Below are 53,439 nucleotides of genomic sequence, written 5' to 3'. Positions count from 1 at the left end.
GTCGTACCTTAGAGGGGCTCTAAGGTACGACCGCGCGGTTTTACGTACGACCGCGTGCGCTGGGGGTACGACCACGCGGTTTTACGTACGACCGGGTGGGATCGCGTACGACCACGTACCCCGAGACCCCGACGAGGAAAGCCCCGCACAACCCCATCCCCACGACACGAAGAACCCGTTTTGAGCAGTTGTCGTAACTCCTGTGATACGTGGGGCCGGGCTGGGCGCATGGTGGCGCTGCGTCTGCCCGGGTGGCCCCGCGCCCCGACCCGCTCCGGGACGCGGCGCTCGGCGTTCCCTGAATCTCCTCCCCTCGACGTCGGCCGCCCATGCCGCCGAGCCCCGCGGCGTCGGCGGGCGCGCCGGGAGGAGGCGCGCTGGAGTCGGCGTGTTTGGTCTAGGACTGAAGTCACACTAGAGTCATATCGTGAACGACGCGTCGCCGCGTCACGCCTGCATCAGGACGATCTGAGGCAGACCCGAGAACGACCCGAATCAGAAAGGGGCATCGATGCCCAGGTACGTGTACCGCTTCAGCGAGGGTGACAAGGACCAGAAGGATCTCCTGGGAGGCAAGGGAGCGAATCTGGCGGAGATGACCCGTCTGGATCTCCCCGTTCCCCCCGGCTTCACCATCACCACTGACGCCTGCCGCGCCTACCTGGCCAGCGGCGAGGTCCCCGAGGAGCTCTCGGTCCAGGTCACCACCGCTCTGCGTGGAGTCGAGGAGGAGCTGGGGCGCGAGCTCGGCGCCGCCGAGGACCCCCTGCTCGTCTCGGTGCGAAGCGGCGCCAAGTTCTCCATGCCCGGCATGATGGAGACCGTCCTCAACATCGGCCTCAACGACGTCTCCGTCAAGGGCCTGGCCGCCGCCAGCTCCGACGAGCGCTTCGCCTGGGACTCCTACCGCCGCCTCATCCAGATGTTCGGCAAGACCGTCCTGGACATCGACGGCGACCACTTCTCCGACGCCCTGGACGCCAAGAAGGACGCGCGGGGCGTCTCCATGGACTACGAGCTTCCCGTGGACGCCCTCCAGGAGCTGGTCGAGGAGTACAAGGCCATCGTCAAGGAGCACGCGGGCATCGACTTCCCGCAGGACCCCCGCTCCCAGCTGGACATGGCCACCGAGGCCGTCTTCCGCTCCTGGAACACCGAGCGCGCCCACATCTACCGCCGCCGCGAGAAGATCCCGCACGACCTGGGCACCGCGGTCAACGTGTGCACCATGGTGTTCGGCAACATGGGGGAGACCTCCGGCACCGGCGTGTGCTTCACCCGCGACCCCTCCACCGGGCGCACCGGCGTCTACGGCGACTACCTCGTCAACGCCCAGGGCGAGGACGTCGTCGCCGGCATCCGCAACACCCTGTCCCTGGCCGACCTCGAGCGCCTGGACAAGGTCTCCTACGACGAGCTGCGCTCCATCATGCGCCGCCTGGAGACCCACTACCGCGACCTGTGCGACATCGAGTTCACCATCGAGCGCGGCAGACTGTGGATGCTTCAGACCCGCGTGGGCAAGCGCACCGCCGCGGCCGCCTTCCGTGTGGCCACCCAGCTCGTCGACGAAAAGCTCATCACCATGGACGAGGCCCTCACGCGCGTCTCCGGCGAGCAGCTCACCCAGCTGATGTTCCCCCAGTTCGACGACGACTCCAGCCGCGACCTGCTCACCCGCGCCATGCCCGCCTCCCCGGGCGCCGCCGTGGGCTACATCGCCTTCGACAACGACGAGGCCGTCTCCCGTGCCGAGAAGGGCGACTCCGTCATCCTCGTGCGCCGCGAGACCAACCCCGACGACCTGCCCGGCATGGTCGCGGCCGCCGGCGTGCTCACGGCCCGCGGCGGCAAGACCAGCCACGCCGCCGTCGTCGCCCGCGGCATGGGCAAGACCTGCGTGTGCGGCGCCGAGGCCCTCGAGGTCGACTCCGCCGCCAAGACCCTGCGCATCGCGGGGCGCGATGAGGTCCTCACCAGTGAGGACATCATCGCCATCGACGGCACCACCGGCGAGGTCTTCCTCGGCGAGGTCGGCGTCGTCGACTCCCCGGTCATGACCTACCTGCGCCGAGGCCTGGACGAGGCGCTCAAGGCGGCCGGTGACGACGACACCCGCGAGCTCGTCACCGCCGTGGACCGCCTCATGGGCCACGCCGATGAGGTCCGCCGCCTGGAGGTGCGCGCCAACGCCGACACCCCCGACGACGCCCGCCACGCCATCCACCGCGGCGCCCAGGGCGTGGGCCTGTGCCGCACCGAGCACATGTTCCTGGGCGAGCGCAAGCAGTTCGTCCAGAACCTCATCCTGGCCTCCTCCGAGGTCGAGCGCGAGGCCGCCCTGGCCGCCCTCCTGCCGCTGCAGAAGGGCGACTTCATCCAGATGTTCGAGACGATGAACGGCAAGCCCATGACGGTGCGCCTCATCGACCCGCCGCTGCACGAGTTCCTGCCGGACCTGACCGAGCTGAGCGTCAAGGTGGCCGTCGACCGTGAGCGCGGCGAGCCGAACCCAGCTGACGAGGAGCTCCTGGCCGTGGTGCGCAAGAATCATGAGTCCAACCCGATGCTCGGCCTGCGCGGTGTCCGCCTGCTGCTGACCATGCCGGGTCTCATCGAGCTCCAGGTGCGCGCCATCGCCGAGGCCGCCGTCGAGCGGCTCAAGGCCGGCGGTGACCCGCACCCCGAGATCATGATCCCGCTCATCGGATCGGTGCGTGAGCTCCAGCTGGCGCGTGAGCGTGTGGAGAACGTGCTGCAGGAGGTCTCCCAGGCCTCCGGCTACGCGCTCGACTTCCCGGTGGGCTGCATGATCGAGCTGCCGCGTGCAGCCGTCACCGCCCCCCACATCGCCGAGGAGGCCGACTTCTTCTCGTTCGGAACCAACGATCTGACCCAGACGACATGGGGATTCTCCCGTGACGACGTCGAGTCCTCTTTCGTGGGTTGGTACATCACCCAGGGAATCTTCGGATCCTCGCCCTTCGAGTCCATTGACGTCGACGGTGTTGGCGGCATGGTGCGCCTGGGAGTCGAGGGCGGCCGCGCCACCAAGCCGGAGATGAAGATGGGGGTGTGCGGCGAGCACGGCGGCGACCCCGAGTCCATCGTCTTCTTCCACCGAGCGGGCCTGGACTACGTCTCCTGCTCGCCCTTCCGGGTGCCGGTGGCCCGTCTGGAGGCCGGACGTGCGGCCGTCGAGGACAAGGACGAGTAGTCGACCGCCCGGCAGTGTCTGTGCCACCACCCGGCCCGGCGGCTGAGCGACTGAGCGCTGCCGTCGGGCCGGTGCCGCGATCAGGAGGCCGGCTGGGACCGGGTGATGCCCAGGCGTCCACCCAACCAGTCGACCTGGTCGGCCAGCGCCTGCCTCCACACGGCCCAGGTGTGGCCCCCGTCGTACTGGCGGGTGGTCACCGTCATGCCGGCCTTGGTGGCGGCCTCGGCCAGGACCGGCACGGCCCTCAGGTAGCGCTCATCCTGGCGGCCCACTGACAGGATGCCGGCGATGCCCTCATAAGGGCCGGGTGGGGCGGCGGCCATGAGGCTCAGCGGGTCATTCGCCTCATAGGCGGCGCGGTTGCCGCCGAAGCCCTGGGAGATGGTGCGCTCCTCGCTGCCCAGCGTGGGGTGCTCCTCGGGGCTGATGGCCAGGAAGGTGCGGAAGGTGCCCGGAGAGCGGGAGACGACCTGCATCGCGCAGGTGCCTCCGTTGGACAGGCCGGCCACCGCCCAGTGGGCGGGGTCGTTGTCGACCTGCAGGTTCGCCCTGATCCAGGCTGGGACGTCGTTCTCCAGATAGGCGGCCACCTTACCGCCCGCCTCGGTGTCTGAGCACAGGGGATTGGTGTACGGGTCGCCCAGGAGGTCGGCGACGACGACCACCGGGGCCAGGCCGTGGTGGGTGGCCGCGTAGGCGTCCATCGTGTCCTTCAGGCCCCCGAGCTCGAACCAGTCCGAGGGGCTTCCCGGCTGCCCGGTGAGCAGGACGAGGACCGGTAGGGCCGGGCGTTGTGAGCCCAGATAGGCCGGCGGCAGGTAGATGAAGGCCCCTCGGGGCGTGAAGCCCTTCGTTCCGGACTGGTCGCCGGCCGGGATGTCGGCAGTGACCGCTTCGCCGTGGGCGGGCATGTCCGATGGCGGTCTCCAGGTCTCCTCCAGCGTCTCGTCGCCGCGCACGGGTGCCGAGGACTGGGCCGCAGCGCTCTGCAGACGCCTCAGCGCAGTGGTGGCCACCCCGTAGCCCAGGACGGATGCCAGGGTCGGGCAGGAGGCGACGAAGGTATTGACCGCCAGTAGGGAGGAGGCAGCCACGGCCACGAGGCTGGAGGTGGACTCGGTGGCGCGCACCAGGCGGCGATTGCGCGAATGCACCACTCGATGACGCCCCTCGGTGTGGTTGCCGGTGACCAGCTGGGTGATGACAATCCCCATGACTCCCACCCAGGGCCGCATGAACCAGCCGCCGCCGTTGGTGAAGGGGCGCCACAGAACACCCACAGCCAGCTGGAAGCCCACCTCGCTCACCACCCCGACAGCGGGCACAACGAGCTGCCGGGGCCAGGGCAGGTGGCGGGTGCGCCGCCACCACAGCCAGGCGATGACCGCTGCAGCGACCGCCGTGCACGCGCCACCCAGCCAGGACTGGAGGAAGTGGATGGCCTTGAGGGCCCCGCCGGTGACGTCCACTGCTATCCGGTCTGCGCGCTGGTCACGCCGCCGGTACTCTCAGTCACGGTTCATCAGTACCTGGGCGAAGTGCGCCGTCTGAGAGGGCTTGAGGTCGGGCAGATAGGCCCGGGCGATCGCGATCCCCACCGTCGGCAGGTCCACCAGATCGGGAACCGCCAGGTACATGGGCACTGCTCGCGGCTTGAACTTGCGCTTGTAGGCGTGCAGGGAGCCGAAGCCATAAGCCGGCTCCAGCATGGAGGCCAGCAGATCGATGAGTGGGTCGAAGTGAGAGGATGCGGCGCCGTCGGCGGGAGCGGAGCGGGTCAGCGGTGCCCCGGACAGGGACAGGATCTCCAGGCCCTCGTCCTGGGCGTCCTGGGCCGCGCGTCCAATGAGGTACTCCATGACGGGACGGAAGCCGCCCTCGCGGCGTCGCATGAAGTCAAGGGTCAGACCGATGACCTCCCCATCGCGGTAGACCGGAAGCCAGGAGGTGACGCCCTGGACGGTGCCGTCTGCGTCAACCGCCAGCAGCAGGCGCGTCTCCGGAGCCTGGAGCTCGGCGAGCCCGCCCAGGGTGAATCCCATCTCCGGCAGGGGCTTGTCACTGGCCCAGGCCTGTGAGATGGCGCGGATCTGGTCACGCCGGCCGGCCGGGCAGTCGTCGTAGGTGGTCCACACGGTCTCGATTCCCTGCTTGCGGGCATGGTTGAGGGCGGTGCGCACATCCTGGTAGGCCTTACCCCGGAAAGCCAGGTCCGGTAAGTCCAGGACGGCCTCCTCGGCCACCTGCAGGATCGTCCAGCCCATGGCCCGGGCCGCCTCCATGGCCGGTGCGTGCACCGAGTAGAGGGCGGGAATGAGGCCGGCATCGGTGGCGAAACCCGCGAAGTCGCGCACCGCCTGGGCCACGTCGGCGTCGTCTGCGGCGGGATCCCCGACCGTCAGAGCGACGTCGCGGCTGGGACGGTAGGAGAAGCCCGCCGTACCCGTCTCGTTGACCCAGGCCTCGTTGCCCTCCCACGTGAGCATCCAGCCCAGGGTTCCGGCGCCGCGGGTGCGCACCAACTCGGTCAGCTGCTCACGGCTGGCCACCGGGGTGCGGGCGGGGGCCGACTGGGCCAACCACACCCACAGGATCGTCAGGAGCCACACCAGCACTGGTACCCATGCGGTGAGGATGTGGGCCGTCAAAGTCAAGGGCTTCACGATGAATCCCATGCTGCCGCCCGTGCTCACGGGCAGCAGGTAGGACAGGTAGGTCTCCAGCAGCTCGCGCCAGGAGGCGTGGGGGGAGAAGCTCCGGGAGATGAGCAGTCCTCCGAGCACGCTGACGGCGGCCCCGGCGAGGATGGTGAGGAGCCAGGCAACGACTGCGCGGCGGATGACTCCGGGGCGCGAACCCAGGGTGAAGCAACTCATCTTCCACACCACCAGGCTGATGAGCACGATGTTGAGCAGCAGCGGCACCAGCAGGTGACCAGAGCGCAGCCAGCTGTACAGGAGCTGGTCCATGGCGGAGCCGGACTTGAGCGACTGCTCATTGAGTTTCTCCACCAGGGTGAACAGGGCCGCACAGGCTCCCAGGAAGATCTGGAGCATGATGGTGCCCAGGGCCGCCGCGCGGCGTCCGCGGCGCAGGCCGTCGGCCAGCACGATTTGGAGGAGAGCCGGCATGCACAGCAGGAACAGCTCGACCGGGTAGATGACGTCATCCTTGGGCAGGATGGCGGGGGTCAGTCCGTAACGGGCGTTGGCCAGAGGGCCGACGGCCTTGCTCACAACCGCCAGGGCGCAGCCCACCGACCAGCAGGCCACCAGGAAGGCCACCAGCTCTCGCTCCACCCGCCGCGGCAGCTCGTGGGAGGGGGCCGTCTTCTGGCCGCGTTCCAGAGCGATGCCCAGTACAAGACCCACGATGCCCGATCCCAGGCGGGCCAGGGCGCCGACGGTGCCTGCGACGGCGGCCGAGACGATAAGAACGGCGAACATGACCAGGCGCACGCGTCGTCTCCAAGATGGGCGCATGACGCTGGTGGAGGCCGCCAGCAGACCGGCGATGGGCAGACTGACGCCCTGGATCGGGGCGTGGATGAGGAAGGGCGACCACGCCGTCCAGACGTGGCCGATGAGTGGATAGAGCGCCTGGGTCAGGGTGATGCCCCCGGCGGTGGACACGACTGCGGCGACGAGCCAGCGTCGCGTTCCCAGGAGCCGCTCCAGCAGGACGCCGATGGACAACAGCGCGATGACTCCCGCCGCTGGTACCAGATGATCGGGCACCGCCCAGGCGGTCAGCAGGGCCCACACCCTCTGAGGCCGATGGATGTAGGCGGACAGAACGATCTGCCCGCGGTGCTCCCAGGGCATGAGGATGAGCCCGACGGCGAGGACGAGCACGGCGGAGGCAGTAGCGGCCGGTGCGGGCGCCAACCAGGAGCGGGTGGCCCGCCAGGCCCGGTGCGCGTGCGCCCTCAGGGAGGAGGACCCTGCCGGGGGGTGTGAGGAGACGGAGGGGGACGCCGTGGGGGTCGTTGAGGAGGGCGCGTTCTCGGGGACGTCCGGGGGGGGCGTACTGGACGAGGCCGACGGCATGAGCACTCCTCAGGCGGTAGGTGATGAGAGGTTGGCGGTGGATGAGAACCGGTTGGCTCCGTGGGAGGCGCTGAGATCCCATGGAGGCTCGCCGCCCCCTGGGGTCATGGGCCGGCGAACATCGGTGGGGCCGGAGGGGACCGACCAGCCGACATTCTTATCCACTTCGTAGGCATCATCATCCTCCTGGAGGGGGATGTGGCCATGAGACCGGTCTCTCCAAGATTCAAGGAGATCCTGGCGTCGACCTCCTAAGTGGGCGGGTATCAGCGGTTTTCTCGCTGTGCGGAACCCGATGTGTCGAGGTGGCGACCCGGTCTTCGTTGCCGTGATGAGATATTCTGCGTGTGTCGGTGGTCGTGACAGGACGGTCGGCACTGTGGTGATGGATGAATCTACCGTGTGTTAGTCGGTTCATGTGCTCGTCCGCGCTGGAGGCCATCACGGAGCAGGACAACGAGGAAAGGCGACCCCATTTATGGCCATGTACGAGCTCGACGGCAACCACCTCCTGCCCGTGCGCCTGGGACGCTCCGCTGATGCCATGACCCTGTCCCACAGCCTGGTCGCCATCCAGCGCCAGATCGTCGATGTCCTCCGTCGTCCACTCTTCCCCCTGGCCTGGGACGAGGTCAACGGTGGACGCAGTCTGACCGCCCTGGACGCAACCGGGCAGGTGGTCGTCGTCGAGGTGCTCGAGCGCGTTGACTCCGTCGGGCTGCTGGCCGCCATGTCGCGTCTGACCGCGGCTGCCGCCGCAGGGCGCCGGGACATCGCCGGCAGGTACGCGGGTGGGCTGGGCACCTTCAGCAAGGACTGGAACGAGTTCCGTGAGGCCATGCCGGCCCAGGTCGAGCCCGGGCCGCGGCTGACGATCCTGAGCGCCTCCCTGGAGCCCGACGTCGTCGGAGGCCTGGGTGTGCTGGCCTCCTCCGGGCTGGAGATCCACGAGGTGGACGTGCGTATCGTCGACGAGTCGCGCGTCGTCGTCGTCGTGGAGAAGATCTCGGGGGCGGACTTGAACGTAGGAGGACCACTGCTCGTGGCCCGTGCACCCCGTCCGGCTCTGTCGGGCTCCGCCGGCCCGACCGGCTCGCGCGCCATCGATGCCTCCGAGCAGGCCGAGCACATGAGCCCTGTGACCGGACCCATCGAGATCGTCCTGCCGCAGGGTGCCGGTGATACCAAGGACGGCTCGGATGGTGCTGCCGTTCCCCCAGGTGCTTTCGCCGCGACCGGCGCCGCCGATGCTCTGTCCGATCTGTTCGAGCCGGTGGCCGTGACCACTGAGCAGCCGCGGGTGAACGTCCCGGCGGCAGAAGAGGGGCGGACCGGTGACCGAGCCGAGGATGCGGTCGGGGACGCTGCGAGCAAGTCGGACGATGATGCCTCTGACGATCTCGTGGGGGACCCGGTCACCGGTTCTGTCGACTCTGATGACTCTGCTGACTTCGACGGAGTGCCCGTCTTAGAACCGGACGAGCGCAGTACGGCCCGGGGCCTGCCCGAACCCACCGAGAGCACCCCGACGCCCCGGGCCACCGGGAACACGGATGTCGCCAAGCCGGGGGCGGTGGCACAGGGCTCCGCCAACGAGTTTGCTGGGAAGGCGGGGGCCGGCTCTCCGGGAGTCCCGGAGACGGGGGCCGATGACGTCGCGGGTGATCATGCCGACGGCGAAGAGCCGGATCCGGACCGTGCCGTCGGCAGCGTCACCAACGTTGCCAGCACGAGTTCCGGCCACGGCCCGAGCCGTCCTGTGGGCCGTAGCTCCGGACGCAGTGCAGAGGGTGGTGCCGGCGGCGCCGATAGCGACCGGGATCTGGCCGACATCCTGAGCGGAGACTCTCTGATTGGCCCCGTCACTGTCGAGCTGGGAGACGGGCCTGACGTAGATGACACCGGCCGCAGTGGCCCCGGCGATAGGACAGGCGTCGGCGACAGCGCCGGTGGGAGTGGCGGCGAACCGAGTCGTACCGGCCATGCCGGCCGTCATGATGCCGACCATTCCGACCTCGTTGGCGACGCGGATGACGCAGGCGCCGGCGTGCGGGCCGCTAAGGCCTGGTCGACTGTGCCCCCTCACGAGAATCTCCCAGATGACCCAACTGGAATGGTCCCCCCGGTGCCGTGGGAGCCGCTGCGCGGGTCGGCCGACGCACCCGACCCGGTGGCCGAGGCGCTGGGTGGGGACCCCTCCAAGTCTCTCGTGGTCCAGGAGACCGCGGAGCTGGCAGCCGTGGCGGCGTTGCTCGGGGAGCCTACGCAGCTCATCTGGCAGCGGCTGCGCCGAGGCATCTACCACGAGGCGATGCTATCGGTGGAGGGGGTCATCACACTGTCCGACGGGCGCTCTTTCACCGACCCGACGTCGGCGGCCAACGCCGCTCAGGACGTGAGTGACGCCGACGGCTGGCGTGTGTGGCGCGTGGGGGCGCGCGGCGCCCACCTGGGCGACCTGCGCGATGATCTGGCTGACCGCAGTTCCTGAACTGCTCGGTCGGTAAGCCAGCAGGATCGCGCCCTTGCTGCCTCTACTACCTCGTTCGTGTGGTCGAGTCCTTTGCGTCGTTGGTCGTAAGCCGGTTGCCGTCCTGCGTCCGTAGAGGAGAGCCGTCTGGGGCCGCAAGTCTGGAGGTGGCTCGCGGCTTTCCCGATCACGCGGGCCGGGGAGATGATGATGAACGTGACGCGTAGGGCCATGGCGCTGGTTGTGGTGGCTTTGTTGGCCTCACTGTCCCTACTGACTGCCTGTGGCTCGACGTCGTCGTCGAGTAGTTTGCCGCCGCGTGAGCCTCCGTCTGGGGAGCATCAGCTCACGGCCGAGGACGTCAACGCCTGGTTGGACGGAAAGCTGCCCGATGCCTTGAAGAACGGGGACATCCCGGGGGCTGTGGTGTCGGTGGTCAAGGATGGGCAGGTGGTGACGACTCGTGGTTACGGGTGGGCCGACACGGGTGCCTCGGGTGGGAATCCGGTGGCTGTGGATCCGCAGACGTCCTTGTTCCGGGTGGCCTCGGTCTCGAAGATCCCGACCTCCATTGCGGTGATGCAGCTGGTGGAGCAGGGCAAGGTGGACCTCGACGCCGATATCAGTGCCTACCTGGACTTTGAGATCGAGCGGCGTTTCGATGAGCCCTTGACCCTGCGTCATTTGCTGACTCATTCGGCGGGCTTCGATGAGAGTCTGAGGCTTGCCCAGAATGAGACGGATCTGGAGGACTACGTCAAGAACCAGGCGCCGGCTCAGGTCTTCGCACCGGGTACCACCCCGGGCTACTCCAACTACGGGATGGCCCTGGTGGGTTACATTGTGCAGCGGATCAGTGGTCAGCCCTTCGAGACCTATGTGCGTGAGCACGTCCTGGAGCCGGCGGGCATGACCTCCTCCACCTATGAGCAGCCCCTGCCCGAGGGGATGGCCGGCTTGCTGGGCCCGGGCTACACGTCCACGGGAGAGGAGGTCCTCTTTCTACGCATGGGTGCCTTCCCGGCCGGCTCGCTGACCGTCTCAGCCCCGGACTTCGCCGCCTTCATGAATGCTCAGCTGAGCCGCTCGCCGGGGCTGCTGCGTGAGGAGACCTGGGAGCGGGCGTGGTCTCCCGGGCTAGGGAAGGCCAAGCTCGGTAATCGCGCCAAGGCCGGGGAGATGGGGCTGGGCTACTTCGAGCTCAGCCGTCACGGCCGGCGCATCGTTGAGCACAGCGGAGATCTTCCGGGGTGGCACTCCAAGTTCGAGCTCTACCCCGAGGAGAAGACCGGCATCTTCATCTCCTACAACGGGGACGGAAACGAGGCCTCACACAGTCTGCGGGAGGACCTGGCTCAGGGCTTCGCCGACCGCTACTTCCCCGGCGAGACGCTCAAGGCATCCGGAAGCAAGGATTCTGCCGAGCGCGCCCGCCAGGTCGCCGGCTCCTACGTCCCCAGCAGAACTTTCTGGACCACCTTCATGTCCGCATGGATGCCCGCTTTCTCCTCGGTATCGATTGAGCACATGGGCGACGGGAGACTTAAGGTTGACGATGCTCAGCTGGTCGAGGTGGAGCCCTGGGTCTGGCGTCAGGTCAATGGGCGGGGCGCCATCGCCGCCCAGGTCAAAGACGGCAAGGTAGTCAAACTGAGTAGGGGAGCGGCTACCACCTTGCTTCCCATGACGCCGCTCCAACGGGCTCTTGCTCCCGTGTTCGGTGCCTGCCTGGTCCTGCTGCTGGTGGTGACGGTGGCCTGGCCGATCGGGGCCCTGCGACGACGTCGGGCCCTCAAACGGGGTCAGGAGACCGGTCCCCCGGTGCCGTGGTTGACCCGTGTGGCTCGAGGTGGGGGAGTCCTGGCGCTGGCCGCCCAGCTCACCTGGATCCTACTGCTCGTTGGGTATGTGACCAATATGTTTGCTATCGCCGATGGTTCCTTCACCTGGCTGATCCCGGTGGCACGATGTGCCCAGGTGCTGCAGGCCCTGGGGGTGGTGGCCATCATCCCAGTGATGGCTGACTTCGTGATGTCCCTGAGGCGTCGGGCGGGGTGGCGGAGGCTCACCATGTCGGCTGTTCTCCTGGCGGCGCTGGTGGCATTGGCCTGGTGGGCCTGGGCCGGCAACGCCCTGGCACCCAGGCTCGGACTGTGACCGGGGGACGTCGAGGTCGGTGTCCGTCGATGACAAGGCAATCATGAACCTGTCCGATCCCACCAGCCCGGTTTCGATCCGGCGCAACGATGTGCTGTTGGCCCTCGCCTTCGCGATGGTCCAGCCAACGGCGGTGCTTCTCGCGAGTAGCTCTGTGCCGGCCCGCCCTTGGCCGTGGTTCGCCGCGACGGCTGTTCCGCTTGCGGCTGAGGGACTGGCGCTCGTGCTGTGGCGCAGTCGCCCTCTGCTCTGCCAGGCGCTGGTGTGGTCGGCGGAGGCGGTGACATTGCTGCTTCTTCCGGCAACCTACAGCGCCAGCGGCTACGGCCAGCTCGTCGTGTCCTTCGGCATGGGGATACGGTTTCCTCTGAACCGGGCGGCGCCTCTCCTGGCCGCACTGTCACTGACCTACTCGGCGGTCGCCATCTGGCGACAACCCTCTGTGTCGTGGCAGCTGCACATGGTCAATGTCCTGGTGACGCTGGCGATCTACCTGGTGCCGATGCTGGGCGGGGCGGCGCTGGCCAGCAGCCGCAGGTACGAGCACTCCCGCCAGGAGCTCCTCAGACGCGAGCACGAGCGGCAGCTGGAGGTGGCCCTCATCGAGGAGCGCCGCCGCCTGGCCGGTGAGCTGCACGACGTCGCCGCCCACCACCTGGCCGGGATCGTCGTGCAGGCGGCCGCGCTCGAGAGACTGATCGACCGCGACCCGCAGACGGCCAGCAAGGCGGCTCAACAACTGCGCCGGCAGGCCAAGGAGACCCTCTCCGGGCTCCGCTCTGGGGTGGGGCTGCTACGCAGCGACGAGGAGGTCGGGAAGTCTTCGCCCGGGCTACGCGATCTACCCGAACTGGTCGCCTCCACCCAAGCACTCGGCGTCGACATCGAGCTGCTCGACGGCGGACTGCTGGACGGTGAGTGCGGTGAGACGGCCTCCGTCGGAGCCTCTGGCGGCGCGCCCACTGGCGCACCGACCGGTATGCCGCTCCTGTCTGCGATGGCGGAGACCGCTGTCTTCCGGGTGGCGCAGCAGGCGATCAGCAACGCCCTGCAGCACGCTCCGGGCACCTCGATCACGGTGGAGCTGAGGAGGGCTGAGGGCTCCCTCGAGCTGAGTGTTCTCAACGGTCCGGCACGCCGACTGCCGAACGACCCCGGTGGTGGCGGCACCGGCCTGACGGTCATGCGGGAGCGGACCGACGCCGTCGGCGGCTCTCTCCACGCCGGCCCGGTGGAGGGCGGTGGCTGGCGGGTACGGTTGGTCCTGCCGTTGGCCCGGGAGGAGGACGCGTGATCAAGGTGGTACTGGTGGATGACCAGGCGGTGATCCGCGCCGGCTTCCGCATCCTGCTGGAGGAGAACGACGACATCACGGTGGTGGGAGAGGCCTCCGGCGGCAGGGAGGCGATGCGCGTGGTGCGCGCGACCCGGCCCGACGTCGTGTGCATGGACCTGCGGATGTCCGAGGGGGACGGCCTGACGGCCACGCGACAGATCGTCTCCGAGCGGGAGGGCGGTACCCCGGCAGTCCTGGTCGTCACCACCTTCGACATGGACGCCGACGTCTTCGGCGCGCTGGAAGCAGGTGCCGATGGGTTCATCCTCAAGGACTGCGAACCGGAGGAGCTGATCGATGCCGTGCGTCGTCTGGCCTCCGGCTACGGCCTGGTGGACCAGAGTGTCACCCGCCGGGTGATCGCTGAGTTCGCCCGCCGCCGGGGCAGGATCGAGAACCGGGAGGCGCTCGGCGTACTCACCGAGCGGGAGCGTGAGGTCGTCCAGCTCCTGGCCGGCGGCATGTCGAACGCGGAGATCGCCGCCGAGCTCGTCGTCGAGACCAGCACGGTCAAGTCCCACCTGACGCGGATCCTGCCCAAGATCGGCGCCCGCGACCGGGTCCAGGCCGTCGTGTGGGCCTTCCGCAACGGGCTGGCCTGAGCCGCTGGCCGGGCAGGGCTCAGCGCAGCACGTAGGCGGCCATCCAACGGCGCAGGGCGGAGAAGACCTGCTCGCGCACGGGAGGCTCGGACAGGGTGAGGTCGTGGACCCCTCCGGGGAATCGCGCGATGGTCACCAGCTTGCCGAGTCCGACGGCGCGGCGGGCGGTGGCGTCGGCGTCGATGATCGTGTCCGCGCCCCTGGACTCCGGCGTCCACGTCACTCCGAGCCGGGTGGTGGCCGCGCCCATGGACAGCACCGGGCAGCGGATGTCCAGGCCCTGGGCGACGCGGTTGTGGCCCTCCATGATGGCCTGGAGCCAGCCGACGCGCACGGGCGCGGAGGGCTTGATGGACCAGGCGGGGTTGATGTCCCAGCCGGTGACGTAGGGGTCGTCGGCCCAGGAGGGATCGGGCAGCTCGCCGTCGCGCTCGGGATCCCAGCCGTCGGTGATGGAGAAGGCGCGCGCTGGGTCGACCCAGCCGTCGAGGATCGACATACGCGGGTCGCGCAGCGCCAAGGTGCGCAGGACCGGGTCGCCGACGGTGCGCACGAGCTCGGAGCCCTGGAGCGAGAGCCAGGCGGAGTTCAGGACCAGGGCGCACAGGGCCCCTGGGTGACGATCGGCCCACAGGGAGGCGACGAGCCCACCCGTGGAGTGACCGGACAGGACGACCTCGGCCTCCCAGCCCTGGTCGGCGCGGATGGCGGATAGGGCCAGACCCAGGTCCTCGTCGTACTCGGCCAGGGAGGTGCACCAGCCCAGCATCTGGCCCTTGCGCCAGGAGCGGCCGTAGCGGTGCAGGTCCAGCGCGTAGAAGGCACCGCCCAGACGGGAGATCTCGCGGGCCAGGTGGGTCTGGAAGAAGTAGTCGTTCCAGCCGTGCAGGTAGAGGTAGATGAAGGTGGGGGTGGTGGGAGTGCCCGGCAGGGCTCCGGGGTCGAGTGCCGGCAGATGGCGCACCAGGGTGGCGACGGCGCCGTCGTCCTCGTCGTCGGGCAGCAGCTCCAGGGTGCGGGCCTCGAAGCCCGGGCCCAGGAAGTCCGGCCCCCAGGCGTCCACCGGTGCGTGCTCGGTCGTTGCGTTCACGCCCCCATGATTCCACCGCTCGCTGGAAGGGGACGCCAAGACGGTTTTCTCACTCACCGACAAAAACTTCAGAAACGACTCGGAGCCGCGTCGTCTCTGAAGATTTTGTTGAAGTTGAGGCTCCATTGTCCCCGACACGACCGGTGTCAGTCGGTGTGCTTGTCGATGAAGCGGAGGATCATGTCCTCGACCTGGTGGCCGTGGCCGACGACGAGGTGCCCGCCGGTGCGGAAGATCGCCGTCGTCAGGTCCGGGTACCGGTGCATGGAGGACTGCACGTGCCCCGTCGGGGGAGCGAAGGTCGCCATTCTGTCGTCCAGGGCGTGCAGGAGCAGAACGGGTGGGGCGAGCTCCTCGATCGGATAGTCCTCGAAGTGCAGCGCCATGTCCCGGTTGGTGATTGAGGTGTCGATGTCCGCCCCCGTCCTGCGCTCGGAGAGGGGGAGCATGCCGTTGACGGTCTCAGGGGCCATGCCCAGGATGGGCCCGAAGAGCGGCGAGAGCAGCCACATGACCCAGTCGTGGTTCATGATCGCTGGAGGTCCCATGCGACCGGGCGGCCTAGCGGGCCGAGACGGCCAGGGCGCGGCCGAGCTCAGGAGAATGAGTCCTTTGACGCGCTCGGGGTGGTCCAGGGCGAAGCGGATGGCGGGGGTCCCGCCGGCCGACGCTCCCAGGACGAATACCCGCTCGATCCCCAGGCGGTCGAGCATCTCGTGGAAGACGGCCGCCTGGTCGGCCGGTGAGCCGTCGCCCCGCACGGTGCTGCCGGGGTAGCCGAAGCGCGACGGCGCGATGATCCTGCAGTGCTCGACCAGGCTCCCGACGTTGTCGAGGGCCTGGTCGTATCCGCCGTACAGTCCGTGAACCGACAGGATCGTCTCGCAGTCGGAGCCGCGGCTGGTGCCGCCGCTGCCTCCTGCGGGCTCGGGCCCACAGTCGATGTAGGCGACGTCCCCGTGACTGAGTGCGATCCTTCGTACCGGCAGGGCGACCAGTCGCGCGCGGGCCGCGACGCGTGCTCGTCTGAGGCCGAGGGCCTGGGCTATGCCGTAGATGGCGATTCCGGCGCCGATGAGTCCAACGGCGGGCAGTGCGCGTCTCATGTCGGGCCACTCATCATCCGGCCTCTACGGTAGTGGCCTCCGGATCCAGGCCGGGGTGGAGCTCCCCGGTGAAGGGCAACCGCTCGAACAGCGTCAAGCGGGGCTCCAGCGGCCGCTCGCCCCAGTGGTTGCGCAGATGAGGGCCGATCTCCGGGGCCCGGTACTGGTTAACGATGAGCAGGCGGCGCAGCGCCGCCGGGACGGCGTCGAGGCGACACCCCCGCGTCGAGCGCGAACGATCGTTAGCCACAAGTCGATGGTATCCGCTCGCCGACGGCTCTGCCCGGCCCGATAGCGCCAGGGTTGCGCGCCGGTAGGAGGCGCCAGGACAGTTCTCTCACTCACCGACCAAAACTTCAGAGACGACCCGGAGCCGCGTCGTCTGTGAAGAAAATGTTGATGTCTATGCGTCGGCCAGGAAGTCGCGCAGGATAGCGTCCATCTGCTCGGCCTCGATGAGGAAGCCGTCGTGCCCGTGCAGGGAGGTGATCGTCTCGCGTCTCGCTCCCGGGATGCCGCCGGCCAGCTCCTCGGCCTGGGCGGGCAGGAAGAGCCGGTCGGAGTCCACGTCCACCACGAGCGTGCGCGCCCGCACCGTCGCCAGCGCCGCCTCGATGCCGCCGCGCCCGGTGCCGACGTCGTGCACCATCATCGAGTGGGTGACGATGAGGTAGGTGTTCGCATCGAAGCGCGCCAGCAGTTTGCCGGCGTGGTAATCGAGGTAGGACTCCACCTGGTAACGCCCGCCCACCGCCGGGTCCTCCTCGCCCTGATGACGCCGCCCGAAGCGCGTGTCCAGCTCGGCGGCGCTGCGGTAGGTCGTGTGCGCCAGTGCCCGCGCCAGCCCCAGTCCCCGCACCGGCCCCACCGAGTGGGAGTAGTAGTCGCCGTCGAAGAAGAAGGGGTCGGCCACGATCGCCAGCTCCTGGAGATGGCACCAGGCCAGCTGGTCAGCGGTCGTCGAGGCGCCCGTGGCCACCAGTGCCAGATTGCGCACCCGCTGCGGGTGGGTGACCGCCCACTCGATCGCCCGGTGCCCGCCCAGAGAGGCCCCGATCACCAGGTGGAAGGTCTCGATGCCCAGGGCGTCGGCCAGACGGGCCTCGGCCTCGACGGCGTCGCGCGTGGTCAGCCACGGGAAACGCGACCCCCAGGGCCGCCCGTCCGGCGCCGTCGACGACGGCCCCGTCGAGCCCTGGCATCCGCCCAGGATGTTGGCCGCCACGACGAAGCAGCGCTCGGTGTCGACTGCCCGCCCCGGCCCCACCAGGTCCGACCACCAGCCCGGCGTCGGGTGCCCGGGGCCGGCCTCGCCGGTGACGTGTGAGTCGCCGGTCAGCGCGTGCAGCACGAGGACCGCGTTGTCGCGCTGCGGGCTCAGCTCCCCCCAGGTCTCGAAGGCCAGGACCGTGTTCGGCAGGACCTCCCCGGACTCCAGGGGCAGGTCCCCGATCTCCAGGAACCGACGGCGTCCCGGCTCGTCCCCCGGCCGCCAGGCCCCGGTGGGGGAGCCCGCCTTGCGGTCGACGAGCTTGGAGGAGGCCGTCCCCACGCCGTACGCGGCGGGCTCGGTCTCGGTGCTGCTGCGGGAGACGGGGTAGGAGGAGGACGTGGTGGTGCTCATGGGAAGCCGCCTCAGGCCCCGATGGTCCGGACTGCCTCAAGACCCCGCTCGAGGTCGGCCAGGATGTCGTCGATGTGCTCGATCCCCACGCTCAGGCGCACGGTCCCGGCGCTGATCCCGGCCGCGGTCAGGCCTGCGTCGTCGAGCTGGGAGTGCGTCGTGGTGGCCGGGTGGACCGCCAGGGAGCGCACGTCGCCGATGTTGGCCAGGTTGGAGAACAGGGCCAGGGCGTTGATGAAGGCGGCCCCCGCCTCACGTCCGCCGGGCAGGTCGAAGGTGAGGATCGATCCGGCTCCACGCGGGCAGTACTTGCGGTGCAGCTCGTAGTAGGGGCTGGAGGTCAGGCCCGAGTAGCGCACCGAGGCGACGTCGTCGCGTCCCTCCAGCCAGGTCGCCACCGCCAGGGCGTTGTCCACGTGGCGCTCCATGCGCAGCGAGAGCGTCTCGACGCCCTGGGCGATGAGGAAGGCCGAGTGCGGTGCCAGCGAGAAGCCGAGGTCGCGTTGGCCCTCGGCGCGGGCCTTGAGGATGAAGGCCAGGTTCGCGCCCAATGGACTGCCCACGCCCAGGTCCCTGGCGTAGACCAGGCCGTGGTAGGACTCGTCGGGCGTGTTGAAGTGCGGGAAGCGCTCGGGCTGGGCCGCGAAGTCGAAGTTGCCCGAGTCCACGATCACGCCCGCCACGGAGGAGCCGTGCCCGCCCAGGAACTTCGTTGCCGAGGCCACGACGATGTCCGCGCCCCACTCGAAGGGGCGGGTCAGGAACGGCGAGGCCACCGTGTTGTCGACGACCAGCGGGATGCCCAGCTCGTGGGCGGCCGCCGCGATCGCCTCGATGTCGAGGATGTCGCCGCGCGGGTTGGGGATCGTCTCCCCGAAGAAGGCGATGGTGCGCTCGTCGGCCAGCGCCGCCCAGGCCGTCGGGTCGCCCGGGTCGGACACGAACCGGGTCTCGATGCCCAGCCGGGGCAGGGTGTGGGTGAGCAGGTTCGTGGTGCCGCCGTACAGGGAGGGAGAGGCCACGATGTTGTCGCCGGCCCCGCCCAGCGTCACGAGGGCGAGGGTCTCGGCCGCCATGCCCGACGCCGTCAGCAGTGCCCCGACTCCGCCCTCCAGGGCCGCGATCCGCTGCTCGACGATGTCATTGGTCGGGTTGGTCAGGCGCGTGTAGATCGGGCCCAGGTCGCTCAGGGCGAAACGGGCGGCCGCCTGCTCGGCCGACTCGAAGACGTAGGAGGTGGTCTGGTGGATCGGGATGGCCCGTGAGTGGGTCGGCTCGGACAGCGGGTCGTGCCCGGCCTGGACCTGCTTGGTCTCGAACCGCCACCCCGCCGGGTTCGTGGGGGAGGGGGGCGGGGCCTGGATCGTGTTCTGGCCGGTGGCCGGGTCGGCGGCGTGATCCGGCGTGCTGGGGTGCTGATCGGTCATGAGGACTCCTTAGGGGTTCTCGGTGACCGGCGGCGATGTCAGTGCCACGGGCTGCGTCTGCGCTGCGCCGGTGGTTGCGGCGCACCTGCGGACGGTTCCGTCTGGCGACCCGCTGCGTCCGGCGGTGGAGCCGGCTCCCGCAGTCGGGGGCGAGGTGTCGTGGCGCTGAGTCGTCCGCCGTCACCGTTGCTGCAATGTCTGCGATGGTGTGGGTGAGGGCGGGGACGCGCACGTGGGCCGACGGCGGCGTGCGCGTCAGCTGCGCATTCGCCCCGTGGTGGGGGCGTCCGGCCGGAGGGCCTCAGGACGACGGAACATGCTCCGACCTTAGCGGTTTCCTCCATCGGCGGTCCAAACGTGTGTTTGTGACGTGGGGTGTCGGGGATCCTTCGTCCTGAGCGCAGGAGGGACGACCGAGTGCGTCGGATCAGTTGCGACTCCATTTCCGGCGCCACTTCCGCCTCTGCCTCAACGCCCCGATCCCATCGTTTTGAAAGTGCTGATGACCTGTACAAACGGTTGGTTGTGCCAGATGTCATACGGGTTACGGTTGGGTGACGGCGGCCGGGAGCCCTGTTGAACACAAGCAAGACCGGCGAACTACAGGGGCGTAAGTTATAGTTGTGAGTACTGTGAATTTTGTTTTCATATGGGGTCAAAGCGACTAATGTGGTTACGCCACATCCGGGCTGACACCGCCTGTCGTTTTCGTCCCGCCCCATCCCTCCCGCATCCGTGGTCTCGCGGAGCGGGTTCTGACGCCGGGCCGATGCCGGCTCCGGGTGAGGCGACATCCTCACGTTCAGCCCCATCACGACGGAGAACCCCCTGTGAGCCCAATCCTCCAGAGACGACACGGACACGGTGTCGTCGCCACCGCAGTCGTGGCACTGGCATGCACCCTGGCGCCGTCAGCGCTCGCCGACCCCGTGGATCAGAGCGACATTGAGCGTTCCAAGGCCTCGGAACGCTCGACCTCGACCTCCATCGCCTCCCTGGAGGCCCGGCTCGCTCAACAGAGCACCACCCTGGAGCAGGCCCGGATCAAGGCGCAGGTCGCCAACGAGGACTACCTGACCGCCGTCGACGACCTCACGACGGCCACCGCCGACGCCCAGACCGCCCAGGCCAATGCCGACACCGCCGCAGCCGACACCGCCGCAGCCCGTTCGGACCTGGGGTCGATCGTCGTCCAGACCTACCAGGAGAGCGGCAATCCGCTCGACCCGCTCACCCCGTACCTGACCAGTGAGTCGCTGGCGGACCTGGCCGATGCCGACGTCGCCCTGGACCGCGCCGGTGAGAGCAACAACGCCAGGGTCCAGAACGTCGAGGCCCTCGAGTCGGTGGCCGCGAGCATGCAGACCATCGCCGACCAGAAGGTCAAGGACAAGGAGGCCGCCAAGTCCGACGCCGAGGCCGCCAAGTCCGACGCCGAGACCGCCGCCCGCGACGCCCAGAGCGCCGTCACCACCACCCAGACCAACCGTCAGGATCTCATCACCCAGCTGGCCGCCCAGCGCCACACCACTGTTGAGCTCGAGACCCAGTACCAGAACCAGGTTGAGGCCGAGCGCAAGGCCCGTGAGGAGGCCGCCGCCCAGGCCGCGGCCAAAGCGGCCTCGGAGAAGGCTGCCGCCGACCTCGCCCAGAAGCAGGCTGAGCAGGGGCAGTCCACCGCCCAGCCCCAGGAGGCCTCCCCCGCCCCCCAGGAGCAGGCGAGTCGGCCCGAACCCGTCTACCAGGCCCCGGCCCAGGACCCCGCCACCCCCTCACAGCCCGAGGCCGACGACGACGACGGGAACTCCTACACGCCGGCCCCGGCGCCCGCCCCGACCCCCGAACCGGATCCGGAGCCCGCGCCGTCGTACTCCGGCAATGCCGCCTCCACGGCCATCAGCACCGCCATGAGCTACATCGGCACCCCCTACGTGTGGGCCGGCGAATCGGCGTCGGGCCTGGACTGCTCCGGGCTGACGATGGTCTCCTACGAGGCGGCCGGTGTGTATCTCACCCACTCCTCTCGCGTGCAGTACGGGCAGGGCACCCACGTCCCACTTGATGCTGCGCAGCCCGGGGACCTGGTCTTCTGGTCCTCCGACGGCAGCCAGTCCGGTATCTACCACGTGGCCATCTATCTGGGTGACGACATGATGATCGAAGCGCCGACCTTCGGCATGACCGTGCGCGTCACCTCCATGCGCTACTCCGGCGTCATGCCCTACGCAGTGCGCTTCTAACGCTGGGGCGGGGCGGGCGGTACATGCGCTCTCGGCCACCATCCGCGCCGCTCGTTCCTCGCTGCGCTCCCGCCGGACCCGCAGAGATAGTCAGCTCCCTTCGAGCACGTATTCCGCCCGCCCCGATCGTCGGGGCAGGCGATTCGTCAGACGCGAGCCGTTGTGTGGGGCGGAGCGCGTATGCCGCTCCGCCCCACTTAGCTCGGGCCGTCGGCGTCAGTGGCCCCCGTGGGCGACGTGGTCGGCCTGGCGCTGGAAGGACTGTCGGATCTCCTCCTCGGCCTCCTCGCGGCCCACCCAGTGGGCGCCCTCGACCGACTTGCCGGGTTCAAGGTCCTTGTAGACCTCGAAGAAGTGCTGGATCTCCAGGCGGTGGAACTCCGAGACGTCCTCGATGTCGGTGCGCCAGGAGGCGCGCTGGTCGGCGCTGGGCACGCACAGGACCTTGTCGTCGCCGCCCTTCTCGTCGCGCATGCGGAACATGCCCAGCGCGCGGCAGCGGATGACGCAGCCGGGGAAGGTCGGCTCCTCCAGCAGGACCAGGGCGTCCAGGGGGTCGCCGTCCTCGCCGAGCGTCTCGTCGATGTATCCGTAGTCGTCGGGATAGCGCGTTGAGGTGAAGAGCATGCGGTCCAGGCGGATCCGGCCGGTCTCGTGGTCGATCTCGTACTTGTTGCGGTTGCCCTTGGGGATCTCAATCGTGACGTCGAACTCCACGGGGAGCCTCCTTCGCTTGTGTCTTCAGCTCGTTGGACGCTGGAACGGCGCCTGGCGGTCGGCGTCGATCCGGCGGGGCGGGTCTCAATGGCACTAGTGTGGCGCACGACAGCGCCTGAGGTCGGTAAACGCGTACTCTGCACGTCGGTGCACCGTCGGGAACGGCCTCCCGGGCGCCCTATCACCTGATATACAGACAGTCCCAGTCTGTCAACAACCCAGTCCGGAGGACGTATGCGCAAGGTTCAGACCGCGGCCCTGACGGCGGCGAGCCTGCTGGTATTCGGTGGCTACTACGGCTTGGGCGATGCTCTTGACCTGGTGCCCGGCCCCGTGACGGTCGCCTACGCCGACGTCGCCCCTCAGCCCTTCCCGACGCCGGCCGGTCCCAGCGTCGGGACCACGGAGGAGCCCGCCGGACTGGACGCCGGGGCGCCTCAGCCCTCGAAGGCGGCTTTGAGCTCCTATGTCCAGGCCGTGTCCTCCGACGCCGCTCTGACCGGCGGTACTGTGACGGCTTCCGTCGCCGACGTCACCACCGGTGAGGAGCTCCTGGACTCCTCGGCGGCGACCGGGGTGACGCCCGCCTCCACGAACAAGCTGTTGACCGCCTGGGCCGCCCTGTCCTCCATGGGGCCGGGCCACACTTTCCAGACCAAAGCCGTCCTGGACGGTCAGACCGTCACCCTCGTGGGCGGCGGCGACGTCCTGCTGGCCGAGAACTCCGGTGACCCTGCTGCCACAGCCGGCCGCGCGGGCCTGGGTGACCTCGCCCGCGCTGCCGCCGAGCAGCTCAGGATCCAGGGGGTGACGTCGGTCTCCCTGCGTCTGGACGACACCCTGTTCACCGGCGCCCAGTGGAACGACAACTGGGAGGCCGGCAATGAGCAGTACGTGGCCAAGATCCAGCCGATCATGGTGGACGTCTCCGCCACCCAGAACCAGGGCTACTCGGCCGACCCGGCGATGGGGGCCGCCCAGGTCTTCGCCGAGCACCTGAGTGAGGCCGGTATCGCGGTCGACGGTGAGGCGGCGCGCGCCGCGGCTCCCGGCGGTGCCAAGGAGCTGGCCTCGGTGTCCTCCGCACCGCTGTCCGACATCCTGGCCCTGTCCCTCAAGACCTCCGACAACACGATGACCGAGGTGGAGGGGCGACTCGTGGCCGTCCAGGCCAAGGAGACCGCCGACTTCGCGGGGGCCTCCAAGGCCGTCATCGCTCAGCTGCGCAAGGACGGCTTCGACACCTCCGGGCTGACGCTCCTGGACGCCTCCGGGCTGGCCAAGGGCAATAAGGTGCCCGCCAGGCTCCTGACCCAGATCTTGGTCAGGTCCGCCGGAGACAAGGGCGGCTCGGCGGGCCGCACCCTCATCGCGGACCTGCCTGTGGGCGCCCTGGACGGGACCCTGGCCAATCGCCTGCAGGGAACCCCTGCAGCCGGGACGGTACGCGCCAAGACAGGGTCGCTGGAGCAGACCTCGTCCCTGGCCGGCGTCGTCACAACCGTTGACGGGCGCCTCCTGGCCTTCGCGATCCTGGCCAACGGCTTCCCCGCCAACGGCGGGGCGGCGGCCGGGGCCGCGATCGACAACCACTTCGTGACGCCCTTGGCCTCCTGCGGCTGCTCGTGATCGAGACCGGCGAGAGCCATGAGACCCGTAAGACCCATGTCCCAGGTGAGAAAGGCGCGGTAGTGATGACCGGCGGCACAGCGGCGGGGCTCGTCGACTGGAGGACGGTGGAACGCCTGACCGCGCTGATCCCGGCAGGCCCCAGCGCGTCTCGTTCGACGCGTGCCAGTTCTGTGGCGGTCCTGCGCCGCTCCGCCCAGGAGGCTCCGGCCTGGGTCGCCAGGATCACCGGTCTGGACTGGGCGGCCCAGCAGGTCGCCAAGACCGTGCGCGTGAGTGTCGTCGACCGGGCCGGGCTGGTGCGCGCCTCCATCCGGGCACTGCGCGGCCTCATGGACCAGGTGCCCGCGCCGCGGGCCTCGGAGGCGGTCCGGCTCGTCGGGGCCGCCGAGGTGGCCGGGGCGATGAGCGTGCTCGCCACTCGGCTCCTGGGCCAGATGGTTCCGGCTGCCCCAAGTGGGGCGGACGGTGCTCGCCCCGGTGTCGCGCGGTCCGGGGGCGGAGACCGAGAGGCCTCGGCGTCCCCGCACCTTCTGCTCGTGGCACCCAACGTGCTGGCAGTGCGCCGCCAGATGGACCTGGACGTGCTGGACCTGCCCGCCTGGGTCTGCCTGCACGAGACCACGCACGCGGTTCAGCTGGCGGCGGCCCCCTGGCTCGGCCCCTACCTGACAGACTCCATGCGCACGGTCATCGGCGCCGTCGTCGAGGCCGTCTACGGTGGCTCAGGCGGTGGCGACCGCGTGAGTGCCGAGGGGCGGGCATCCCGGCCGCGGCGGGGCGGGGCGATGCGTGTCGCGGCGCGTGCCACCCGGGGACGGGTGCTCGAGGGGCTGACGAACCTCAAGGAGCGCTCGGAGGTCGCCTCCCTGGCGGCGACCCTGACTTTTCTGGAGGGGCATGCCGAGGTCGTCCTGGATGACGTGCGCCCCAACCGGATGCCCTCGGTCCACCGGTTGCGGGCGGCCCTCTCCCGCAGCCGTGCGGCCGACGGCGGCATTGGCCCCGGGCCCGGCCTGGGAGCGCTCCTGCTGCACCGACTCATGGGGCTGGAGGCGAAGGAGGCTCAGTACGCTGACGGCGCCGCTTTTGTGCGCAGCGCGGTGGCGCGCATCGGGCATGAGGGACTCAACGTCGTGTGGACTGACCCGACGCTGCTGCCCACCCCGGCCGAGATCGCCCGCCCCGACGCGTGGGTGCGTCGCGTGGGCTGACTGTCCGTCCTCCCCCGGGTGGTCCTTGATCCGGATGCGGCGGTCCGTGCGTATGGGGGCAGGATCTCTGTCCGCGATCACGTCGGATGCTTCTGCGGATGATACGGGTGGCGTGGAGTGCCAGACCGGGGCCGGTGTGGCAGGCTTATGGTGTCGGCGCGGACCGGTGGCCTCCCCGGGCTCCGGTGATGTCGCGAAACCATGACGACGCTTCAGGAGGCAGGCGGATGGACGCCACGGATATGGGATCGGACCTTCAGCAGGTCCTCATCACTGAGGAGCAGATCGGGCAGCGCCTCGATGAAATGGCCGCGCAGATCGACTCCGACTACGCGGGCCGTGATCCCCTGCTCGTGGGCGTGCTCAAGGGGGCCGTCTACGTCATGGCAGATCTGTCGCGCCGGCTGCACATGAGTGCGCCGATGGACTGGATGGCTGTCTCCTCCTACGGATCGGGCACCAAGTCCTCCGGCGTGGTGCGCATCCTCAAAGACCTGGACACCGATGTCACCGGCCGTCATATTCTCATTGTTGAGGACATCATCGACTCCGGCCTGACCCTGTCCTGGCTGGTGGGCAACCTGTCCTCCCGGGGTGCGGCCTCGGTGGAGATCGCAACACTCCTGCGCAAGCCCGAAGCCGCCAAGGTCGAGGTCGATGTCAAGTATGTCGGCTTCGATATTCCTGCGGAGTTCGTCGTCGGTTACGGACTGGACTATGCCGAGCGATACCGCAACCTGCCGTTCATCGGTACTCTGCGGCCCGAGGTCTACAGCGGTTGACTGACACAGATCAACCTTAATAAACCCTGGGGTTAGTGCGAGAGAATTAAGAACAGACCGGTCGGAAAGTCTCTGCCGGACGATGGGGTGAGGGGGTGAAGGGGGGCGTGAACTGCGTCTTGCTCCCCTTTTCGGGTAGTCGGAGCCATGGACGTTACGTTACGATAACAAGTGTAGGTCGTCGGCGAATACCCTCATGCCGGCGGGTGACGTGGAAGGACAGTTTGTGACGGTGAAGAAGGCTGTGCGTCGACGCGCCTCGGGGCTGGCCGGCCTCGTGGGCGCGGTGGTGCTGGCGTCCTCGCTGAGCATGCCCCTGATGGCTCCAGTGGCGGCTGAGCCGACCGGGACCACCACCTTTAATACCGTGGCCGAGATGGCTCAGGCCCGTGGCGCCGCTGGCACCCTTCAAACTCTTGGTGATGAGGCGCCTGGTGATGGTGGGGGCCTGACCTACAACGTGGAGAGCACGAGCCCCGCCGGTGCGCTGGGGGCTGTGTCTGTCATGCTGGCCGACGGGCAATGGGCCGTTCCTCAGGGCCTTCCGGTCTCCCCGACCATCGCATCGGACAGGGCCGCAGCCAGTGACGTGGTGGCTCGTGCCCAGTCCTTCGCCGACGCTGGAGCGGCCTTGGTGGTTGACCCCTCCCGTCCCACGCCGTTGTCGGGCGCGAATGTTCGCGCCGGTGGTTCCGCCCCTTACGCGATCACCTCCTCGGCACTGGTCGGCATGGTGCTCTCCGGCTGGGACTACTCGCACACCACCTACGTGGCGGATCAGAACACCCAGGTGGGCTACCGGGCCGAGGTCGGGCATGAACTGGCCGGTTCCTGGAAGCCCGATGACCTGGCGGGGTGGTTCAACTCCCAGGGTCGTCTGTGGCTGAACTCTGGCGGCTCCATCAACTCCGGGGACATCGTCTTCTTCTCCAACCCCCTGTCCGCGGGGCAAGGTGCTCAGCCCACAGTCTTCGGAAACGTCTACGACGTGGCCGTCTACGTAGGCGACAACAAGATCGTGCGAGCTGCCGGCTCAGGGGGAGGCGCCCGGGTGGAGGTGCTCGACGCGCAGAAGATGGCCGATGTCGCCCTAGTAGCGCGTCCGCAGTGGTCGGCTCCTGAGGGTGGTGTGGCCGCACTGGAGCAGCAGCGTGCCGGCGGTGGTGCGGGTTCGACTCCGGAGGCTGGGGCCTCCAACTCATCTCAGGGGGCGCAGACTCCTTCCATGGGGGCGCCGTCCGCCAACGGCGGCTCGGTGCCGGACGGTTCGAGTTCCGGTTCGCAGTCCTCGGGTGGAGCCGACCGCGACGACCACAATGAGGTTGTGGTGGGTGGTAACGGCGGTCAGGACGGCGAGGGACGCACGAGTGCCGCTGAGCGCTCCTCAGCCAAGGACGCCCGGGAGCGGTGGCTGCCGGTGACCGGTGTGGCGATCGGTGTGCTGTCGGTGGCGGCCGTGCTGCTGTCCGGCGGCCTGATCGTCCTGCGTCTGCGTCGCGGCTGAAGCGGACGCGGGGACATGCTGAGGAGTCCCGTACGTGCCGCCGGGTCCTCTTCCCGGATCTTCCCGGCCACGCCCGGCGCGAACGTGAGCAAGCGCAATGGGACCTTTGCCGCGGCATCGGCTAACGTCTGAGGGTCAGTTATGTTGAAGGGACCTACCGCAGATGAAAGATTCTGGGCGTAAGCCCGGCCGCAAGAACGTGGAGAAGCCGGGCAGGGCCGGCAAGGACGAGCGTGGCAAACGCGACCGCAGGCTCCGCGACTCACTGGGCAACCCGTTCCTGTGGTTGGTGCCCTTCCTCCTGGTCATGGTGCTCGGCTGGGCCGTCTTCTCCTCGATGTTCGGCTACCGCACCATTGACACCTCCGACGGTCTGACGCTCCTGCGCGATAAGGCGGACACGGTTGAGTCGATCACCGTCATCGATGTCACCCAGCGCGTCGAGCTGGACCTGTCCTCCACCTACGTCCAGCCCAAGAAGAAGGGCGAGTCCGAGGCGCGTCCCGTGGGTAAGAAGGTCGAGTTCTCCTTCACCGACGCCCAGGCCGAGCAGGTCGATCGCCTCGTTCAGGCCGCCGCCCCCAAGGGCGGCTTCAACTCCGTGGTTCCTACCACTACCTGGTGGTCCTCACTCATCCAGCTGCTCGTGCCGGCTCTGCTGCTGGGCGGCATCATGTGGTGGCTCATCAGCCGTATGGGCGGTGGGCGCGGCGGAGCCATGGGATTCGGTCGCTCCAAGGCGAAGGTCGGCTCCAAGGAGATGCCCGACGTCACTTTCGACGACGTCGCCGGAGAGGATGAGGCGGTCGAGGAGCTCGAGGAGATCCGTGAGTTCCTCTCCGAGCCGGAGAAGTTCCGCGCCGTCGGCGCCAAGATCCCCAAGGGCGTCCTCCTCTACGGCCCGCCCGGAACCGGTAAGACCCTCCTGGCCAAGGCCGTCGCCGGCGAGGCCGGTGTGCCCTTCTTCTCCATGGCCGCCTCCGAGTTCGTCGAGATGTTCGTTGGCGTCGGCGCCTCACGCGTGCGCGACCTGTTCGACCAGGCCAAGGAGAACGCCCCCGCCATCATCTTCGTCGACGAGATCGACGCCGTCGGCCGTCACCGCGGCTCGGGCACCGGCGGCGGGCACGACGAGCGCGAGCAGACCCTCAACCAGCTCCTGGTCGAGATGGACGGCTTCGACGCCAACACCAACGTCATCCTCATCGCCGCCACCAACCGCCCCGACGTCCTGGACCCCGCGCTCCTGCGCCCCGGCCGCTTCGACCGGCAGGTCAGCGTCGAGGCCCCGGACATGGCCGGGCGCGCCGCCATCCTCAAGGTGCACGCCAAGGGCAAGCCCATGACCCGCGACGTCGACCTGGAGCTGGTGGCCAAGCGCACGCCCGGCTTCACCGGCGCGGACCTGGCCAACGTCCTCAACGAGGCCGCCCTGCTCACCGCCCGCTCCAACGCCCAGCTCATCGACAACCGGGCCCTGGACGAGGCCATCGACCGCGTCATCGCCGGCCCGCAGAAGCGCACCCGCGTCATGCGCGATCACGAGAAGCGCGTCACCGCCTACCACGAGGCCGGTCACGCCCTGTGCGCGGCCGCCGGCGCCTACTCCGACCCGGTCACCAAGGTGACGATCCTGCCGCGCGGGCGCGCCCTGGGATACACGCAGGTCATGCCCCAGGACGACAAGTACTCCACCACCCGCAACGAGCTGCTCGATCAGCTCGTCTACGCCATGGGTGGGCGGGCCGCCGAGGAGATCGTCTTCCGCGATCCCACCACCGGTGCCTCCAACGACATCGAGAAGGCCACCTCCACGGCCCGCAAGATGGTCACCGACTACGGCATGACCAGCGCGGTGGGCGCTGTCAAGCTCGGCACCACCGAGAACGAGACGGTCCTGGGGCTCAATGCCACCAACCGCGACTTCTCCGAGGAGGTCGCCGCCACCGTCGACGCCGAGGTCCGCTCCCTGCTGGACGACGCCCACCGGGAGGCCTGGGAGATCCTCACCCGCAACCGCGCCGTGCTCGACCAGCTGGCCGAGGAGCTCCTCAGCCGCGAGACGCTCCTGGAGAAGGACCTGGAGAGGATCTTCACGGGCGTTGTCAAGCAACCCGAGCGGCCCCTGTGGCGCAGCGACGAGACGCTGCCCGTCGTCGAGGTCGCGCCCGCCACCGTCACCTCCACCGGCGGCGAGTCAGGTGACTCCCACGGCGGCGACTTCTGGGGCGACAACCAGTGAGCCGCCCCGGGCCCCGGCGGGCCCGGCAGGCACACGGAAGCAGAGGCCGACCATGAGCTATGACGCCGAGGGCGTGCGCCGTGCGGTGCGCGACCTGCTCGTCGCTATCGGGGAGGACCCCGACCGCGACGGCCTGCGCGACACCCCCGAGCGCATGGCGCGCGCCTACGCGGAGATGTTCTCCGGCCTCGACCAGGACCCGGCCGAGCACGTCGAGCGGGTCTTCGACGTCGGGCACGAGGAGATGGTCCTCGTGCGCGACATCCCCATGTACTCGGTGTGCGAGCACCACCTCCTGCCCTTCCACGGGGCGGCGCACGTGGGCTACATCCCCAGCGCCGACGGGCGCGTCACCGGCCTGTCCAAGGTGGCACGCCTCGTGGACGGCTACGCCCGGCGACCCCAGGTCCAGGAGCGGCTCACCCGGCAGATCGCCGACGCCCTCGTCGAGCGCCTGGAGTGCCGGGGCGTGCTCGTCGTCGTCGAGGCCGAGCACCTGTGCATGTCCATGCGGGGCGTGCGCAAGCCCGGCTCCAACACGGTCACCTCCGCCGTGCGCGGCATCATGCGCAACGCCGCCACCCGCTCCGAGGCCATGAGCCTGGTCCTGGGCCGACGGTCCTGAGTGGCCAAGAGGTCTCGACACCGGAGAGGTCCGGTGAAATAGTGGGGCGATGAGTCCCACGTGCAAGAGGCTGCTGGTGGCGGTCGATGCCGGGCTGCTGCTCTACTGGGCGGCCGTCTTCCTCAATCTCATTCCCGAGCACCTGCGCTTCAAGGACTACTCCAACCAGGTCATCCAAGCCTGGAACTGGTCCTTCTTCCCGCTCGACGTGGCCGCCGCGCTGACCGTCTTCCTCGGCGCCCACCTGACGCGCGTGGGCACCAGGATCGGGGACCTGGTGCTGACGGTCGGACTCATGCTCACCTTCTGCGCCGGGTTCATGGCGATCTCCTTCTGGTCCTTCTACTGCGACTTCGACCCGCTGTGGTGGGGGCCCAACGCCCTGCTCATGATCGTCCCGGCACTCGGCTTCGGCTCCATGGTCTGCCGACGGCTCGAGACCGCGGAGAACCACTCGTGACGGTCAGGGACGTGCTCTGCTCGTCGAGGTTGGGGGGACGCGTGCCGTCCAGACGCGCCCACAGGCCTGACCGTGCTCGGTGCGTTGAAGAATCTCCTGGGGGCGACGGGCCGCGGCGTATGCGTCTGTCGAATCCGACGGTCCAGGGGGCGACCCAGGGGTCTTGCCGGCCCGCTCGGGGTGAGCACCAGCAGGTCGGGGCCGTCGTACTGCGCTAGCCCTGGTCCGGGACGTACTTCTCCGCCCAGGACGGCGTCTTCCCCCAAGTGACGTGGGGGCTGACCGTCAATGTTTGTCGAAGAAGTACGTTCTCGATGCAAAGGTACGTTCCCGATGCGGACGTCGGACTGTCCTGCGTCCAAGGCGGCCCGCAAGATTGACTGACTCGTCATCAACTGATCCAACTCCTGAGGATCTTGAATCGACTTCATCGAGTTCACGTAGAACCGAGCCGGTCGTGTTGTGCTGGGCTCAATCGGTGCCATCTCAGGTGGCACGATGCGAGCACGGGGCACGTCGCTGATACGACGTATCAGGGCCTCGTCGTCGGGCGCGGACTCAGGAGACCGCCTTAGAAGGGGACGCTGAGGATCGTGATCCAGCGGCCTTCGCCCTGGCTCACGCTCAGGCTGCCGCCCAGGGCCTCCACCCGGCGTCGCGCTCCCTCCAGGCCCAGGCCCGAGGAGAAGGCGCCGTACGCTGACATCCTGTTCCCCGGGGCGCCTCCGCCTGTCCACGCGTCGTCCGCCTGTCCTGGAACACCGACATCGTTGCTCGCCATCGCCTCCAGGGAGTGCCCGTCGGACTCGATGACCAGACGCGCCCGACCCTGCGGGGCCGTGTACTTGGACATGTTCGACACCAGCTCGCCCAGTACACGCAGCAGCTGGAGTCGCACGCCCGGTGGGATCACCGGAAGCCCGAGCAGTTCCAGACCCTCGACCTCCAGGTGCGCCCCCCGCTGCCCCAGGATGGCCGCGGCATCGGAGATGACCGCCTCCAGGGGGCGCGGCGCGGAGGTCGCCTCGATATCCAGTCGCTCGCCCCCACGGATGTCGCTCATGGCGCGCAGCGCGTGCCGCATCTGCTCCACCGCCGCGCGCACCGCCGTCGTCATCGCGTCCAGCTCGGGCGCCAGCGCCGCGTCCTCGGGGTGCGCGAGCCGGGCCTGCTCGGCCGTCATCACCGCGTGGGTCAGATCGCGCACCACGGTGTCATGCAGCTCGGTGACCACCAGCAGGCGCTGGCGCTCCACGCTCTCCCGGTAGGTGTGTAAGGAGCGCTCGGCCTGGTGTCGCGGGCTGCGGATGAGCTCGGCCAGCGTGAGGGCCACGCCCCCGATGATGACCCGCCACACCAGCAATGCGAGCTGGTCCTCGCTGGTCTCATCCCACTGCGCGTCGGCGATCGTGAGCACGAGGGAGAAGACCGCCAGGCTGTAGGCGGGCGTGCGCGGGAAGCCGCGGGCCACGAGAATCGCCGGGCACAACCAGGGAATGATACCCGGGGAGAAGGTGGCGTCGGTCGTCATCACCGTGTTGGCCCAGGCCACCGCGCCGCCGAGCAGGGCTCCGAACCACGGGAAGCGACTGCACAGCGCCAGCGCCAGGCCTCCGACGATCTCGAAGGAGAACATGGACGTGTGCAGTGGCCACGCCGCCGTGATCGAGAAGAGAGTGATTATCGCGGCCAGGAAGGCGTGTGCCAGGTGCAGCCGCCAGGTCGGCCGCCACGTCGTGTACTGCGTGGGCCGCAACAGACTCGCCAGAAGGTCGGTCACCGTCTCCATCTTCTCCTCAATCGATCCAGATAATGTTCTTCCATGACGGTCCCCGACGCTACTGATGGCCCCACCGCCGCCTCTCAGGTGCTGCGTGTCGTCATCGTCGACGACGACTCCTTCGTTCTGCACGCGCTGCGGGCATACCTGAGCTCGGACGAGCGCATCGAGGTGGTCAGTACCTTCTCACGCGCCGTTGATGCGCTGGCCTTTCTCCACAAGATCCGCGTGGACGTCCTGCTCACCGATGTGCGCATGCCCGAGATGGACGGCCTGGAGCTGCTCACCCGGGTGCGCCGCCAGTGGCCCCGCACGGCCGTCGTCGTGTTGACCTCCTTCGACGACGATGAGGCGATGGTGACTGCGCTCGCCCAGCACGCCAACGGCTTCCTGCTCAAGGACGCCTCGCCCGAGGAGATCATTCGTGCCGTCATCGCCGCCAGTGCGGGCGGAACCACGATCTCCCCGACCGCCACCTCCCGGCTCGTCACCCGCCACCTGCGGCCCCCGCGGACGGCCCAGGCCCCCGACGTCACCGAGGCCGAGCGGGCGGTCCTCACCCTCCTGTGCGAGGGCTACTCCAATGCCGAGATCGCCGAGCAGCTCGTCGTCGCCGAGTCCACGGTCAAGACCCACGTCTCCCACCTCATGAAGAAGTACGACGTCCCGTCCCGACTCAAGCTCGTCGTCGCCGTCCACAGGACCCGGGGGGCCTGAGTCCCTCGTCCCGTTCACTGGAGCAGAGCCCTCATCGCCGCATCCTCACTCTTCGGACAGGGCCCTGACCGGTGGCACCGAGGCGGCCCGGCCGGCCGGGCGCAGCGAGGCCAGCAGGCCGACGGCCAGGGTCGCGGCGAACATGCCGAGCAGTGCGAGATGAGGGATGTGCGCCGTCATGCCCTCAGCGGACTCGGCCACCGCGAGCGTTCCGGAGACGCCCAGCGCCGTCCCGATGAGGAGCCCCAGGCCCCCTCCTACAGCGGCCACGAGGATCCCCTCGGTGGCGATGAGCCGGCGGATCTCTTTGCGGGAGCTGCCGGTGGCGCGCAGAATCCCGATCTCGCGGACCCGCTCCAGGACCGAGACGTCCGTGATGTTGGCCAGCCCGGACAGGGCGATGACCAGGGCGGCGCCCAGAACCAGACAGACAATGAGCGCTACCTTCATGATCTGGGCCGACATCCGCTCGACGCCGGAGGCGCTTCCGCTCACCATGAGTTCCTGGCCCCGGACAGCGGCATGGAGGCCGTGCTCGGTGACCGACGTCATGGCGCTGCCGGTGGAACGCACCCACATGGTGGTGTCGGTTGGGGCGTCTCCGTTGAGGCGCTGCGCCACTTCCGGGGTGACCACGGCGCCCCACCCCTCGCGGACGCGAGCCGTCAGCTCAACGCTGCCTGCGGCGCCGGTCAGGGTCACAGTGGAGCCGTCTGGAATGTCGTAGAGGCTGCCCACGATGAGGGTGCCGTCATCGAGGTCCTCCAGACCGCTCGTCGTGCGCACAATGGGGTCGATGGCGTCGGTGTCGATGACGTCCACGACGGTCTTGTCGGTCCGTCCGTCAACGGCCCCAGTCAGCTCGAGCGTCGGCACGTAGGTGACGTCCTTGACACCGTCGACCGCCTTGACCTGCTCCGTCAGCCGCGCGGTATCGGTCTGCGGCGTGACACCGAAGATCCTGGCGTCCACGGGTGAGCTGTGGCCGAGGATGTTCTCGAAGGAGGTGTTCAGGGAGGACAGGCCGACGAAGAGCCCCGAGCCCACCAGGACGCAGACGAAGAGCGTGGTGGCAGCGGCGGCGGACCGTCCGGAGTTGCGGGCCAGGTTGCGCGTGGCCAGGTGCATCACCGGAAACCGCGTGCCGCTGCTGACCCGGCCGATGAGGCCGATGATGACGGTGACCAGCAGCGGCAGACCGAGCAGTGCACCGAGGACGACGATGCCGCTTCCGGCTGCCGTGAAGTAGATGTCGGAGATCTGAATGCCGAAGGTGACCACGGCCGCGCCGATCCCGGCGACGACGACTCCGGCGATGGCCGCCCACCTCCTGGCGCGTCCGTTCTGCTTGATGCTCGCCACCTGCCCGGTGAGAGCGACGAGCGGGGAGATGCGGGTGGCCTGACGGGCAGGACGCAGGACCGCGATGAGGGTGACCAGCGTGCCCAGGGTGATGGTGAGGGCCAGAGACATCGGGGAGATGGTCAGCTGATCCGCCTTGAGGTCCGCGAACCGTCCTGAGGAGATCGCTGCTGCGGCGATCCCGGTTCCTGCGGCCGTGCCGAGAATGGAACCGAGCAGGCCGGTGATGAGCCCGGTGCGCAGGACGGCGAGCATCACCTGGCGCCGGCTCGTGCCGATGCAGCGCATGAGCCCGATCGTGCGGGTCTGGCGCGCCACGAGGGTGCTGAAGGTGGTGGCGATGACGATGACGGCGACCATCGCGCACACCGGCGCCAGGACGTTGAGGATGCTGGCGATCATCGTGCCGCCCTGCTGGTTCTGGGAGCGCTGGGAGATGATGGAATCCCTGTCCTGAACCGAGGCGTTGGGCTGGACGGCGTGAACCGTCTGCTCCACCTCGGCCGTCAAGGCGACGGTGTCGGTTCCCGGTTTCGCGGTGACGTAGAGCTGGTAGTAGCTGGTGCTGGCGCCCATCGCCCGGAGCTGGTCGGTGGTGGCGTAGACCGCTCCGATTCCCGCCAGCTCGGTGTCGGGGCCGGGGGAGACAATGCCGACGACCGTGGGTGCACTGTGCGGTGCATCGGCGTTCTCATCGGCGTCGTTCGTGGTGAGGCGGATCGTGTTGCCGACGCTGAGGCCCCGCTGCTCGGCCAGCGCTGTGCTGATGGCGACCTCACCGGTGGTGGTGGGCAGGCGTCCGCCGCTCAGGGTGGTGAACCGGCTGAGGGGCGGAACGTCCTGCGCGCTGACGGCGATGTTGGCGGCATTGCGCAGCTGCTTGGGCAGATCGAGGTCGAGGACGTCCCAGTGGAGGCCCCGCACGGAGGCGACCCCGTCGAGGGCGGCGACCCGCTTGAGGAGAGCGTCATCCAGCTCGCCCCCCGAGGTCTGGCGCTTCACGGGCTTCTGGACGACGACGCTCGCGTCCCCCACGGATAGGAGCGCACCGGTCTGCATCTGGGTTCGGGCGGAGTCGGAGATGATGAAGGCGAAGGCGATGAGGGCGGCACTCATGGCCACGGCCACGAGGGCCGCGGCGGTGCGCCGGATGTCGAGCAGCGAGGGCATCAGCGGGCCTCCGTCCGGGGCGTCGAGCCAGTGGTGGCGGGGCCGCTTGCCGGGCCGGAAGCGGGGGCCGGCCCCACAGCGGGGCCGGCGACGTGACGGGCGCCGGGTGCGACGGCCGGGGTGTCGTGGCCGCCGATCGGGCGGCGCACGGCCTCGACCCCGGTGATGCGCCCGTCGCGCAGTCGGATGATGCGGTTGGTGGTGGCCGCGGCCTGCTCATCGTGGGTGACCATGACGACGGTCTGTCCCAGGTGCTCGCACATGTCGGCCATGGTCTCCAGCAGGGCGGCGGCCGAGGCGGTGTCCAGCGCTCCGGTGGGCTCGTCGGCGAAGACCACCTCGGGGCGGCCCACGAGGGCGCGGGCCACGGCCACGCGCTGCTGCTGGCCGCCGGAGAGCTCGTGGGGGCGGTGGGACAGGCGGTCGCCGATGCCCAGGGTGGAGATGACGGCGTCGTACCAGTCCCGCTGCGGCTTACGGTGGGCCAGGCGCTGGGGCAGGAGGATGTTCTCCTCGGCGCTCAAGGTGGGCAGGAGGTTGAAGGACTGGAAGATGAAGCCGAGGCGGTCGCGGCGCACGGCGGTGAGCTGCTTGTCCTTCATTCCCGACAGGTCCTGGCCGGCGATGAGGACGCTCCCAGAGGTGGGGGTGTCCAGGCCCGCCAGGCAGTGCAGGAGGGTGGACTTGCCCGAGCCGGAGGGGCCCATGATGGACACGAACTCGCCGCGTCCCACCACCATGCTCGCCGAGTCCAGGGCGACGACTCGGGCCTCGCCCTCGCCGTAGACCTTGGTCAGACCGCGGGCCTCGACGACCCGCATCGGTGGGGTGGCTGTGGGAGTGGCAGGCGCCGTCGGCGCTCCCGGGGCGGCCGGGGCTGCCTGGGGGAGCGGAGCGGGATGGACAGGGTGGCCGTAGACCGGCGGCTGGGGCGGGTGCGTCATCTCATGACCCTTCTCGGTGACTGGCTCGTGTGGCGGGCAGAGCCGGTCGCTTGAGTCATGTGATGCCCGGGACTGCCTGGTGACGTGAAAAAGCATAGAAATAGTGTCATCGAGCCGGAATGCATCGAAGGGACGGACTGCGGCGGCGGCTCCACCTTTTGGGTGAGGGGCGACCGCTCAGCCGTACCCTGGCCGTGAGGCCCATCAACTTCGACCAAAACTTCATAGACGACACGGCTCCGCGTCTCCTATGAAGTTTTGGTCGAAGTTGGGCGGCCTGACCCCGGCGCAGCGCCGTCATTGGCGCCCGAACCGATGGCCTCCGTGTTCCGGCTCTCACTTTGTGGCGGGCTGAAGATGTTTCGGTCCCCCCGCAGTGCCGGGCCAGCCGTTAGCCTGGCCCTGTGACGATTCTTCCCGCCGCCGTCCCGGCTCCTCTGCCGGGGTGGGTGCCTCGTGGCCGGACGCTCCTCATGGGCGTCCTCAACGTCACCCCCGACTCCTTCTCCGACGGCGGCCGCTGGGTCGACCCCGAGGCGGCGGTGGCCCACGCCCGCGAGCTCATCTCCCAGGGTGCCGACATCATCGACATCGGGGGGGAGTCCACCCGCCCCGGCGCTCAGAGGGTCGACGTCGACACCGAGATCTCCCGCGTCCTGCCTGTGGTGCGAGCACTCGTGGCAGAGGGGGGCGACGGCGGGATGACTCATGGAGCTGCCGACGGTGCGATCATCTCGGTCGACACCATCCATGCCGCCACCGCCGAGGCCGCCATCGACGCCGGCGCTCACATCATCAATGACGTCTCCGGGGGACTGGCCGACCCGGCCATGCACGGCCTCATCGCCCGCACCGGTGTCGTCTACGTCTGCCAGCACTGGCGCGGCGATCCCGAGACCATGGACCGGCTCACCGGCTACCCGGGCGGCGTCGTCACCGGGGTGGAGGCCGAGCTGCGCGAGCGCCTGGCCGGGCTGGACGCCGCGGGGGTCGACCGCTCCCAGGTGGTCGTGGACCCCGGCCTCGGCTTCGCCAAGACCCACGAGCAGTCCTGGGAGCTGCTGGCCGCCACCGCCCGGCTCATCGCCGACCTGGGGCAGCCTCTTCTGGTCGGCTCCTCCCGCAAGCGCTTCCTGGCCCAGGCCGCTGAGGCAGACGCCACCCCCGTCCAACGCGACGCCGTCACCGCCGCCACCACCGCCCTGGCCGCCGCCGCCGGCGCCTGGGCCGTCAGAGTCCACGAGGTCCCGGCCAACCGGGCCGCCGTCCGCACCGCCTCCCTCTGGAAGGAACACCAGTGAGCACCTCAGTCTCCGCGACCACCGACCGGATCAGCCTCATCGGCCTGTCCGCCCGCGGCCACCACGGCGTCCTGCCCTTCGAACGAGAGGAGGGCCAGCTCTTCACGGTCGACGTCGTCCTCGACCTGGGTGCGCGCGGCACCGCCGTGGCCGCTGTCACCGACTCGGTGACCGACGCCGTCGACTACTCCCGCGTGGCCAACGGCATCGTCAGCATCATCGAGGGCGAGCCGGTCAACCTCATCGAGTCCCTGGCGGATCGGATCGCCGAGCGAGTCCTGTCCTTCCCCCGTGTCGTGGCCGCCGAGGTCACTGTGCACAAGCCCGAGGCGCCCCTCGACGTCGCCTTCGAGGACGTCTCAGTGACCATTCATCGGGTGGCCGACGCCGCTGCGAGCCACGGCGGGCCCCCCGCCACCAGCCAGGCAGCCTGGGCGGCTCAGACCTCCCAGGCCGCGGAGCCGGCCGCATCCTCCTCCCCGGCCTCACCCGTGGCCGCCGCCTCACCAGCCGTTCCAGTCCACGAGTCACCGGCCGCAACCCCGGTGGCCTCCTTGGTCCCCGAGAGCCCCGACCCCACATCCGCCTCAATCACGGAGAGCATCGCAGCAGCCGTGGCCGCACCGGTAGTCCCGACCCCCGAGCCGCCGATCACTCCGACGCCCTCACCCGCCTCACCACTGGAGACTCCCGCGCGCTCGCCCTTCACAGCCGCCGCGCCCTCTGTACCCACGCCCTTCCCGGCTGAGGCGGCGGCCCCTGGTGGAGCCGCTGCGATGACGCAGTCCTGGGTACCGGACTGGGCCACGGACTCCTCCTCGCCCTCTTCCTCCCAGGCTCATGAGGTTCCTATGGTCTCAGCCTCCCCCGAGGCCTCTGCGGTCTCAGACTCCTACAGCGTGGCGACCGATGCCTCCGCAGCGGCGGGTCTACTGGACGGCTTCTCCTCCAGCGCCCCCACCGCGGCCTCTGCCGGCAGGACCGCCGGGGCCGACGGATTCGTGAGCCTGGCGGCCGATGCCATGGGCGTGACCCCCGCAGTCCCCGAGGCGCAGCCGGAGCCCGCCGCCTCCTCTGTCGCCGTCGATCCGAGTGCAGGTACCGCTGCTCCCGAGGGGGCGGACTCCGCTGTCGGTCGGCTGCCGGATCAAATGCCCCGGGAGGGTCGCCACGTCGCCTCCTCCGAGGACGTCGAGCAGCAGGCGGCTCCGGTTGCCAACGGCCCCGTGGACATCCTCGGTGAGCCCGACTCCTACAGCGGTTCGAGCTCACGCCGTGGATCCGGCTACAGCGGGATCGCCGGCAGCGATGAGGCCGGTAAGAGAGTGGAGAGCCCCTTCTCCGCCCTGAGTGGCTCCGACGTCTCCGACTCCGTCGTCGCCGGCGGACTCAGTGGCGTACCGACATCCCATCCCCCGACCGATCCCAGCCCCTTCTCCCCGGGGCAGTTCTCGGCGTCGTCGGCACAGCCGGTCCGCTCCGCATCGTCGCCCTTCCCAGCACCGGGCGAGTACCCCGGAGCGGTGAGCCAGGATGGCGCTCCGTCGTCCTACTCCAACGACGCCTCGTCCCCCTCGGCTCCGGCGCAGCCCGGATTCCCGGTCCCGGCGGCTTCCAACGCGGCCCCGGTCGACCCTCTGGCCGAGAGGCCCGGCCGTCCCGTCGGCGTCGTCTTCGGGTTGGGCGCCAATGTGGGCGGGGTCGTGGAGTCCCTGCGTACAGCGGTCCAGAGTCTCAAGGGAGTCGAGGGCATCGAGGTCACGCAGGTTGCGCCGCTGGCCCGTACTATTGCCGTCGTCGCTGAGGGGGCTGAGCCGCAGCCCGACTACCTCAACACGGTGGTCTCGGCTCTGACGACCCTCTCCCCGCGTGAGCTGCTCGATGTCTGTCACGCCCTGGAGGACGCCGCCGGACGGGTGCGCACCGAGCCGTGGGGCGTTCGTACCCTCGACGTCGACATCATCGAGGTAGAGGGAGTCACCTCCACCGACCCGGAGCTGTCCCTGCCGCACCCGCGCGCCGCCGAGCGCGCCTTCGTCCTCGTGCCGTGGAGCCAGGCCGACCCCTTCGCCGAGCTGGCCGGGCACTCCGTCTCCGAGCTCGCCGAGAACGCCCCCGACCGCGGTGGCCTGCGGTGGCTGGCCTTCGACTGGCTCGACTCCGACTCCTTGCCGGACAAGCCCACCGGTCCCTATGTGGAGCCCCCGGTGGAGCAGGTCCCTGGCGAGACCGAACCGGAGCTCGTCTATGACACCACCCGCGACGAGTCCCCCGTGGCCGACGCCGGCTCGGCCCCCGACTACGCCCGCGGCATCTCCAGCAGCTCCCCCGGGGCGGCCGGGCCCGTCTCATCGGCGCAGCCACTCGACGCACAGGCTCCCTTCGAGTCCTCCTACGACTCGAGCCCCTGGTCCGGCCAGGCCCCGCAGTTCGACTCGCCCTACCTGGCCGCCTCGGCCCCGGAGGCCGCCGGCGGTCCCGGCGGCACCGGAGCTTCCGACTCGCAGGGCGGGTACACCCCTGGGCGTGTCGCCGGAGTCGGCGGGTTCCCCGGTGACCAGCAGGACGTCGGCAGCTACGCGGACTACGCCGCCGGCCAGCATGACCAGGCCGGTCCTTCGACCCAGCCGCAGCGCGGTGATGCCACCGGGGAGGCCTGGCAGTCCCCGCTGCAGTGGAACGACGTCATCGGCGGTGGCGCTCCGGGCGCAGGACCCCATCGGGACGCCTGATGCGGCGTATCCGCTGGACCAGTGCCCTTGCCTGCTCCGTCGCTGCTGCCGTGGCCTCCTGGGTGGGTGGGGACCTGCTTCTGCGTCATGTCGGCTGGGTCCCGGCCCTCACCCCGTGGGGGGCGGTGACTGCGCTGGTCATCGCCGGAATCGTTCTCATATGCGGTCTGGCGGTTCGGCGGCTGCGGGCGCACGAGCGCACCTGGATCACCCCCACCGGTGCGGCCACCACGGCCGCCGCCGCCCAGGCCTCGGCCATCGTGGGCGCCCTCCTGGGGGGCGTCTACGCCGGCGGGCTCATCCTGGCCCTCGTCACACCTCGCTCGCCGGCTATGACTCACCTGGCCTGGACATCCGTCGGCTGCCTGGTGGCCTGCCTGGTGTGGTGTGTCGTAGGTTTCATAGTCGAGCAGTGGTGCTCCATCTCCGGTGACGGTGATGACGACGGCTCGTCCGGTGCCTCCGGGCGGGCCCCCGAGGGACCAGGAGCCCCCGCATGACCATCTCAGCCCCCATACCTGCTCAGGGCTCCGCATCCGCCCCCGCAGCGGGATCGCCGGCCGGTGCCGACCCCTTCGCTCCCGACGGCGTCGTCTTCCAACCGGTCTCCTCCCGCCTCATCACCGCCCGTCTCCTGGGGGGCGGCATCGTCAGTGCCGCTCTCGTCATCGGATTCGTCATCCCGGGTGTGCTCATCAATTCCGGATTCTTCATCCCGGCGGGGGTCTTCGCGGCTCTGTTCGTCTGGCAGCTCTGGCTCATCCCGCGCCAGGTGCGGGCCATGGGTTACGCCCTGACCGACAACCACCTCCTGTGGCGCCACGGCGTCATGTTCCGCTCCATCACCGTCACCCCTTACGGGCGCATGCAGTTCGTGGACACCTCCCAGGGCCCGCTCGCCCGATGGCTGGGCATCGCCGAGGTCAGGCTCCACACCGCCTCGGCCAGCACCGATGCCACGATCAACGGACTGCCTGTGGTCGAGGCGGAGAACCTGCGTCAGATCCTGTCCCGTCGTGGTGAGGAGAGGATGGCCGGACTGTGATCTCTGAACCGGGGGCCGAGCCGGTTGCGGGGCGGAGCTCCGCCCGGACAACCGATCAGATGACGGGTCGGGAGCCCGGGCCGGGAGCCTCCCGGGGCGACGGAGCGACCGCCGACTCACGGGAGCTGCCCCTGCCCGACAACGTCACCTGGCACCGGGTCTGCTTCGTCACGCCGCTGCTGGAGGGCTGGAAGATCGCCACCGGCGTGCTCGTCTTCGTCATGATCCGGAATCTCAATGACTTCCTGCGCGCTTACCGCTTTGCCCACGAGCACGGCTTCTCCCTGAGCGGTCAGCTCGGCTACTACCTGCTCGGCCTCATCGGCCTCATCGTCCTGTGGGCGGGGCTGGGGCTGCTCAGCTGGTGGCGGCGCGCCTACGCCGTGGACGCCGACGGCGTCTACCTGCGCTCGGGCATCCTCAGCCGCAAGCTCCGCACGGCCCGCCTGCCGCGTATCCAGTCCGTCGACGTCGTCCACCCCCTACTCGGGCGCATCCTCGGACTGGGGCGGCTGACCGTCGAGGTCGCCGGTGGTCGGGACTCGCGGGTCGTTATCGGGTTCCTCACCACCCACGAGCTCCACGCCCTGCGCGACCGCATCCTCGACCTGGCCGCCGGACAGGTCGAGGTGCCCGCCCCCGGCGCGGAGGGGCCGACCGATCCGGAGATAATGAGGCAGAGAGGTCCGGGCGCGGACCCCGCGAGCATCGACGAGGCCCCGATCTCCACCGAAGAGTCCGCGCCCGCACGCCCGGCCGTCACCGGGTCCGGGGGCGCCGATGCCCCCTCCCCGCACTCCACGCGCCTTCGGGCCTCCAGCTTCCAGGAGCACCCGCTCTATGGCGTCGATGCCGGGATCCTCATCGGATCCTTGCTGCGCAGCCCCTCGACATACGTGCTTCTAGTAGTGGCCGTCGGTGTGCTCGCGGGCGGGGGCGTCATCATCGTCACCGGGACGCTGCCCAGTGACGTCTGGCTGCCAATGATCTCCTCCTTCCTCACGTCGATCGCCGGTGCCGTGGCGCTCGTGTGGTCCAGGTTCAACAACGCCTGGAGCTTCCAGGCCGCCGCCACACCCAGCGGCATCCGGGTGCGTTACGGGCTCACCGCCGATACCTCGCGCACGCTGCCGCCCGGGCGCGTCCACGCCGTCGGGATCACCCAGCCGGTCCTGTGGCGAGGCAAGGACTGGTGGAAGGTGGACGTCTCCGTGGCCGGCCGTGAGGACCACCCCCAGGACGGCCAGGACCGGCAGACCGCCAACCTGCTGCTGCCCGTGGGGGTGCGCGACACCGCCCTACGCGCACTGTGGCTCGTTGTCCCCGACCTGGGCGTGCCCGATCCGGACACCTTGCTCGCCCAGGCCCTCAACGGCCGGGACGACGACGGCGTCGGAGACCCGCAGGCTCCGGCGGGCTCGGCCGAGCGCGGCTTTGTGCGCATCAGCCGCCGTGGGCGCATCTTCCGCCCCCTGACCTGGCGGCGCGCCGCCGTCATCCTGACCGACACCTGCGTCATCATCCGCCACGGCCGCTGGCGACGGCGAGTCGCCGTCTTCCCCTACGAACGCATCCAGTCCCTGCGCGTCCACCGGGGACCGCTGGCACGCAGGCGGAGGCTGGCCTCCCTCCGGCTCGACATGGTCGCCCAGGAGGTCCCCACCTCGATCACCAACCTCGACGCCGCCGACGCCAAGGCGCTCGCGGTACAGATCAATGAGCGGGCGCTGCGCCGCTCCAGCGCCGAGCGGCTCGACCGGTGGCTCATGCGCGCCGTTGCCGCAGGACCGGTCAACTGAGGCGTCACCACCTACTGGTGCGTCCGATCTTCGCCCTCGGGACCCAGGGTCTCGCGCAGGCGCTGAGCCTGCTCGGCGGTCAGCCGACCGGTGGCCTCGCAGCGATCGGTGGTGACGCCGGCCAGCTGCCGGTAGGAGGCGACGATGTCGTCGAGGCTCTGTCCTTCGCCGTCGCGCAGGCAGGAGAGCGCCTCCAGGTGGGCGGCCACCGTGCCGGCGTCACCCCGGGAGACCGGGCCGGTCAGACCCGCCTCGCCCTCATGCAGGGCCCGGTCCAGGGCAGCGGTGAGCAGAGGACCGAGCGTAGCCGCCCCGTCCTCGACCCCCGCGGCCGCCAGTGCCCGGACGGCCTGTGTCGCCACGGTCAGCAGGTGGTTGGCGCCGTGGGCGAGGGCTGCGTGGTAGGCCGGGCGCGCCGACTCCTCCAGGACGAAGGGCTCCCCGCCGAGCTCGACCACCAGCGCCTGAGCGATGGGCAGCACCGCCGCAGGCGCGGTCACGGCCATCGGGCAGCCGACGAGCCGAGCCACATCCGTGGAGAAGCCGGAGAAGGTCATCGCCGGGTGGAGCGCCAGCGGGATCGCCCCACAGCGCCGTGCAGGAGCCAGGACGGCGACGCCGTAACGGCCCGAGGTGTGGGCCACCAGCTGGCCCGCCTGCCAGCGGCCCAGATCCGCCAGTCCTTGGACGAGCGACGTGAGCGCGTCGTCCGGCACGGCCAGCAGAACGAGTTCGGCGCGCTCGACGATCTCCTCGACCTCCAGGACCGGAACGCCCGGCAACAGCATCTCGGCGCGCTCGCGCGAGTCCTCCGAGACCGCGTGGACGCCGATCACCTGGTGCTCCACCGCCCGCAGCGCGCAGCCCAGGACCGCCCCGACGCGGCCGGCGGAGATGATGCCGACGCCCAGCCGACCGGGCCGGGCCGCGCCGGCGCCGCTGTGCTCACTCGGGCTCATGCCAGGACTCGTAGCGCCAACCTCGCTCATACCCCGATGCTCTCATGCCCGTCGGGAGCTGTGGATTCGTCGCGGCCCAGCGGGGCGACTAGCGTGGGGCGCGTGAGCACCGACCCCGCACCGACGCCTGTTTCCGCCCCCCGCTCGGGCCTTGCCGGTCCCGGAGACGCCGACGCCGCAACCGTCCTGACCCACAGCCGCGCCGAGCTCACCGCCGCCCTGACCGGCAGTCCGGGCCTCCGCGCGGTCGTCATGACCATGGGCGCCCTCCACGAGGGCCACTTCGACCTCGTGCGCGAGGCCGCCCGGCGCGTCGGGCCGGCCGGTACCGTCGTGGTGACCATCTTCGTCAATCCTCTCCAGTTCGCCCCCACCGAGGACCTCGACTCCTACCCGCGTGACCTCGAGGGCGACCTGGCCGGCCTGGCCCGGACCCTCACCGGCGCCGACGGCGCCCCGGGCGTGGGGCGGCTCGTCGTCTTCGCCCCCACCCCGGAGGTCCTCTACCCTGCCGGGCAGCCTGCGGTGCGTATCGATCCCGGCCCCATCGCCACGGTCCTGGAGGGGCGTACCCGTCCCACCCACTTCGCCGGCGTGTGCCAGGTGGTGCTCACCCTCATGCACCTGACCGCCCCGCGCTGGGCGCTGTTCGGCCGCAAGGACGCCCAGCAGCTGGCGATCATCGAGTCCATGGTGCGCGACCTGGCCGTCCCGCTGGAGATCGTGCCGGTCGACATCCGCCGCGAGAGCGACGGCCTGGCCATGAGCTCGCGCAACGCCTATCTCAGCCCTGAGCAGCGCCGCCAGGCCCTGGCCCTCTCCCGGGCTCTCCAGGCAGGTCGCGACGCTGCGGCGCAGGCGGCCGGCTCCGGCACCCGCCTCGACCCTGCCGCGATCCGCCGGGCCGCCCTGGCGTCCCTGGAGGCGGCCGACGGCGTCGAGATCGACTACGTGGCCCTCGTCGACCCCGCCGGCTTCGAGGACCTGACTGACGCCGGCCTCGGCCTGCCGCGCAGCGCATCGGTGCGCGAGGACACGGGGGAGGGGCTGCCCGCTGTGGGCCTGCTGGCCGTGGCCGCCCGCGTGGGAACCACTCGCCTCATCGACAACACCCTCATCGACCTGCGCCCGTAGGCGCCCCGGTGCGCTCCGCAGCCCGCGTACCTGTCGGGTCGCTCACCCTGTGCCGCACCGTACAGTGCGCCGGGCCCGCCGCCGTCTACGCTGTGCCGCGATGAGTGCCCGCACCCGGACGATGATGACGTCCAAGATCCACCGCGCCACCGTGACCCAGGCCGACCTCGACTACGTCGGCTCGATCACGGTGGACGTCGACCTGCTCGAGGCCGCCGACCTGCTGCCCGGCGAGCGCGTCGACATCTGCAACTGCACCAACGGCAACCGCCTGTCCACCTACGTCATCCCCGGCGAGCGCGGCGCCGGAGAGATCTGCGTCAACGGTGCCGCCGCCCACCTGGTCAGCCCCGGCGATGTCATCATCCTCATCGCCTACTCCCAGATTCCCGACGAAGAGGCCCGCACCTACCTGCCTCATGTCGTCTTCGTCGACGCGGCCAACCGGATCGTCGAGCGGGGCACCGACCCCGGCCAGGTCCCGGTCGACTCCGACCTCGCCCGCCTCCAGGGGCTGCGCCCCTCCGGCATCCCCCTGGCCGAGGCCCGAGCCTGACCCGCCCCGCCGGCCACCCGGTGTGACCAGGATCGGGTGTGGTGCGGGCGTCGTCGGGCCCTGGGGAGCGGCCGGGGCGGGCGGGCGCCGTTAGACTCCTTCACGTGACAGACGAGACCACCCCCAGTCCTGACCCGACCGCCACCCCCGCCGGCACCGAGTCCTCGAAGTCGGCGAGGTCTGCGGACCGGCCCAAGCAGTCCAAGGCCGACCCGGGCCCGGGCGAGCAGTTCGAGGTCCGCGCCGGCAAGCGCGAGCGCCTGCGCGGCGAGGGTTGGGACCCCTACCCGGTCTCGGTACCCGTCACCACCACCATCGCCGCCGTGCGTGAGGCCTACTCCCACCTCGAGGCCGGAGACGAGACCGACGACGTCGTCGGCGTCGCCGGGCGCGTCGTCTTCCTGCGCAACACCGGTCGCCTGTGCTTCGTCACCCTCCAGGACGGGGCCGGCACCACCCTGCAGGCCATGCTCTCGGCCAAGGCCCTGCCCGCCGAGGGTCACACCGCGCTCGCGGCCTTCAAGGCTGACGTCGACCTGGGCGACCACCTCTTCGTCCACGGCCGCGTCATCTCCTCGCGCCGTGGCGAGCTGTCCGTCATGGCCGAGCCGGTCCTGCGCGAGGGCGCCGAGGCCGCCTCCGCCGGGGACGACGACGTCGAGGTCCCCGCCTGGCGGATCGCCTCCAAGGCGCTGCGCCCCCTGCCCAAGACCTGGACCAACGAGGCCGGTGAGGCGGTGACGCTCTCGGAGGAGCAGCGAGTGCGCCGCCGGGAGCTCGACCTGCTCACCCGACCCGCCGCCCGCGACATGGTGCGCACCCGCGCCGCCGTCGTGCGCTCCATCCGCGAGAACTTCTTCCGTCGCGACTACCTGGAGCTGGAGACCCCCATGCTGCAGGTCATTCACGGCGGGGCGGCTGCGCGCCCGTTCATCACCCACATGAACGCCTTCGACATGGATCTCTACCTGCGCATCGCCACGGAGATCTACCTCAAGCGCGCTGTGGTCGGCGGCGTCGACCGCGTCTTCGAGATCAACCGCAACTTCCGCAACGAGGGAGCCGACTCCTCCCACTCCCCGGAGTTCACGGCTCTGGAGGCCTACGAGGCCTACTCCGACTACGACGGCATGGCCGAGCTGACCCGCGACCTCGTCCAGCAGGCGGCCCGCGACGCCTTCGGCCTGCCCGAGGGCGGGGAGGTCGTCACGCTGGCCGACGGCACCGAGTACGACCTGTCGGGCCAGTGGGACAAGATCGACCTCTACACCTCCGTCTCCGAGGCCCTCGGTGAGGAGATCACCGTGGAGACCCCGCGCGAGCAGCTCGTCGCCCATGCCGAGAGGATCGGCCTGGAGGTCGACGACTACGCCGTGACCGGCAAGGTCGTCGAGGACATCTTCGAGGAACTCGTCGGCAACAAGCTGTGGGCGCCCACCTTCGTCTACGACTTCCCCGAGGACACCTCGCCGCTGACCCGCTACCACCGCAGCAAACCGGGCCTGACCGAGAAGTGGGACCTCTACGTGCGCGGCTTCGAAACCGCCACCGCCTACTCCGAGCTCGCCGACCCCGTGGTCCAGCGCGAGCGCTTCGAGGCCCAGGCCCTGGCGGCCGCCAAGGGCGACCCCGAGGCCATGGTCCTGGATGAGGACTTCCTGGTCGCCATGGAGCAGGGCTTCCCGCCCAGCGGCGGCATGGGCATGGGCATCGACCGCCTCCTCATGGTGCTCACCGGCCAGGGGATCCGCGAGACCATCACCTTCCCCCTGGTCAAGCGGAGCTGACCCGGGCAGCCGGTGCCCGAGGCTGGTCATCGCCGCCTCTGAGCGGACGATGGTCAGTTGGCCGTTCGAGGTAAGACAGTTGTGAGTTCCTCGTTTTGGGAAAAAACTTCCCAAAACGAGGAACTCACAATATAGTTATTGCATGCTTCTCGACTTCACCGTAGCGAACTACTGCTGTTACGCGGAGGAGGCGACCCTCGATCTCACTCGGAGTTCGCTCAAGACCTTGACGCCACGCGCGGGCTCCCCATGGCAGGAACAGACATGGCGCGTGGCGGCGATCTTCGGCGCCAACGCCTCGGGCAAGTCGACCCTCCTGGATGCGCTTAACTGCCTCCACCACGCCGTCGGCGGCCATAGAGACATCCTGTACCAGCCCTTCAGCCTCGATCGCGGCCATGCGACACTGCCGTCCCGTTTCTCCGTCGGTTTCACCCATGACAACGAGCGCTACAGCTACAGTGTCGAGGCGCATCGCTGGGGCATTTCGCGTGAGGAGCTCTGGGCGGCGGGGCAGCGCTGGCGCAAGGTCTTCGTGCGCACCCAGGGCCCCGAGGATGACGAGCCCACGATCGAGTCCGGCACCACCCTCAGGGGTGCCACGAACGAGGTCCGTCGGATCACGACGCCCAAGGACCTCTTCCTCGCCATCGCTCTCAAGTACAAGCACGCCACCCTTGCTCCGATCGCGCGCAGCCTGCGAACCATGCGCTTCATCCACCACAGCGACGAGGAGCGCAGTTCGCGTCTGCGGTGGGTCATGAGCCGGCTTGCAGAGGCCCCTGAGCAGTGGAGTGGCATCGCGAACGCCATCGCTCGGGCCGCCGATCTTGGCATCGTCGGTCTTGAGCTCGAGGAGCAGGAGGTTCCTCAGGAAGTACTTGAGCTCCTGCGTCGTCTTCCCTGGAGCGAGGATGAGGAGGCTGAGGTTCCTGCCGAGGTGCTCAAGGAGCTCCAGCGGCACCTCGTCCTCCACCACCGCGGTGCCGACGGTGAGGAGTATCGATTGACTATCGGCCAGGAGAGTCAGGGCACTCTCACCTGGCTGGCAACGGTCGGTCCCGCCATTGACGCTTTGCGGCTGGGCCAGGTGTTGTGCATCGACGAGCTCGATGCGAGCCTCCACCCCACACTGACCGCCACATTGGTGGACATGTTCAAGGACCCGGTCCTCAATACCCGAGGTGCCCAGATCATCTTCACAACCCATGACACGGCGCTCCTGGACAATTCTCCCATCCAGCTCCTGGAGGCGGGCGAGGTGTGGATGAGTGAGAAGTCGTCCTCCGGTTCCAGTGAGCTCTTCTCGCTCGCAGACTTCCCCACTAATCGCAAGGGCACGAACAAGCAGCGCCGTTACCTCGCCGGTGCCTTCGGCGCTATTCCTCGGGTGGACACCTCCAGCCTCCGCCGGTACCTCTCAACACCGGTGGAGGCGAGGTGAGATGACGCCACCGAGAAGGAGGCGACGCGCTCAACGATCCGAGCGGCGCTCCGTTTTCCTCGTGACCAACGGGCGGGTCACCGAGAACGTCTACCTGCAGCAGCTATGTCGACGCGTGGACCGCGACAAGATCTCAGTCAAAGTGAAGGTCATCGATGGCGACCCGCTCACCGTCATCAAGGAACTCAAAGGACCTCGATCAGATCTCAGCGACTACAGGGAGGTGTGGATCGTCGTCGACCACGACGGCCAGGACCGTCATGACTTTCTGACCGAATGTCGAAAGTTGAGCAGCAGGAAGACCGTTGTCCATGGCATCGTTTCCGTGCCCTGCTTCGAGGTCTGGCTCAACGCCCACTACGCCCACGTGAAGAACTACCAGAACCAGGCGGACGCTCAGGCGCACTATCTGGAACTAACAGGACTCAGCAAGAAGAACGCCAAGATGCTGCCGGATGACTTTCCTTGGGATGAGGCCGTGCAAGCTGTAGCCAGGTGCCATCTGCCGACGGACAGCCTTCCCGAGCTCGGTACCCAGGGTGCTTGTCCATCGACAACAATGCCACATCTGCTCCGCGGTCTCGGACTGTTTGGCGCTGACGAGTTCTAAAACCCGGTCGTTCCCAGGCGGCGCCGGGCGTACTCGAGCTCGGCGCGCAGGTAGGCGTTCTCCTGCTGGAGCTGGGCGATGTACTGGTCGCGCTGGGCGATCGCCTCGGCGTACTGCGGGTCGTCCATCGCTCCGGCGGTTTCCGGGACGGTTCCTGCCCCGGTGGTGTAGCCGGTGTTCCCGTACGCCCCGGGCGCTGATCCGTACGCGCTCGTATCGGCCCCGTAGAGACCTCTGTTCAGCCGCGCCTCCATGGTTTCCATGGTGGCCGCGACCGTGTCCAGGAAGGCATCGACATCCGGCTGCTCGTACCCTTCTCGGAACTTGGATGTCTTGAACCGTATGCTCCTGACGTCCTGGGAGGTCAGAATTATTCCCGCCTCCTGGTGAGAACCGGTAGTCGCGCCGGGCCCCATTCCAAGGCGCTCCTCGAGTCCCCGCAGCGTGGTAGTCACTTCGTCGAGGAACTCGTCGACCTCGTCCTGAACGTATCCCTCCCGGCGCCTTGTGATCTCGAACTTCACGTTAGGGACGTCATCGGATATCAGTAGCGTCATGCTCGCCCACTCCCCGTTATCGATTTCTGCCCGTGGTCCTGGTCCTCGACCCGCAGCCCCAGGTGGGTGGCCAAGAGCGGCGCGAGCTCGGCGAGCTGATCGCCGCTGATGGTCGCCCCGGCCAGTGCCCCGAGACCGCTGACCACCCTCATCTCCAGTCCGCGCAGGTCGACGTCGCTCAGGCTCCCGCCGCTCAGCCGCAGCGTGCCCACCCGGCAGTCCTCGAAACGGACCCGCTGGGCCTCGACGCCGCTCAGGTCCAGTTCGTCGATCCTGGTTCCCCGGATGAGGACGTCGCGCAGGCCGGTCCCGGCGAGGTTGGCGAAACCGAGGCGGCAGTCCTCGATGAGGGCGGACTCGACGTCGGCGTCGTATAGCTCCCAGGCGCCGATCCGCGAGCCGGTGAGCTCCACTGCTCGCCATGTGGAGCGCGGACTGTGAAGATAGGTGGAGCTCAGGCGCTCCAGGCGGCAGTCGACCAGGCGCGCGGCGGCCAGGTCGGTGTCATCGGTGAAGATCTCCGAGAGTCGGCAGCTCAGCAGGCTGATCGCTGACAGATCGGCGCCGCTCAAGTCCGCCCCGGCCAGCCGCAGGTCCTCGACCATCTCGCCGGCGGCGAGTTCATCGGCCCCTCCGCCGCGCAGGCGGCTGAGATCCGGCGCCGTGAGGTTCGGCGGCCTCGGTGAGTGCCCGGTGGAGGGGCCTGCGGCGGCGTCGGCCCGTTGTGCGGTCATGGTCCTGTTCTATCGCAGACCGGCTCCGGGCACCGGGGGATGTTCTCCCCGGTGCCCGGTTGTGAAGGAGGGACTCATGCCCAAATCTGCCACAAAGGAGCCCAGGGCCCGTTGTCCCGCCGAACGGAACCGCGAGATCATGCGGTTTCCTCACGCGCCCCTGAGACTGACCGAGGCCTTTGTGGCAGATATGGACAGTTTGCAGCCGGTGCTACTCGAAGCGGACGGTAGTTGCGGCCAGCATGCGGCGGCCGTAGCGGGCGCTGGCCAGGGTCGCCAGTGCTACCAGCGCCAGACAGGCTCCCAGTATCAGCCAGTAGCCGCCGCCCGGCCATCCGACGTGGCGGGCCGATGCCCCGCCGATGAGCGACCACGCGGTCAGCCAGCCCAGGCCGATGCTCATGACCAGCGCCGTGGCCGCCGGCAGCACCGTCTCGTAGGAGACTATGGAGCGCAGTGTCGCCGCCGGCATGCCGACCAGTCGCAGCAGTCCCAGAACCCGCTTGCGTCCCAGCAGTGCCGCCGCCGTCGAGACTCCCAGCGAGACCGCGGAGATGCCCGCGGCGATGAGGATGCCGATGTAGCCCAGCCGGGCGAACTGGTTCTCCATGGCGCTGCCCTGGAGGTTCTGGATGGAGCTGGGGGACGTGGGGGAGCCTCTCAGCTCCAGCTCGGAGGTGATCAGTGCGGTCCGTGCCCGCTCCACGGCGCCGGAGTCGGCCGGATCGGTGTCCACGAAGATGGTAGGCACTCCCTGTTCCCGGATGGCGATCTCCTCCTGCGCGGTGGCCGCCACCGGCGAGGCCGCCTCGTCCATATACAGCCAGCGGCTGCTGATACTCACCGCGCCGCTGGATGTCTCCACGTGCGGTGCCCCGAGGGCCTCCGCCTTGTCGGCCTCAAGGATGATCTGCGTCTCCTTCTGAGAGTCGTTACTGCCCCACCCCACTGCGACCGTGGTCACTCCGGGCGTGGCGGCGAGCCGCTCGGAGGCCCGCTCCAGGGTCTCCTCGTCGCGCACCGTCGGCGCGGCCGTAAGCGCTGTGGGACTCAGGTGACCTTCACCCTGCGTGACCTCACGGGTGCCCGAGGCCGCCGTGACGGCGACGGCGAACAGCGTCATGGCGTAGACGGCGATGACCACGCCCGCCACCGACCGGAAGACCGCCCGGGGGTGCTGAACGATCCGGTTGAAGCCGATGACCTGTGCCGCCGAGCCGGCCAGTGCCCGGCCACAGCGCGCCACCCACCAGGTGATGACCGGTCCGGCCCACAGCAGTCCGAGCATCGCGCACAGGAAGGAGGCGGGCAGCAGGTAGTTGGTGAGTGCGGACTTCTCACTGGCCAGCATCGGGACGCTCACCAGCCCTGCCGTCCCGAGGGTCACGGGCGCCAGCGCGATGAGGCGGGGGCGGCGCTCGCTGCGCTCCCGGGATCCGCCCAGGGGGCCGAGGTCGGCCCGCCGCGTGCGCCACCAGGCAACAGCCGCCGCCCCCGCCGTGGTCGCTGCGACGGCGAGGACCCAGTTCACCGGCGAGCGCAGCAGGTCGGATTGGTAGAAGCGACTCGAGCCCAGCGGGATCTGGGCGGCCACAGGAATCATGGCCAGGTAGAGCGCCACGCCCGCCAGGGCGCCGACGAAGGTGGTGGCCCCGATCTCCAGGGCCGCGGTTCGCGCCACCTGCTGGGGCGTGGCACCGATGAGGCGCAGCGTGGCGAAGCGCTCGGCCCGCTGCGCCGCCCCGAGGTCGGTGACGATGCCGACGAGCAGCAGTGCGGGAACGAGCACCGCGATGGCGCCAATGATCGTCGCGATCCGGTAGGCCTCGTTCCCGTAGGGAACCCCCGAGAACGCGGTGACCGCCTGAGGCGGGATGTCGGACGGGTAGGAGGCCACGGTCCCCAGATCCGTCCCGACGACGGCCACCAGCGAGTCCGGCCCCTCGACGGCGTCGGAGGACAGGGTGCCGACCTGCTTGCCGTAGCGCTCACCGAGCTGGTCGGCGGGAAGGGAGCCGATGCGCTTGGCCAGGGCCGGGGAAGCGAGGTACTCACCGGGCTTCGGGACGATGTCGGAGCCGGGGATCCTCACCGAGGTGGTGCCCGACTCGGGCAGGGCCACCTGCAGGACCGTGATCGTCTCCGGGCCCACCGTGTCGAGGCCGCTGGCGACGGCCAGCTCGTCATCCGTCAGGACGTGGTCGGGACTGAGGACCTGGGAATGCTGTGATTCGAGCGCGAGGGCGGTGGAGGCCCAGGTGGAGCGCATGCTGCGCTCGGGGAAGGCCTGGGCGGCGGCCAGCAGCATGAGGAA

General features: G+C 69.4%; 40 protein-coding genes. 25 read left to right on the top strand and 15 right to left on the bottom strand.

Annotated elements, in window-relative coordinates:
• Positions 1-511: 511 nt before the first annotated feature.
• Positions 512-3,217 (top strand): pyruvate, phosphate dikinase, encoded by a 2,706-nt coding sequence (gene ppdK, locus RWR81_RS05090; protein WP_314455378.1) that lies wholly within the window; start codon positions 512-514, stop codon positions 3,215-3,217.
• An 80-nt stretch (positions 3,218-3,297) separates the two neighbouring features.
• Here ppdK and RWR81_RS05085 read toward each other — a convergent pair whose 3' ends face one another.
• Both RWR81_RS05085 and RWR81_RS05080 read right to left on the bottom strand, forming a co-directional pair.
• Positions 3,298-4,689 carry an alpha/beta hydrolase-fold protein gene (locus RWR81_RS05085; RefSeq protein ID WP_314455375.1) on the bottom strand — a complete coding sequence of 464 codons (1,392 nt, stop codon included), beginning with the start codon at positions 4,687-4,689 and terminating at the stop codon, positions 3,298-3,300.
• Between the two features lie 39 nt (positions 4,690-4,728).
• The gene (locus RWR81_RS05080) at positions 4,729-7,269 is read right to left on the bottom strand and encodes a phosphatidylglycerol lysyltransferase domain-containing protein (protein ID WP_314455374.1); all 2,541 of its coding nucleotides are present in this window, start codon (positions 7,267-7,269) and stop codon (positions 4,729-4,731) included.
• A gap of 60 nt (positions 7,270-7,329) precedes the next feature.
• Between RWR81_RS05080 and RWR81_RS05075 the strand changes: the two genes are divergently transcribed.
• The 5 genes from RWR81_RS05075 to RWR81_RS05055 all read left to right on the top strand — a co-directional run bounded on the left by RWR81_RS05075 (position 7,330) and on the right by RWR81_RS05055 (position 13,834).
• Positions 7,330-7,524, top strand: a complete 195-nt coding sequence (locus tag RWR81_RS05075; RefSeq protein WP_314455372.1) for a hypothetical protein — start codon at positions 7,330-7,332, stop codon at positions 7,522-7,524.
• 223 nt (positions 7,525-7,747) lie between these two features.
• Positions 7,748-9,760, top strand: coding sequence for a hypothetical protein (locus RWR81_RS05070; RefSeq protein WP_314455369.1), 2,013 nt, complete (start codon positions 7,748-7,750; stop codon positions 9,758-9,760).
• A 189-nt stretch (positions 9,761-9,949) separates the two neighbouring features.
• Positions 9,950-11,896 carry a serine hydrolase domain-containing protein gene (locus RWR81_RS05065; protein ID WP_314455366.1) on the top strand — a complete coding sequence of 649 codons (1,947 nt, stop codon included), beginning with the start codon at positions 9,950-9,952 and terminating at the stop codon, positions 11,894-11,896.
• Positions 11,897-11,939: 43 nt separating this feature from the next.
• Positions 11,940-13,190, top strand: a complete 1,251-nt coding sequence (locus tag RWR81_RS05060; protein ID WP_314455363.1) for a histidine kinase — start codon at positions 11,940-11,942, stop codon at positions 13,188-13,190.
• Positions 13,187-13,834, top strand: a complete 648-nt coding sequence (locus tag RWR81_RS05055; protein WP_314455360.1) for a response regulator transcription factor — start codon at positions 13,187-13,189, stop codon at positions 13,832-13,834. The genes RWR81_RS05060 and RWR81_RS05055 overlap by 4 nt, the downstream gene beginning before the upstream one ends.
• A gap of 19 nt (positions 13,835-13,853) precedes the next feature.
• On the opposite strand, the gene RWR81_RS05050 is transcribed toward RWR81_RS05055, so the two are convergent.
• From RWR81_RS05050 to RWR81_RS05030, 5 genes are all read right to left on the bottom strand, one after another.
• A complete protein-coding gene (locus tag RWR81_RS05050) occupies positions 13,854-14,924 on the bottom strand; it encodes an alpha/beta hydrolase (protein WP_314455357.1) in 1,071 nt (356 codons plus the stop codon).
• 146 nt (positions 14,925-15,070) lie between these two features.
• The gene (locus RWR81_RS05045) at positions 15,071-16,030 is read right to left on the bottom strand and encodes an alpha/beta fold hydrolase (RefSeq protein ID WP_314455354.1); all 960 of its coding nucleotides are present in this window, start codon (positions 16,028-16,030) and stop codon (positions 15,071-15,073) included.
• Positions 16,031-16,043: 13 nt separating this feature from the next.
• The gene (locus tag RWR81_RS05040; RefSeq protein WP_314455351.1) at positions 16,044-16,280 is read right to left on the bottom strand and encodes a hypothetical protein; all 237 of its coding nucleotides are present in this window, start codon (positions 16,278-16,280) and stop codon (positions 16,044-16,046) included.
• 153 nt (positions 16,281-16,433) lie between these two features.
• Positions 16,434-17,654, bottom strand: a complete 1,221-nt coding sequence (locus tag RWR81_RS05035; RefSeq protein ID WP_314455349.1) for a homoserine O-acetyltransferase — start codon at positions 17,652-17,654, stop codon at positions 16,434-16,436.
• An 11-nt stretch (positions 17,655-17,665) separates the two neighbouring features.
• Positions 17,666-19,081, bottom strand: coding sequence for a PLP-dependent transferase (locus RWR81_RS05030; RefSeq protein WP_314455346.1), 1,416 nt, complete (start codon positions 19,079-19,081; stop codon positions 17,666-17,668).
• Positions 19,082-19,911: 830 nt separating this feature from the next.
• Here RWR81_RS05030 and RWR81_RS05025 point away from each other — a divergent pair.
• Positions 19,912-21,321 (top strand): NlpC/P60 family protein, encoded by a 1,410-nt coding sequence (locus RWR81_RS05025; RefSeq protein ID WP_314455344.1) that lies wholly within the window; start codon positions 19,912-19,914, stop codon positions 21,319-21,321.
• Between the two features lie 216 nt (positions 21,322-21,537).
• Here RWR81_RS05025 and RWR81_RS05020 read toward each other — a convergent pair whose 3' ends face one another.
• Positions 21,538-22,038, bottom strand: coding sequence for an inorganic diphosphatase (locus tag RWR81_RS05020; RefSeq protein WP_314455341.1), 501 nt, complete (start codon positions 22,036-22,038; stop codon positions 21,538-21,540).
• Between the two features lie 234 nt (positions 22,039-22,272).
• On the opposite strand from RWR81_RS05020, the gene dacB reads away from it, so the two are divergent.
• From dacB to RWR81_RS04985, 7 genes are all read left to right on the top strand, one after another.
• Positions 22,273-23,667 (top strand): D-alanyl-D-alanine carboxypeptidase/D-alanyl-D-alanine-endopeptidase, encoded by a 1,395-nt coding sequence (gene dacB / locus RWR81_RS05015; RefSeq protein WP_314455339.1) that lies wholly within the window; start codon positions 22,273-22,275, stop codon positions 23,665-23,667.
• Between the two features lie 65 nt (positions 23,668-23,732).
• Entirely contained in the window at positions 23,733-24,881 is a 1,149-nt protein-coding gene (locus RWR81_RS05010) for a zinc-dependent metalloprotease (protein WP_314455335.1), read from the top strand.
• 227 nt (positions 24,882-25,108) lie between these two features.
• Positions 25,109-25,663 (top strand): hypoxanthine phosphoribosyltransferase, encoded by a 555-nt coding sequence (gene hpt / locus RWR81_RS05005; protein WP_314455334.1) that lies wholly within the window; start codon positions 25,109-25,111, stop codon positions 25,661-25,663.
• 226 nt (positions 25,664-25,889) lie between these two features.
• Complete coding sequence (locus tag RWR81_RS05000) at positions 25,890-27,167, top strand: hypothetical protein (protein WP_314455332.1); 1,278 nt, start codon at positions 25,890-25,892, stop codon at positions 27,165-27,167.
• 163 nt (positions 27,168-27,330) lie between these two features.
• On the top strand, positions 27,331-29,409 hold the full coding sequence (gene ftsH / locus RWR81_RS04995) for an ATP-dependent zinc metalloprotease FtsH (protein WP_314455329.1): 2,079 nt from the start codon (positions 27,331-27,333) through the stop codon (positions 29,407-29,409).
• A gap of 52 nt (positions 29,410-29,461) precedes the next feature.
• Positions 29,462-30,034: a GTP cyclohydrolase I FolE gene (folE, locus tag RWR81_RS04990; RefSeq protein WP_314455326.1), complete on the top strand. Its 573-nt coding sequence runs from the start codon at positions 29,462-29,464 to the stop codon at positions 30,032-30,034.
• Positions 30,035-30,083: 49 nt separating this feature from the next.
• The gene (locus RWR81_RS04985) at positions 30,084-30,494 is read left to right on the top strand and encodes a YvaD family protein (protein ID WP_314455323.1); all 411 of its coding nucleotides are present in this window, start codon (positions 30,084-30,086) and stop codon (positions 30,492-30,494) included.
• 571 nt (positions 30,495-31,065) lie between these two features.
• Here RWR81_RS04985 and RWR81_RS04980 read toward each other — a convergent pair.
• Positions 31,066-32,283, bottom strand: a complete 1,218-nt coding sequence (locus RWR81_RS04980) for an ATP-binding protein (protein ID WP_314455321.1) — start codon at positions 32,281-32,283, stop codon at positions 31,066-31,068.
• A gap of 33 nt (positions 32,284-32,316) precedes the next feature.
• Between RWR81_RS04980 and RWR81_RS04975 the strand changes: the two genes are divergently transcribed.
• The gene (locus RWR81_RS04975; RefSeq protein WP_314455318.1) at positions 32,317-32,991 is read left to right on the top strand and encodes a response regulator transcription factor; all 675 of its coding nucleotides are present in this window, start codon (positions 32,317-32,319) and stop codon (positions 32,989-32,991) included.
• Between the two features lie 45 nt (positions 32,992-33,036).
• Here RWR81_RS04975 and RWR81_RS04970 read toward each other — a convergent pair whose 3' ends face one another.
• Both RWR81_RS04970 and RWR81_RS04965 read right to left on the bottom strand, forming a co-directional pair.
• Positions 33,037-35,523, bottom strand: a complete 2,487-nt coding sequence (locus tag RWR81_RS04970) for an FtsX-like permease family protein (protein ID WP_314455311.1) — start codon at positions 35,521-35,523, stop codon at positions 33,037-33,039.
• Positions 35,523-36,344 (bottom strand): ABC transporter ATP-binding protein, encoded by an 822-nt coding sequence (locus RWR81_RS04965; RefSeq protein ID WP_314455381.1) that lies wholly within the window; start codon positions 36,342-36,344, stop codon positions 35,523-35,525. The genes RWR81_RS04970 and RWR81_RS04965 overlap by 1 nt, the downstream gene beginning before the upstream one ends.
• 527 nt (positions 36,345-36,871) lie before the next feature.
• Here RWR81_RS04965 and folP point away from each other — a divergent pair.
• The 5 genes from folP to RWR81_RS04940 are packed head-to-tail and all read left to right on the top strand — an operon-like array spanning position 36,872 to position 43,344.
• A complete protein-coding gene (folP, locus tag RWR81_RS04960; RefSeq protein WP_314455307.1) occupies positions 36,872-37,768 on the top strand; it encodes a dihydropteroate synthase in 897 nt (298 codons plus the stop codon).
• Positions 37,765-40,500 carry a 2-amino-4-hydroxy-6-hydroxymethyldihydropteridine diphosphokinase gene (gene folK, locus RWR81_RS04955; protein ID WP_314455304.1) on the top strand — a complete coding sequence of 912 codons (2,736 nt, stop codon included), beginning with the start codon at positions 37,765-37,767 and terminating at the stop codon, positions 40,498-40,500. The genes folP and folK overlap by 4 nt, the downstream gene beginning before the upstream one ends.
• Positions 40,500-41,000 (top strand): DUF3180 family protein, encoded by a 501-nt coding sequence (locus RWR81_RS04950; RefSeq protein ID WP_314455302.1) that lies wholly within the window; start codon positions 40,500-40,502, stop codon positions 40,998-41,000. The genes folK and RWR81_RS04950 overlap by 1 nt, the downstream gene beginning before the upstream one ends.
• Positions 40,997-41,545: a PH domain-containing protein gene (locus RWR81_RS04945; RefSeq protein ID WP_314455299.1), complete on the top strand. Its 549-nt coding sequence runs from the start codon at positions 40,997-40,999 to the stop codon at positions 41,543-41,545. Before RWR81_RS04950 ends, RWR81_RS04945 begins: the two co-directional genes overlap by 4 nt.
• 59 nt (positions 41,546-41,604) lie before the next feature.
• On the top strand, positions 41,605-43,344 hold the full coding sequence (locus RWR81_RS04940) for a PH domain-containing protein (RefSeq protein ID WP_399498051.1): 1,740 nt from the start codon (positions 41,605-41,607) through the stop codon (positions 43,342-43,344).
• An 11-nt stretch (positions 43,345-43,355) separates the two neighbouring features.
• On the opposite strand, the gene RWR81_RS04935 is transcribed toward RWR81_RS04940, so the two are convergent.
• The gene (locus RWR81_RS04935; protein WP_314455293.1) at positions 43,356-44,333 is read right to left on the bottom strand and encodes a DUF2520 domain-containing protein; all 978 of its coding nucleotides are present in this window, start codon (positions 44,331-44,333) and stop codon (positions 43,356-43,358) included.
• Positions 44,334-44,396: 63 nt separating this feature from the next.
• Between RWR81_RS04935 and panC the strand changes: the two genes are divergently transcribed.
• From panC to RWR81_RS04910, 5 genes are all read left to right on the top strand, one after another.
• Positions 44,397-45,437 carry a pantoate--beta-alanine ligase gene (gene panC / locus RWR81_RS04930; RefSeq protein WP_314455290.1) on the top strand — a complete coding sequence of 347 codons (1,041 nt, stop codon included), beginning with the start codon at positions 44,397-44,399 and terminating at the stop codon, positions 45,435-45,437.
• 100 nt (positions 45,438-45,537) lie between these two features.
• Positions 45,538-45,993 carry an aspartate 1-decarboxylase gene (gene panD, locus RWR81_RS04925; RefSeq protein WP_314455287.1) on the top strand — a complete coding sequence of 152 codons (456 nt, stop codon included), beginning with the start codon at positions 45,538-45,540 and terminating at the stop codon, positions 45,991-45,993.
• A 104-nt stretch (positions 45,994-46,097) separates the two neighbouring features.
• Entirely contained in the window at positions 46,098-47,780 is a 1,683-nt protein-coding gene (gene lysS / locus RWR81_RS04920; protein ID WP_314455282.1) for a lysine--tRNA ligase, read from the top strand.
• A gap of 142 nt (positions 47,781-47,922) precedes the next feature.
• Complete coding sequence (locus RWR81_RS04915) at positions 47,923-49,224, top strand: ATP-binding protein (RefSeq protein WP_314455279.1); 1,302 nt, start codon at positions 47,923-47,925, stop codon at positions 49,222-49,224.
• Positions 49,225-49,285: 61 nt separating this feature from the next.
• On the top strand, positions 49,286-49,834 hold the full coding sequence (locus RWR81_RS04910; RefSeq protein ID WP_314455276.1) for an RloB family protein: 549 nt from the start codon (positions 49,286-49,288) through the stop codon (positions 49,832-49,834).
• On the opposite strand, the gene RWR81_RS04905 is transcribed toward RWR81_RS04910, so the two are convergent.
• The 3 genes from RWR81_RS04905 to RWR81_RS04895 form a co-directional block, all read right to left on the bottom strand.
• A complete protein-coding gene (locus RWR81_RS04905; RefSeq protein ID WP_314455273.1) occupies positions 49,831-50,391 on the bottom strand; it encodes a DivIVA domain-containing protein in 561 nt (186 codons plus the stop codon). The two genes, RWR81_RS04910 and RWR81_RS04905, sit on opposite strands and share 4 nt — an antisense overlap.
• Positions 50,388-51,125: a pentapeptide repeat-containing protein gene (locus RWR81_RS04900; RefSeq protein WP_314455270.1), complete on the bottom strand. Its 738-nt coding sequence runs from the start codon at positions 51,123-51,125 to the stop codon at positions 50,388-50,390. Before RWR81_RS04900 ends, RWR81_RS04905 begins: the two co-directional genes overlap by 4 nt.
• Positions 51,126-51,336: 211 nt before the next feature.
• Positions 51,337-53,439 (bottom strand): FtsX-like permease family protein (locus RWR81_RS04895; protein ID WP_314455268.1); only part of this gene is annotated, 2,103 nt, incomplete at its 5' end.

Origin of the sequence: uncultured Actinomyces sp. (genome assembly GCF_963526355.1) — a bacterium.
Classification (GTDB): domain Bacteria; phylum Actinomycetota; class Actinomycetes; order Actinomycetales; family Actinomycetaceae; genus Actinomyces.
Note: the sequence above shows the minus strand (reverse complement) of the source record. Positions and strands in the feature narration are given on the sequence as shown.

Bases quoted from the DNA above. Each gene is read 5' to 3' on its own strand.
- RWR81_RS04940 (WP_399498051.1), top strand. From the start codon at position 41,605: ATGACGGGTCGGGAGCCCGGGCCGGGAGCCTCCCGGGGCGACGGAGCG.
- RWR81_RS04945 (WP_314455299.1), top strand. From the start codon at position 40,997: ATGACCATCTCAGCCCCCATACCTGCTCAGGGCTCCGCATCCGCCCCC.
- RWR81_RS05080 (WP_314455374.1), bottom strand. From the start codon at position 7,269: ATGCCGTCGGCCTCGTCCAGTACGCCCCCCCCGGACGTCCCCGAGAAC.
- panD (WP_314455287.1), top strand. From the start codon at position 45,538: ATGAGTGCCCGCACCCGGACGATGATGACGTCCAAGATCCACCGCGCC.
- folE (WP_314455326.1), top strand. From the start codon at position 29,462: ATGAGCTATGACGCCGAGGGCGTGCGCCGTGCGGTGCGCGACCTGCTC.
- RWR81_RS05030 (WP_314455346.1), bottom strand. From the start codon at position 19,081: ATGACCGATCAGCACCCCAGCACGCCGGATCACGCCGCCGACCCGGCC.
- RWR81_RS04915 (WP_314455279.1), top strand. From the start codon at position 47,923: ATGCTTCTCGACTTCACCGTAGCGAACTACTGCTGTTACGCGGAGGAG.
- RWR81_RS05065 (WP_314455366.1), top strand. From the start codon at position 9,950: ATGAACGTGACGCGTAGGGCCATGGCGCTGGTTGTGGTGGCTTTGTTG.
- ftsH (WP_314455329.1), top strand. From the start codon at position 27,331: ATGAAAGATTCTGGGCGTAAGCCCGGCCGCAAGAACGTGGAGAAGCCG.
- RWR81_RS04980 (WP_314455321.1), bottom strand. From the start codon at position 32,283: ATGGAGACGGTGACCGACCTTCTGGCGAGTCTGTTGCGGCCCACGCAG.
- RWR81_RS04965 (WP_314455381.1), bottom strand. From the start codon at position 36,344: ATGCGGGTCGTCGAGGCCCGCGGTCTGACCAAGGTCTACGGCGAGGGC.
- RWR81_RS04935 (WP_314455293.1), bottom strand. From the start codon at position 44,333: ATGAGCGAGGTTGGCGCTACGAGTCCTGGCATGAGCCCGAGTGAGCAC.
- RWR81_RS05010 (WP_314455335.1), top strand. From the start codon at position 23,733: ATGACCGGCGGCACAGCGGCGGGGCTCGTCGACTGGAGGACGGTGGAA.
- RWR81_RS04970 (WP_314455311.1), bottom strand. From the start codon at position 35,523: ATGCCCTCGCTGCTCGACATCCGGCGCACCGCCGCGGCCCTCGTGGCC.
- RWR81_RS05045 (WP_314455354.1), bottom strand. From the start codon at position 16,030: ATGAGACGCGCACTGCCCGCCGTTGGACTCATCGGCGCCGGAATCGCC.
- RWR81_RS04905 (WP_314455273.1), bottom strand. From the start codon at position 50,391: ATGACGCTACTGATATCCGATGACGTCCCTAACGTGAAGTTCGAGATC.
- RWR81_RS04950 (WP_314455302.1), top strand. From the start codon at position 40,500: ATGCGGCGTATCCGCTGGACCAGTGCCCTTGCCTGCTCCGTCGCTGCT.
- RWR81_RS04900 (WP_314455270.1), bottom strand. From the start codon at position 51,125: ATGACCGCACAACGGGCCGACGCCGCCGCAGGCCCCTCCACCGGGCAC.
- RWR81_RS05070 (WP_314455369.1), top strand. From the start codon at position 7,748: ATGGCCATGTACGAGCTCGACGGCAACCACCTCCTGCCCGTGCGCCTG.
- dacB (WP_314455339.1), top strand. From the start codon at position 22,273: ATGCGCAAGGTTCAGACCGCGGCCCTGACGGCGGCGAGCCTGCTGGTA.
- RWR81_RS05035 (WP_314455349.1), bottom strand. From the start codon at position 17,654: ATGAGCACCACCACGTCCTCCTCCTACCCCGTCTCCCGCAGCAGCACC.
- RWR81_RS05060 (WP_314455363.1), top strand. From the start codon at position 11,940: ATGAACCTGTCCGATCCCACCAGCCCGGTTTCGATCCGGCGCAACGAT.
- ppdK (WP_314455378.1), top strand. From the start codon at position 512: ATGCCCAGGTACGTGTACCGCTTCAGCGAGGGTGACAAGGACCAGAAG.
- RWR81_RS04985 (WP_314455323.1), top strand. From the start codon at position 30,084: ATGAGTCCCACGTGCAAGAGGCTGCTGGTGGCGGTCGATGCCGGGCTG.
- hpt (WP_314455334.1), top strand. From the start codon at position 25,109: ATGGACGCCACGGATATGGGATCGGACCTTCAGCAGGTCCTCATCACT.
- RWR81_RS04975 (WP_314455318.1), top strand. From the start codon at position 32,317: ATGACGGTCCCCGACGCTACTGATGGCCCCACCGCCGCCTCTCAGGTG.